Source organism: Duganella callida, assembly GCF_004614165.1.
GTDB classification, from domain to species: domain Bacteria; phylum Pseudomonadota; class Gammaproteobacteria; order Burkholderiales; family Burkholderiaceae_D; genus Rugamonas; species Rugamonas callida.
In genome coordinates this window covers 1-57,671 of the sequence record NZ_SPVG01000265.1, presented here as the reverse complement: position 1 = coordinate 57,671, position 57,671 = coordinate 1, and the positions used below count along the sequence as shown (strand labels likewise).

47 protein-coding genes and 3 tRNA genes (1 of these 50 running past the window's edge) are annotated in these 57,671 nt (G+C 65.1%); 35 read left to right on the top strand and 15 right to left on the bottom strand.

What is annotated here, in order from left to right; genetic code table 11:
* The 10 genes from E4L98_RS28040 to E4L98_RS27995 all read left to right on the top strand — a co-directional run.
* A protein-coding gene (locus tag E4L98_RS28040; RefSeq protein ID WP_229257609.1) for a glucoamylase family protein crosses the window boundary here: on the top strand, nt 1-973 show its 3' portion. It extends 419 nt beyond the left edge of the window; only the last 973 of its 1,392 coding nucleotides appear in the window; the start codon falls outside the window, past its left edge; its stop codon occupies nt 971-973.
* The gene (locus tag E4L98_RS28035; protein WP_205746857.1) at nt 970-2,226 is read left to right on the top strand and encodes a sugar ABC transporter substrate-binding protein; all 1,257 of its coding nucleotides are present in this window, start codon (nt 970-972) and stop codon (nt 2,224-2,226) included. The genes E4L98_RS28040 and E4L98_RS28035 overlap by 4 nt, the downstream gene beginning before the upstream one ends.
* Entirely contained in the window at nt 2,223-3,098 is an 876-nt protein-coding gene (locus E4L98_RS28030) for a carbohydrate ABC transporter permease (protein WP_135204825.1), read from the top strand. Before E4L98_RS28035 ends, E4L98_RS28030 begins: the two co-directional genes overlap by 4 nt.
* On the top strand, nt 3,095-3,910 hold the full coding sequence (locus E4L98_RS28025) for a carbohydrate ABC transporter permease (RefSeq protein ID WP_135204824.1): 816 nt from the start codon (nt 3,095-3,097) through the stop codon (nt 3,908-3,910). The genes E4L98_RS28030 and E4L98_RS28025 overlap by 4 nt, the downstream gene beginning before the upstream one ends.
* The gene (locus E4L98_RS28020; RefSeq protein WP_135204823.1) at nt 3,907-7,005 is read left to right on the top strand and encodes a discoidin domain-containing protein; all 3,099 of its coding nucleotides are present in this window, start codon (nt 3,907-3,909) and stop codon (nt 7,003-7,005) included. The genes E4L98_RS28025 and E4L98_RS28020 overlap by 4 nt, the downstream gene beginning before the upstream one ends.
* Complete coding sequence (locus E4L98_RS28015) at nt 7,002-8,369, top strand: GH1 family beta-glucosidase (RefSeq protein ID WP_135204822.1); 1,368 nt, start codon at nt 7,002-7,004, stop codon at nt 8,367-8,369. The genes E4L98_RS28020 and E4L98_RS28015 overlap by 4 nt, the downstream gene beginning before the upstream one ends.
* The gene (locus E4L98_RS31120; RefSeq protein ID WP_167761470.1) at nt 8,366-12,124 is read left to right on the top strand and encodes a GH36-type glycosyl hydrolase domain-containing protein; all 3,759 of its coding nucleotides are present in this window, start codon (nt 8,366-8,368) and stop codon (nt 12,122-12,124) included. Before E4L98_RS28015 ends, E4L98_RS31120 begins: the two co-directional genes overlap by 4 nt.
* Nucleotides 12,125-12,133: 9 nt before the next feature.
* A complete protein-coding gene (locus E4L98_RS28005; RefSeq protein WP_135204820.1) occupies nt 12,134-13,210 on the top strand; it encodes an ABC transporter ATP-binding protein in 1,077 nt (358 codons plus the stop codon).
* A gap of 76 nt (nt 13,211-13,286) precedes the next feature.
* Complete coding sequence (locus E4L98_RS28000; protein ID WP_135204819.1) at nt 13,287-13,580, top strand: autorepressor SdpR family transcription factor; 294 nt, start codon at nt 13,287-13,289, stop codon at nt 13,578-13,580.
* Nucleotides 13,581-13,646: 66 nt separating this feature from the next.
* On the top strand, nt 13,647-14,588 hold the full coding sequence (locus E4L98_RS27995; RefSeq protein ID WP_135204818.1) for an alpha/beta hydrolase: 942 nt from the start codon (nt 13,647-13,649) through the stop codon (nt 14,586-14,588).
* Nucleotides 14,589-14,592: 4 nt separating this feature from the next.
* Here E4L98_RS27995 and uvrB read toward each other — a convergent pair whose 3' ends face one another.
* A complete protein-coding gene (uvrB, locus tag E4L98_RS27990) occupies nt 14,593-16,665 on the bottom strand; it encodes an excinuclease ABC subunit UvrB (RefSeq protein ID WP_135204817.1) in 2,073 nt (690 codons plus the stop codon).
* Nucleotides 16,666-16,776: 111 nt separating this feature from the next.
* Here uvrB and E4L98_RS27985 point away from each other — a divergent pair, with 111 nt between their 5' ends.
* The 4 genes from E4L98_RS27985 (at nt 16,777) to E4L98_RS27970 (ending at nt 18,684) form a co-directional block, all read left to right on the top strand.
* Complete coding sequence (locus E4L98_RS27985; protein ID WP_205746855.1) at nt 16,777-17,973, top strand: amino acid aminotransferase; 1,197 nt, start codon at nt 16,777-16,779, stop codon at nt 17,971-17,973.
* Nucleotides 17,974-18,089: 116 nt separating this feature from the next.
* Nucleotides 18,090-18,165, top strand: a tRNA-Asn gene (locus tag E4L98_RS27980).
* A gap of 125 nt (nt 18,166-18,290) precedes the next feature.
* Nucleotides 18,291-18,366: transfer RNA gene (locus E4L98_RS27975), tRNA-Asn, on the top strand.
* Nucleotides 18,367-18,438: 72 nt separating this feature from the next.
* Nucleotides 18,439-18,684, top strand: a complete 246-nt coding sequence (locus E4L98_RS27970; RefSeq protein WP_135204816.1) for a hypothetical protein — start codon at nt 18,439-18,441, stop codon at nt 18,682-18,684.
* Nucleotides 18,685-18,716: 32 nt separating this feature from the next.
* On the opposite strand, the gene E4L98_RS27965 is transcribed toward E4L98_RS27970, so the two are convergent.
* Nucleotides 18,717-19,376 (bottom strand): hypothetical protein, encoded by a 660-nt coding sequence (locus E4L98_RS27965; protein ID WP_135204815.1) that lies wholly within the window; start codon nt 19,374-19,376, stop codon nt 18,717-18,719.
* A 151-nt stretch (nt 19,377-19,527) separates the two neighbouring features.
* The gene (locus tag E4L98_RS27960; protein ID WP_135204814.1) at nt 19,528-20,295 is read right to left on the bottom strand and encodes an SDR family NAD(P)-dependent oxidoreductase; all 768 of its coding nucleotides are present in this window, start codon (nt 20,293-20,295) and stop codon (nt 19,528-19,530) included.
* Nucleotides 20,296-20,418: 123 nt separating this feature from the next.
* Between E4L98_RS27960 and E4L98_RS27955 the strand changes: the two genes are divergently transcribed.
* From E4L98_RS27955 to E4L98_RS27930, 6 genes are all read left to right on the top strand, one after another.
* Nucleotides 20,419-21,303: an AraC family transcriptional regulator gene (locus E4L98_RS27955; RefSeq protein ID WP_135204813.1), complete on the top strand. Its 885-nt coding sequence runs from the start codon at nt 20,419-20,421 to the stop codon at nt 21,301-21,303.
* A gap of 82 nt (nt 21,304-21,385) precedes the next feature.
* Nucleotides 21,386-22,075 (top strand): DUF3334 family protein, encoded by a 690-nt coding sequence (locus tag E4L98_RS27950; protein WP_135204812.1) that lies wholly within the window; start codon nt 21,386-21,388, stop codon nt 22,073-22,075.
* A gap of 411 nt (nt 22,076-22,486) precedes the next feature.
* On the top strand, nt 22,487-24,676 hold the full coding sequence (locus E4L98_RS27945) for a TonB-dependent receptor (RefSeq protein ID WP_135204811.1): 2,190 nt from the start codon (nt 22,487-22,489) through the stop codon (nt 24,674-24,676).
* A 57-nt stretch (nt 24,677-24,733) separates the two neighbouring features.
* Nucleotides 24,734-24,809, top strand: a tRNA-Asn gene (locus E4L98_RS27940).
* 2 nt (nt 24,810-24,811) lie between these two features.
* Nucleotides 24,812-25,192: a type II toxin-antitoxin system RelE/ParE family toxin gene (locus E4L98_RS27935; RefSeq protein ID WP_135204810.1), complete on the top strand. Its 381-nt coding sequence runs from the start codon at nt 24,812-24,814 to the stop codon at nt 25,190-25,192.
* 11 nt (nt 25,193-25,203) lie between these two features.
* Complete coding sequence (locus E4L98_RS27930) at nt 25,204-25,509, top strand: HigA family addiction module antitoxin (protein ID WP_135204809.1); 306 nt, start codon at nt 25,204-25,206, stop codon at nt 25,507-25,509.
* Between the two features lie 68 nt (nt 25,510-25,577).
* Here E4L98_RS27930 and E4L98_RS27925 read toward each other — a convergent pair whose 3' ends face one another.
* The gene (locus E4L98_RS27925) at nt 25,578-26,444 is read right to left on the bottom strand and encodes a hypothetical protein (protein ID WP_135204808.1); all 867 of its coding nucleotides are present in this window, start codon (nt 26,442-26,444) and stop codon (nt 25,578-25,580) included.
* Nucleotides 26,445-26,547: 103 nt separating this feature from the next.
* On the opposite strand from E4L98_RS27925, the gene E4L98_RS27920 reads away from it, so the two are divergent.
* The 4 genes from E4L98_RS27920 to E4L98_RS27905 all read left to right on the top strand — a co-directional run bounded on the left by E4L98_RS27920 (nt 26,548) and on the right by E4L98_RS27905 (nt 32,914).
* Nucleotides 26,548-27,387, top strand: a complete 840-nt coding sequence (locus E4L98_RS27920; RefSeq protein ID WP_135204807.1) for a M15 family metallopeptidase — start codon at nt 26,548-26,550, stop codon at nt 27,385-27,387.
* 96 nt (nt 27,388-27,483) lie between these two features.
* Nucleotides 27,484-31,188, top strand: coding sequence for a type VI secretion system membrane subunit TssM (tssM, locus tag E4L98_RS27915; RefSeq protein WP_135204842.1), 3,705 nt, complete (start codon nt 27,484-27,486; stop codon nt 31,186-31,188).
* Complete coding sequence (gene tagF, locus E4L98_RS27910) at nt 31,185-32,153, top strand: type VI secretion system-associated protein TagF (RefSeq protein WP_135204806.1); 969 nt, start codon at nt 31,185-31,187, stop codon at nt 32,151-32,153. The genes tssM and tagF overlap by 4 nt, the downstream gene beginning before the upstream one ends.
* A gap of 11 nt (nt 32,154-32,164) precedes the next feature.
* The gene (locus tag E4L98_RS27905; RefSeq protein ID WP_135204805.1) at nt 32,165-32,914 is read left to right on the top strand and encodes an OmpA family protein; all 750 of its coding nucleotides are present in this window, start codon (nt 32,165-32,167) and stop codon (nt 32,912-32,914) included.
* On the opposite strand, the gene icmH is transcribed toward E4L98_RS27905, so the two are convergent.
* Nucleotides 32,915-33,697, bottom strand: coding sequence for a type IVB secretion system protein IcmH/DotU (icmH, locus tag E4L98_RS27900; RefSeq protein ID WP_135204804.1), 783 nt, complete (start codon nt 33,695-33,697; stop codon nt 32,915-32,917). It abuts the gene before it with no gap.
* Nucleotides 33,694-35,037: a type VI secretion system baseplate subunit TssK gene (gene tssK / locus E4L98_RS27895; protein WP_135204803.1), complete on the bottom strand. Its 1,344-nt coding sequence runs from the start codon at nt 35,035-35,037 to the stop codon at nt 33,694-33,696. Before tssK ends, icmH begins: the two co-directional genes overlap by 4 nt.
* A 173-nt stretch (nt 35,038-35,210) precedes the next feature.
* Between tssK and E4L98_RS27890 the strand changes: the two genes are divergently transcribed.
* From E4L98_RS27890 to E4L98_RS27850, 9 genes are all read left to right on the top strand, one after another.
* The gene (locus E4L98_RS27890; RefSeq protein ID WP_135204802.1) at nt 35,211-35,795 is read left to right on the top strand and encodes a tetratricopeptide repeat protein; all 585 of its coding nucleotides are present in this window, start codon (nt 35,211-35,213) and stop codon (nt 35,793-35,795) included.
* A gap of 9 nt (nt 35,796-35,804) precedes the next feature.
* Nucleotides 35,805-36,305, top strand: coding sequence for a type VI secretion system contractile sheath small subunit (tssB, locus tag E4L98_RS27885; protein WP_135204801.1), 501 nt, complete (start codon nt 35,805-35,807; stop codon nt 36,303-36,305).
* Between the two features lies 1 nt (nt 36,306).
* A complete protein-coding gene (gene tssC / locus E4L98_RS27880; protein ID WP_135204800.1) occupies nt 36,307-37,791 on the top strand; it encodes a type VI secretion system contractile sheath large subunit in 1,485 nt (494 codons plus the stop codon).
* A 33-nt stretch (nt 37,792-37,824) separates the two neighbouring features.
* Nucleotides 37,825-38,316, top strand: a complete 492-nt coding sequence (locus E4L98_RS27875; protein WP_135204799.1) for an Hcp family type VI secretion system effector — start codon at nt 37,825-37,827, stop codon at nt 38,314-38,316.
* Between the two features lie 98 nt (nt 38,317-38,414).
* A complete protein-coding gene (gene tssE, locus E4L98_RS27870; RefSeq protein ID WP_135204798.1) occupies nt 38,415-38,882 on the top strand; it encodes a type VI secretion system baseplate subunit TssE in 468 nt (155 codons plus the stop codon).
* A complete protein-coding gene (tssH, locus tag E4L98_RS27865; protein WP_135204797.1) occupies nt 38,879-41,449 on the top strand; it encodes a type VI secretion system ATPase TssH in 2,571 nt (856 codons plus the stop codon). Before tssE ends, tssH begins: the two co-directional genes overlap by 4 nt.
* A 9-nt stretch (nt 41,450-41,458) precedes the next feature.
* The gene (locus tag E4L98_RS27860) at nt 41,459-42,298 is read left to right on the top strand and encodes a type VI secretion system ImpA family N-terminal domain-containing protein (RefSeq protein WP_135204796.1); all 840 of its coding nucleotides are present in this window, start codon (nt 41,459-41,461) and stop codon (nt 42,296-42,298) included.
* A gap of 101 nt (nt 42,299-42,399) precedes the next feature.
* On the top strand, nt 42,400-44,157 hold the full coding sequence (locus E4L98_RS27855; protein WP_135204795.1) for a methyl-accepting chemotaxis protein: 1,758 nt from the start codon (nt 42,400-42,402) through the stop codon (nt 44,155-44,157).
* A gap of 21 nt (nt 44,158-44,178) precedes the next feature.
* Nucleotides 44,179-44,805 (top strand): tRNA-uridine aminocarboxypropyltransferase, encoded by a 627-nt coding sequence (locus E4L98_RS27850; RefSeq protein ID WP_135204794.1) that lies wholly within the window; start codon nt 44,179-44,181, stop codon nt 44,803-44,805.
* On the opposite strand, the gene E4L98_RS27845 is transcribed toward E4L98_RS27850, so the two are convergent.
* Genes E4L98_RS27845 through E4L98_RS27835 form a run of 3 tightly spaced genes read right to left on the bottom strand, consistent with a single transcriptional unit; the run spans nt 44,789 to nt 50,087 of the window.
* Entirely contained in the window at nt 44,789-47,668 is a 2,880-nt protein-coding gene (locus E4L98_RS27845; RefSeq protein WP_135204793.1) for an Hsp70 family protein, read from the bottom strand. The two genes, E4L98_RS27850 and E4L98_RS27845, sit on opposite strands and share 17 nt — an antisense overlap.
* On the bottom strand, nt 47,665-49,509 hold the full coding sequence (locus E4L98_RS27840; protein ID WP_135204792.1) for an Hsp70 family protein: 1,845 nt from the start codon (nt 49,507-49,509) through the stop codon (nt 47,665-47,667). The genes E4L98_RS27845 and E4L98_RS27840 overlap by 4 nt, the downstream gene beginning before the upstream one ends.
* Nucleotides 49,506-50,087 carry a DUF2760 domain-containing protein gene (locus tag E4L98_RS27835; protein ID WP_135204791.1) on the bottom strand — a complete coding sequence of 194 codons (582 nt, stop codon included), beginning with the start codon at nt 50,085-50,087 and terminating at the stop codon, nt 49,506-49,508. Before E4L98_RS27835 ends, E4L98_RS27840 begins: the two co-directional genes overlap by 4 nt.
* 219 nt (nt 50,088-50,306) lie before the next feature.
* Here E4L98_RS27835 and E4L98_RS27830 point away from each other — a divergent pair, with 219 nt between their 5' ends.
* Nucleotides 50,307-51,464, top strand: coding sequence for a PA0069 family radical SAM protein (locus tag E4L98_RS27830; protein ID WP_135204790.1), 1,158 nt, complete (start codon nt 50,307-50,309; stop codon nt 51,462-51,464).
* On the opposite strand, the gene E4L98_RS27825 is transcribed toward E4L98_RS27830, so the two are convergent.
* Nucleotides 51,456-52,034, bottom strand: a complete 579-nt coding sequence (locus tag E4L98_RS27825) for a gamma-glutamylcyclotransferase (protein ID WP_135204789.1) — start codon at nt 52,032-52,034, stop codon at nt 51,456-51,458. The genes E4L98_RS27830 and E4L98_RS27825 overlap by 9 nt on opposite strands.
* Before the next feature lie 34 nt (nt 52,035-52,068).
* On the bottom strand, nt 52,069-52,635 hold the full coding sequence (locus E4L98_RS27820; RefSeq protein WP_229257611.1) for an NAD(P)H-dependent oxidoreductase: 567 nt from the start codon (nt 52,633-52,635) through the stop codon (nt 52,069-52,071).
* Nucleotides 52,636-52,858: 223 nt separating this feature from the next.
* Between E4L98_RS27820 and maiA the strand changes: the two genes are divergently transcribed.
* Nucleotides 52,859-53,503, top strand: a complete 645-nt coding sequence (gene maiA, locus E4L98_RS27815; RefSeq protein WP_135204787.1) for a maleylacetoacetate isomerase — start codon at nt 52,859-52,861, stop codon at nt 53,501-53,503.
* A gap of 12 nt (nt 53,504-53,515) precedes the next feature.
* Here maiA and E4L98_RS27810 read toward each other — a convergent pair whose 3' ends face one another.
* From E4L98_RS27810 to E4L98_RS27795, 4 genes are all read right to left on the bottom strand, one after another.
* On the bottom strand, nt 53,516-54,682 hold the full coding sequence (locus tag E4L98_RS27810; protein WP_135204786.1) for an ABC transporter permease: 1,167 nt from the start codon (nt 54,680-54,682) through the stop codon (nt 53,516-53,518).
* A complete protein-coding gene (locus tag E4L98_RS27805; RefSeq protein WP_135204785.1) occupies nt 54,679-55,836 on the bottom strand; it encodes an ABC transporter permease in 1,158 nt (385 codons plus the stop codon). The genes E4L98_RS27810 and E4L98_RS27805 overlap by 4 nt, the downstream gene beginning before the upstream one ends.
* Nucleotides 55,837-55,838: 2 nt before the next feature.
* Complete coding sequence (locus E4L98_RS27800; protein WP_135204784.1) at nt 55,839-56,528, bottom strand: ABC transporter ATP-binding protein; 690 nt, start codon at nt 56,526-56,528, stop codon at nt 55,839-55,841.
* Nucleotides 56,525-57,671, bottom strand: a 1,147-nt coding sequence (locus E4L98_RS27795) for an efflux RND transporter periplasmic adaptor subunit (protein ID WP_135204783.1), incomplete at its 5' end; no start/stop codon positions are given. The genes E4L98_RS27795 and E4L98_RS27800, both read right to left, overlap by 4 nt.

Below are 57,671 nucleotides of genomic sequence, written 5' to 3'. Positions count from 1 at the left end.
GCTGTTCCTGGCCGGCGCCTTGTTCTGCGAGTCCTACTTCAATGGCAGTGATGCGGGCGAACAGGAGATCCGCAAGCTGGCGAAGGAGATCTATGAACGGGTCGACTGGGCCTGGGCGCAGGCGCGCAAGCCTTCCATCGCGCTGGGCTGGGAGCCGGAATCGGGCTTCCATGGCTACGACTGGAAAGGCTACAACGAGGCGATGCTGATCTACGTGCTGGCGCTGGGTTCTCCCACCCACGCCGTGCAGCCGGATGCCTGGCAGGCGTGGACCAGTACCTATGCCAAGAGCCTGGAGGGCAAAGGCGACAGGGAACACCTGGGCTTCCCCTCGCTGTTCGTGCACCAGTACAGCCATGTGTGGATCGATTTTCGCGGCATCCGCGATCAGTACATGCGCGAGCGCGGCTACGACTATTTCGAGAACAGCCGACGCGCCACTTACCGTCAGCAGGCGTACGCGCTGGAGAATCCGCTCGGCTGCAAGGGCTACGGCCAGAACGTGTGGGGCATCACCGCCAGCGACGGGCCGGTCGACAAGACGCTCGAATACAACGGCCGCCAGCTGCCGTTCCGCACCTACTCGGCGCGCGGCGTGGGCGGCCTGAAAGCCTACGACGACTGCACGCTGGCGCCGACCGCCGCCGCATCCTCGCTGCCGTTCGCGCCTGAGATCGTGGTGCCGGCGGTGCTGGAAATGAAGCAGCGCTACGGTGATTTCATCTACGGTAAGTATGGTTTCTATGACGCCTTCAATCCGAGTTTCACCTATGACGTGCCGGTGTCGCAGGGGCAGGTGGTGCCGGGCAGGGGCTGGGTGGATGTCGATTATCTCGGCATCGACCAGGGACCGATCATCGCGATGACGGAAAACTACCGCACGGAGCTGGTGTGGCGCGTGATGCGCGGCCATCCGGTCGTCCGCCGCGGTCTCGAACGCGCCGGCTTCACCGGCGGCTGGCTGGCCAAATGACGCGACGCGCGTTGATCGCCATGCTGTTGTCGCTGCTGTGCGCCTGCACGCAGCGGCAGCAGGAAGGCGTGGTGCTGAAATTCTGGGCGATGGGCAGGGAGGGGGAAGTGGTGACGGCGCTGATCCCCGAATTCGAGCGCACGCACCCCGGCGTACACGTCGAAGTGCAGCAGCTGCCGTGGACCGCCGCGCACGAAAAGCTGCTGACGGCCTACGCGGGCGAAGTCATGCCGGATGTCTTTCAGCTCGGGAATACATGGATACCGGAGTTCGAAATCCTGAAGGCGCTGACGCCGCTGGATGCTTACGCGGCAGCCTCGCAAGTGGTCCGGCAGGACGATTACTTCCCCGGCATCTGGGATACCAATATCGTCAACGGCAAGCTGTGGGGAGTACCCTGGTATGTCGACACGCGCGTGATGTTCTACCGCCAGGATCTGTTGAAGCGCGCCGGTTACACGCGGCCGCCGCAGAGCTGGGACGACTGGATGAAAGCCATGCAAGCCATCAAGCGCATCGTCGGTCCTGACAATTACGCCATCCTGCTGCCCAGCGATGAATTCGAGCCGCTGCTGGCGCTGGCCCTGCAACAGAACGAACCGCTGCTGCGCGACGGCGACCGCTATGGCAACTTCCGCAGCGCCGGCTTTCAGCGCAGCCTGCAGCTGTATGCCGACATGTACGCGCAAAAGCTGGCGCCACTGAACCGCATCACCAACGTGTATCACGAATTCGGCATGGGTTATGTGTCGTTCTATATCAGCGGCCCCTGGAATATGGGCGAATTCAAGCGCCGCCTGCCCGCCGGCCAGCAGGACAGCTGGATGACGGCGCCGCTGCCCGGTCCATCCGGTCCGGCCGCTTCGGTGGCCGGCGGGTCCAGCCTGGTGCTGGCGTCGTCGTCGAAGCATAAAAAGGAAGCCTGGCAGCTGATCGAATACCTGTCGCGCACCGAAACCATGGCACGCTTCCACGAACTGACGGGCGACCTGCCGCCACGCCGCAGCAACTGGGCCTTGCCGCGCCTGGCGAACGACGTCTATGCCCGCGCCTTCGCCCAGCAATTCGAACGCGTGCGGCCCACGCCCAAGGTGGCGGAGTGGGAGCAGATCGCCACCGAGATGCGGCTGGTGGCGGAGCGCGTGACCCATAACGAACTGACGGTGGCCCAAGCCGCCGAGCTGCTGGACGCGAAGGCCGACCACATTCTGGAAAAGCGCCGCTGGATGCTGGCCCGAAAGGAGGCGCGATGAATACACAGCGCGCCGCCTGGTGCTTCGTCGCGCCCGCGCTGCTGGTGATCAGCGTGTTCTTTTTTCTGCCGGTGCTGGCCGCACTGATCATGAGCCTGACCGACTTCGACATCTACGCGCTGGCCGATCTGCGCAACCTGCGCTTCGTCGGTCTGCGCAATTACAGCCAACTGCTGCAAACGCCGCTGTTCTGGCAGGCGCTGGGCAATACGCTGTACTTCGTGGTGATCGGCGTGCCGTTGTCGATCGCCGCTTCGCTCGGTGCGGCCCTGCTGCTGCATTCGCGCCTGACCTGGTTCAAGGGCCTGTTCCGTACGGCCTTCTTTGCGCCGGTGGTCACTTCGCTGGTGGCGGTGGCCGTGATCTGGCGCTATCTGCTGCACACGCGTTACGGCATGATCAACTACGGCTTGCAGGGGCTCGGCCTGTCGCCGGTGGACTGGCTGAATGATCCGCATTGGGCCATGCCGGCGATTATCCTGTTCGCGGTGTGGAAGAACTTCGGCTACAACATGATCATCTTCCTGGCCGGACTGCAGAGCATCCCGGACGATCTGTACGAAGCGGCCGGACTCGATGGCGCTGGTACATGGCAGCAGTTCCGCTACGTGACCTGGCCGATGCTGGGACCGACGCTGCTGATGGTGAGTATTCTCAGCATGGCCGGCTACTTCCAGCTGTTCGCCGAGCCGTATGTGATGACGCAGGGCGGGCCGGTGCAAAGCACCGTCAGTGTGCTGTACTTTATGTACGAGCAGGGCTTCAAATGGTGGAATCTTGGTACGGCATCGGCGGTGGCGTTCGTGCTGTTTGCGATCATGTTCTGCGTGACCCTGCTGCAGCTGCGCTTCGCCAGGGGAGGTGAGGCATGAAGCCGCGCGCCTTGATGCTGAATGCGGTGATGCTGGCGGCGGGCGTGCTGACGCTGTTCCCGCTGTTGTGGATGTTGTCGTCATCGCTGATGGCGCCGGGCGAATCCAGTGCTTTTCCTTTGCGCCTGTTGCCGCAGTCGGCTACGCTGCATAATTATCATGAGCTGTTCAGTCATGCCGGCATTGGCCAGTATCTGCTGAACAGCGTGCTGCTGTCCTGCGGGGCGACCGTGCTGTCGCTGCTGTTCAATGTCAGCGCCGGTTATGCGTTCGCCAAGCTGCGCTTCCGGGGACGCGAGCGCATTTTCAATACCATGCTCGGCGCGCTGGTGATCCCGAGCCAGGTGGCGATGCTGCCGCTGTTCCTGCTGCTGAAGTATATGGGACTGGTGAACAGCTACGGCGCTGTGCTGGTGCCGGCGATGGCAGGCATCTTCGGCATCTTCCTGGTGCGCCAGTACGCGCTGACCATCCCGGATGCCTTGCTGGAGGCGGCGCGCATGGACGGCGCCAGCGAATTCCAGATCTTCCGCATCATCGTGCTGCCCTTGCTGACGCCGATACTGGTCACCCTGGGCATTTTCACTTTTCTCGGCACCTGGAACGATTTCATGTGGCCGCTGATCGTGCTGACCGATAAGGACTTGTACACGCTGCCGGTGGCGCTGGCATCGCTGTCGCGCGAGCACGTGCAGGATAATGAGTTGATGATGGCCGGCTCGGTGCTGACCGTACTGCCGGTGCTGTTGCTGTTTCTCGGACTGCAGCGCTATTACATCCAGGGCCTGCTGGTCGGGAGCGTCAAGGGATGATGTTCGCACGCCTGGTCCTGCTGCTGTATCTGACGATGGCGACGGCCAGCGCGGCGCCATCGCGCGTGCTCGATGATTTTTCGTCCATCGCGGCGTGGCAGGCGCAGGCTTCAGATGGTGTGCAATCGCGCGCCAGCGCTGCCGATGGCGGCCTGCGGCTGGATTTCGATTTTGCGGGCAGGGGGGGATATGCTTTCGTGCGCCGCAGCCTGCCATTGGACCTGCCGGAAAATTACGAGATCTCTTTTTACGTGCGCGCGGAGGCGCCGGACAACCATTTCGAATTCAAGCTGACCGACGCCAGCGGCGATAACGTCTGGTGGTTCCAGCAGCAGAACTATGTGTTCCCCAAGGAGTGGCAATTGGTGCGCATCAAGAAGCGCCAGATCGCTTTTGCATGGGGACCGGCGAAAGACCGCAACCTGACGCATGCCGACCGCGTTGAATTCGTGGTCAGCGCGGGGAACGGTGGCGGCAAGGGCTCGGTCTACATCCGGCAGTTGTCGATTCGCGAACTGCCGCCGCCGCCGGCGGCCTGGCCTCAACCGGTGGCCAGCGCATCGGCCGGCGATGGGGCGCTGGCCGTGGACGGAAAATCATCGACGGCCTGGCGCAGTCTCGCCGGCGAACAGCAGTTGCTCATCGATCTGGGCGCCGCGCGTGAGTTCGGCGGACTGCTGCTGCATTGGCAGGGACGTCGTCACGCCAGCCGCTATGATGTGGCGCTGTCCGACGACGGCGCAGAATGGCGCACCGTGCGGCGCGTGGTGGACGGCAATGGTGGCGACGATCCGCTGCGGCTGCCGGAATCCGAAGCGCGCTATATCCGCCTGTCGCTGCACGCCGGCCCAGGTGACGGCTATGCGCTGACGGAGGTGGAGCTGAAGGACCTGGCTTATGGCGCCACACCCAATCAGTTCCTGTCGGCGGTGGCCACCACCGCACCGCGCGGGCTGTATCCGCGCGGATTCAGCGGCCAGCAGCCATACTGGACACTGGTCGGCGTCGATGGCGGCGGCGGTCACAGTGCGCTGATCTCCGAGGACGGCGCGCTGGAATCCCGGCAGGGCGGCTATTCGCTCGAGCCGTTCGTGCGCGACGGCGGCAAGCTGCATACCTGGGCCGATGTGAAAATCAGCCAAAGCCTGAAAGACGGCTACCTGCCGCTGCCCACCGTGACCTGGACGCATGCGGCATGGACCCTGAGCGTGACCGCCGCCGCGGACGGCGCGCCCGGGGCATCGCAGCTGCTGGCCAGCTATACGCTGAAGAATCGCACGGCCATGCCAAGGAAGCTGACGCTGGTGCTGGCCGCTCGCCCGTTCCAGGTCAACGCGCCGCGCCAATTCCTCAACACGCCCGGCGGTTACAGCGAAATCAGGGATTTGCGATGGGACGGCAAAGCCTTGGCCATCAATGGCGATGACAGAATTTATCCGATCGAGCCGCCGACCGGCGTGGCACTGTCCAGCTTCGATGCCGGACTGCTGCCGCGGGCGGCCGCCGTCACGCCCGCCGCGCATGCCGTACGCGCTGTGCACGACGACGTCGGCATGGCATCCGCGGCGCTCAGATACGACGTCACCTTGCCGCCACATGGCAGCGTGACCTTGGGCGTGGTCCTGCCCATGGCTGGTGGCGCGGCGCCGCCCGGCGGCAACATCGCCTGGCTGACCAGCAAGCAGGAGCAGGTGGCCGCCGCATGGCGCGGCAAACTCAATCGAGTCGCATTGCAAGTGCCGCCGCAAGGGCGGCACATGGCCGACACCTTGCGTTCTTCGCTGGCGCACATGTTGATGACGCGCGAAGGGCACGCCCTTCAGCCAGGCACGCGCTCCTACCGCCGCTCCTGGATACGCGACGGCGCCATGATGTCGGAAGCCTTGCTGCGCCTCGGCCAGCCGGACATCGCCGCCGACTACCTGCGCTGGTACGCATCCTACCAGTTCGACAACGGCAAGGTGCCGTGCTGCGTCGACCGCCGTGGTGCCGATCCGGTGCCGGAGAACGACAGCCACGGAGAACTGATCTTTCTCGCGGCGGAACTGTACCGCTACACCCGGGACCGGGCAGCGCTGGCAGCCATCTGGCCGCGCGTCGAAGCGGCCGCCGGTTACATGGAGCAGTTGCGGCGTTCCGATCCCGCCGGTCTGATGCCGGCCTCGATCAGTCATGAAGGATATTCGGAAAAACCCATGCACTCCTATTGGGACGACTTCTGGGCCATGCGCGGCTACAAGGACGCCGCCTACATCGCCGGCGTCCTGGGACAGGCCGATGCAGGCCGACGTTTGTCCGAACAGCGCGACGCCTTCCGGCGTGACCTCTACACGTCGCTGAACAATACGGTTCGCAGGCATGGCATCGATTACCTGCCCGGCGCCGCGGAACTGGGCGACTTCGACCCCACCTCGTCCACGATAGGCCTGACACCCGGCGGCGAGCAGCAGCATATCGCGCCGGCGCTGCTGCACACCACCTATGAAAAATACTGGGACTTCTTCCGCAGCCGCCGCGACGGCGGCAGCCAATGGCAAGACTACACGCCCTATGAACTGCGCAACGTCAGCGCCTTCATTCGTCTGGGCTGGCGCGAGCGCGCGCAGCAGCTGCTGGACTACTTCTACGCCGACCAGCGTCCCCGCGCATGGAACCAGTGGGCGGAAGTGGTGGGCCGCGATGCACGCGAGCCGCGCTTCCTCGGCGATATGCCGCATGGCTGGATCTCGTCCGACTACATCCGCGCGGCGCTGGACGCTTTTGCCTACGAGCGCGAGTCCGACCATGCGCTGCTGCTGGCGGAAGGCATACCCACGGCATGGTTGCGCGGCGACGGCGTTGCCCTGCGCGGCTTGCGCACACCCTACGGCCCACTGGATTACAGCCTGTCGCAACAGGACCGGCGCCTGACGCTGCGTGTGGATGCGATGGCGCGGATTCCACCCGGTGGCGTCATTTACACCTGGCCCTGGGCCGGCGCTCCCGGCGCCGCAACCCTCAACGGGCAGCCCGTGCGCTGGCAGGGACGCCAGATCATCATCACCAGCCTTCCTGCTGTCCTGCAGATCAAATTACAGGGGATACCAACACCATGACCCAGCCCATCCAGTTTCCACCCGACTTCCTGTGGGGAAGCTCCACCTCCGCTTACCAGATCGAAGGCTCGCCGCTGGCCGATGGCGCCGGCCCCAGCATCTGGCAGCGCTTTTGCGCGGTGCCGGGCAATGTGCGCGATGGCGACAACGGCGATATCGCCTGCGATCATTACAATCGGTACAAGGAAGACGTGGCGCTGATGGCGAAGCTGGGATTGAAAGCCTACCGCTTCAGCATCTCCTGGAGCCGCATCCTGCCGCAGGGGCGTGGTGCCATCAATCAGGCCGGCCTGGATTTCTATGGCCGCCTGATCGACGAGCTGCTGGCCAACGGCATCGAGCCGCTGGTGACGCTGTATCACTGGGACTTGCCGGCGGCACTCGACGATCGCGGCGGCTGGCTCAATCCCGCTATCGCCGACTGGTTCACGGATTATGCGCGCATCGTCTTCGCGGCGTTCGACGGTCGCGTCAAATCCTGGGCGACGCTGAACGAACCGTGGGTGGTGATGGACGGTGGCTACATGCACGGCACGCTGGCGCCAGGCCACCGCAACCTGCACGAGGCGGCGCTGGTCAGCCACAACCTGCTGCGCGCGCACGGCAGCGCGGTCAAGGCCTACCGCGACATCGGCAGACACCAGATCGGCATCGTGGTCAACATCGAGCCCAAATATCCGGCCAGCCAGTCGCCGGAGGATCTGGATGCGACACGGCGCGCAGATGCTTACATGAACCGCCAGTACCTCGACCCGATTTTCCTCGGCGGCTATCCGCCGGAACTCAAGCAGATGTTCGGTGACGCCTGGCCAGAATGGCCGGCCGCGGACTTCGCGCTGATAGGGCAAAAGCTGGACTTCATCGGCATCAACTACTACACGCGCAGCGTGGTGCGTCACGAAGCCACGCACTGGCCACTAATGGTGGCTCCGGTACGGCAGACGCAGGCCACCTACACCGAAACCGGCTGGGAAGTCTTCCCGCAAGGGTTGACCGACACGCTGGTCAATTTCAGGCAACGCTATGGCGACACGCCGCTGTACATCATGGAAAACGGCTCGGCCTTCTACGATCCGCCCAATGCGGAAGACGGACGGATACGCGATCCGCTGCGCATCGACTGCCTGCGCAAGAACATGGGCGCCTTGAGCGCGGCGCTGGCGCGCGGCGTGGACGTACGCGGCTACATGGTGTGGTCGCTGCTCGACAACCTGGAATGGTCGCTGGGCTTCTCCAAACGCTTCGGCATCATTCACGTGAATTTCGAAACGCAGCAGCGTACGCTGAAAGACAGCGCATATCTGTATGCGGACATTGTCGCCAGCAATGGCGTATGCCTCAACCCAACTGCAGAACGACCATGAATACGACCAAGCCATTGATGCGTCATGCGCAACTGCTGTCCAACGGCAGCTTCACCACCTTGTTGACCGGCGCCGGTACGGGATTCAGCCGCGTCGGCGACACCATGCTGTCCCGCTGGAGCGGCGACCGCATTGAAGACGCCGAGGGCTATTTCTTTTACCTGCGCGACGCGGATAGCGGCAACTGCTGGTCGCTGGGCGAGCAGCCTGGCGGCGCCAATGCGGAACGCCGCGCCGCCGGAGGCGAGCCAGGCGTCGGCTGGGTCGACGTGACGGCCAACGGCATCGAAGCGCGCATGGAAGTGGCGGTCGATCCGCAGCGCGACCTGGAAGTGCGCAGCATCCTGCTCAGCAACCTCACCGATCGGGAGCGTCATCTCGAAGCCACCAGCTATCTGGAAGTGGTGCTGAACCGCCAGTCCGACGAGGCCGCGCATCCCGCCTTTTCCAAGTTATTCGTGCAGACCGAGCCCGATGCGGCCAGCGGTGCGCTGCTGGCGCGTCGTCGCCCGCGCGGGGAGGGCGAGGCCGGCTTGTGGATGGTACACGCGGCGGCGGGCGGAGAAGAGGCGGGCTTCGAAACCGACCGTACCCGCTTCGTAGGACGCGGCCGCGATCTGCGCGCCCCGCAGGGCATGGATGGCGATTTGTCCGGCACGGCAGGCAACGTGCTGGATCCGGCCTTCAGCCTGCGGCGCCGGGTGATGCTGGCGCCGGGCGGTCAGTTGCGGCTGGTGTTCCTGCTGGGCGCGGCCCCCAGCCGCGATCAGGCGCTGGCGCTGACGGAGGCCTTGCGCGATGAGGGATTGCCGGTGTTACAGGCCGCGCGCGGCGCCGGGCAGGCGATGCGGCAGCGGGCCGGGCTCAGTGACGACCAGGTGGAGTACGCGCAGCGGCTGGCGGCGGCCATGTTGTACGGTCAGTCTGCGTTGCGCGCAAAGGCCGGCGCCGCGCCATCGCAGCGGGCTGTCGCTGGTCTGCCCGCCATCCATGTGCTGGTCGAGCAGGGCGCGGTACGCGACGACGTCGAACTGCTGCTGCGCGCACGCCGCTACTGGGCGGCGCTGGGTTGGCCGGTGAATGTCCTGCTGCTGGACGCGGGCTGGCCCGCGCAGGAGGGTGTGCAGGTGCGTGACGCGGCCAGCTTCGCGGCCGGCGAACTGGCCGCCGTCGCGCTGCGCGCCTTGCTGGTGGTACGCGCTGGCCTGCCGGCGCTGTCGGATCCGGATGGCGCCGCGGCGGAACTTCCTCAGCCACAGGCGTCTCCCGGCGCGGCGGATGGGCCGTTCGCGCTGGAGGGCCGCGAGGCGCTGCGCTTCTTTAACGGTCATGGCGGCTTCAGTCAAGGCGGCCATGAATACGTGGTGCGGATGAACTGGGACGCGCAACGTGGGCTGCACCGGCCGCCGCTGGCGTGGACCAACGCCATCTCCAATGAGCATTTCGGCTTCCTGGTCAGCGAGAGCGGTGCGGGCTATACCTGGAGCCGCAACAGCCGCGTGCACCGTCTCACTCCATGGTACAACGATCCCATCCGCGATCCGCATGGCGAGGCGCTGTATCTGCGCGATGAGGACAACGGCCGTTACTGGTCGCCGTTGCCCGGGCCAGTGCCTGCCAGCGCCGGTTACCAAGCCGCGCACGGTTTCGGCTACACGCGTATCAGCCATGTCAGTCACGGTCTGGAACAGGAAACGGTGATGTTCGTGCCGCGTCACGATCCGGTGAAGCTGGTGCGCGTGCGCGTGACCAATCGTGGCGACAGCGTGCGCCGCCTGTCGCTGTACTCGTATCAGCGCCTGGTACTGGGTGGTACGCCGGCCGACAGCAGCCGTTTCGTCACCACGGAGTACGATGCGGCCGGTGTGCTGCTGGCCAGCAATCCCCTGGCCGGCGTATTCGCCGACGGCGTGACGTTTGCCGCCGCATTGGCTGGTGAAGGCGCGGTCGTGCACCACAGCGCGGACCGCGCGGCGTTCATCGGTCTGCATGGCAGCCCCGCCCAGCCGGCCGCGTTGAGCGCGCCCCGGCTGGATGGCGTCAGCGGTCCTGGATTCGACCCTTGCGCCGCGTTCCAGGTGGTGTGCGAGCTGGCCCCCGGCACCAGCATGGAATGTGTGTTCCTGTTGGGAGAGACGGTGGAGCGCCAGGCGGCACTGGAGCTGGTGCGGCACTATGCGCAGCCGGGCGCCGTGCAGCGCGCCTACGACGAGATCACCGCGTTCTGGCATCACACCATCAGCGCGGTACAGGTGAAGACCCCGGCGCCTGCGATCGATCTGATGCTGAACGGCTGGCTGGCCTACCAGAATCTGAGTTGCCGGATCTGGGGCCGCTCGGCGTTTTATCAGTCGGGCGGCGCGCTTGGCTACCGCGATCAGTTGCAGGATTCCAGTGCCATGATTTATGCACGTCCGGATCTGACGCGCAAGCAGATCCGCATCCACGCCGCGCACCAGTTTGTCGAAGGGGATGTGCTGCACTGGTGGCATACCGCGCCGATGGAGCAGGGCTTGCGCACGCGCTTCTCGGACGATTTGCTATGGCTGCCCTACATCACGGCCTTTTACGTGCGCAGCACAGGCGACTGGAGCGTGCTCGATGAGGTGGAGCCCTTCCTCAAAGCGCCGCTGCTGGAAGACGGCGAAGATGAAGTCTATCTGAAACCGGAGTTGTCCGGCGCCAGCGGCGACATCTACGAGCACTGCTGCCGCGCGCTGGACCGCTCACTGACCCAGGGTGCGCACGGCTTGCCGCTGATGGGCACCGGCGACTGGAACGACGGCATGAACCGCGTCGGCCGCGAAGGCCGGGGCGAAAGCGTGTGGATGGGCTTTTTCCTGTCCCGCATCATCAAGGACTTCCTGCCCATCTGCGAGCGGCGTGGCGACACGGCGCGCGTCCTCAGCTACCGGGCCTACCACGACCACCTGGACCACGCGCTCAACGCCGATGGCTGGGATGGCGAATGGTACCGCCGGGCCTATTACGACAACGGCGCCGTGATTGGATCGAAGGACAGCGACGAATGCCAGATCGACGCGCTGGCCCAGGCCTGGGCCGTGATTTCCGGGGTCGCGCCCGAACAGCGTGCCAGGCAGGCGCTGGACGCGATGGAGCAGCGCCTGGTGTCGGAGCCGGAAGGTCTGATACGTCTGCTGACGCCGGCCTTCGTCAATACGCCTAATGACCCTGGCTACATCAAGGGATACGTGGCCGGCGTGCGGGAGAACGGCGGCCAGTACACGCATGCGGCCTGCTGGGCGGTGCGCGCCATGGCTGAAGCGGGCCGGCGCGATCGCGCGGCCAGGCTGCTGGAAATGATCAGCCCTGTCAGTCACGCGCTCGATCCGGCCGCGGTCGCGGTGTACCAGGTCGAGCCATATGTCATCGCCGCTGACATTTACGGCGAAGCGCCGCATATAGGGCGCGGCGGCTGGACGTGGTATACCGGTTCGTCCGGCTGGATGTTCCGCGTCGGCCTGGAATCGGTGCTGGGTTTCAGCATCCGTGATGGCGGCCAGATCGTGCTGGCGCCGCGCATACCGGACGAGTGGCCGGAATTCCATGTCGTTTATCGCCTGCCGGATGATGGCGGCAGTTACGATATCGTCGTGCGTAATCCGCAGGGGAGCGCGGCCGGCGTGGTGGCGGTGTCCATGGACGGCGCGCCGCTGACGCCGGAGGACGGCGCTGCGCTGATTCCACTGCAGCGCGACGGCGCATCACACGTCGTCGAGATCGTGCTGGGCTAAGGAGAAGGTATGGCGGGACTGGAAATCAGAAATATCCAAAAGGGCTTTGGCCAACAGCGGATCCTGCGCGGCATCGACCTCGATATCGCCGATGGCGAGTTCGTGGTGTTTGTCGGCCCGTCGGGCTGCGGCAAGTCCACGCTGCTGCGTACCATCTGCGGACTGGAGGCCTGCGATGAAGGCACGGTGCGCATCGGCGGCAAGGACATGACGCACGTGCCGCCAGCCCAGCGCGGCATCGCCATGGTGTTTCAGAGCTACGCGCTGTATCCGCATATGACGGTGTACGACAACATGGGCTTCGCGCTCAAGCTGGCCGGCCTGCCGCCGCAGCAGATACGCGAGAAGGTGATGCAGGCCGCGGCCATCCTGCGCATCGAAGCGCTGTTGCAGCGCAAGCCGAAGGAACTGTCCGGCGGCCAGCGGCAGCGTGTGGCCATCGGCCGCGCCATCGTGCGTCAGCCGCAGGTGTTTTTGTTCGACGAACCGCTGTCCAATCTCGACGCGGCCTTGCGCGTGCAGATGCGCATCGAACTGAAAAACCTGCATCGCACTTTACGCAGCACCATGGTCTACGTCACGCACGACCAGGTCGAGGCCATGACGCTGGCCGACCGCATCGTCGTGCTGCGCGGCGGTGTGGTGGAGCAGGTGGGAGCACCGCTGGAACTCTATCAGCGTCCCGCGAATCTGTTCGTGGCGGGCTTTCTCGGCTCGCCGGCCATGAATTTCCTGACCGGCACCGTGGAGCGGCTTGACGCATCAGAGATGGCGGTGCGCGTGGCCGGCGGCGCGGTGCTGCGGGTGACGACGCGCCCGGGGCTGACGCAGGGCGCCACCATCACGCTTGGCGTACGCGCCGAGCACATGGCGCTGGAGGTCGATGCGGAAGGCGTTCCGGTTATCGTGCAGGCGGCCGAGCTGCTGGGCGACGCCAGCCATATCTACCTGACCCCGGATGGCGGGGTCACGCAGCTGATCGCGCGCGTGGATGCCGAAGCGCGCTGGCAGAACGGTCAGCGCGCCGTCATCCGGGTGGCGCCGGAACGCTGGCACGTGTTCGACCAGGACGGCAGCGCACTGTAAATTCATCAGCGCCGTACTTGACCCGCTCATCCAATCGGCCTATATTTAGATAACTGTCTAATTAGACGCTTGCCTAATGAATGCCCACAACAGCGCCTTCAAAGCCATCGCCGATCCGGCACGCAGGGAAATCCTGCGGCTGCTGCGTCATGGCGAAATGACGGCCGGCGACCTGTCCGGGCATTTCGACATGAGCAAGCCCACCATGTCGCACCACTTCGCGGTGCTCGCCGAGGCTGACCTGATCACGCGCCGGCGCGAAGGGCAGACCATCTGGTATGGCCTGAACACCACCGTATTGCGGGACGTGCTGGCCTGGATGATGGACCTGACCGGCGCGGACACCCCCAGGCCGAGGAGAAAAACGTGAGGGCGCGTCCCTTCATGCTGTGCATCCTGCTGTACAAACGTCTTGCTCAATGAACCGGAGAAAAGTATGCGTTACACATTTTTGCTGCCCTTGATGATGGTATCCGTATCGGCACTGGCCGCGCAGCGGCCGGTGTCGCTGGATGTCGATGGCGGCACGATCTACGGCACCGAGCTCACGCCCGATGGCGTCAGCGGCAAGGTGCCGGTGGTGCTGCTGCATTCGGGCTCCGGCCCCACCGACCGTGACGGCAACAACACCATGCTGCCCGGCCCGAACGATTCGCTGAAAATGGTGGCGGAGGCGCTGGCCAAACGCGGCATCGCCTCGGTGCGCTACGATAAACGCGGCATCGGCTCCAGCGCGCTGCCGGTGTGGAAGGAGAAGGATCTGCGCCTCGACGATTACGTCGGCGACGCCAGCGCATGGCTGAAGAAGCTGCGCGCCGATGGCCGCTTCTCGCGCGTGGTCATGGCGGGACATAGCGAAGGTGCGCTGATCGCGTCGGAAGCCTGCGCGCAAGGCGGCGCCGATGCCTGTGTGCTGATCGCCGGCATCGGCCATGGCTTGGATGAAGTGCTGCACAAGCAGCTGGAGGAAAAACTGCCGCCACCGCTGCTCGCCGAGAGCGATCGCATCATGGCGGAGCTCAAGCAGGGCAGGGAAGTGAAACAGGTGCCGCCTGCGCTGATGGTCCTGTATCGTCCGGACGTTCAGCCTTATGTAATGTCGATGCTGAAGCACGAACCGCGCAGCGCCATTGCCGCGCTGAAGATGCCGGTGCTGATCCTGCAGGGCACCGCCGATCTGCAGGTGCAGCAAGACGAGGCCAAGGTGCTGTCGACCGCTCAGCCACACGCCAAGGTGGTGATGGTGGAGGGCATGAACCACCTGTTGAAAATCGTCGGCAATGACGAGGCGCTGCAGCAGAAATCCTACGCCAGCCCCGACCTGCCGGTGGCGCCGCAGCTGATCGACGCCTTGAGCGGATTCGTCAAGGCGCCGTAAGCCCTCAGGCGATGTTGTCCGCGCCCGGGGCGCCGAACAGCTGCTGCTTGAGGTGATGCAGCTGGTCGCGCACCTGCGCGGCCTTCTCGAACTCCAGGTTCCTGGCGTAATCGAGCATGGCCTTTTCCAGGCGCTTGATCTCCTTGCTGATCTGCTTCTCGGACATGGACTCGTACTTGGCGGTTTCCTGCGCCACCTGCAGCACTTCCTTCGCTTCCTTCTCGCTGTAGACGCCGTCGATCATGTCCTTGATGATCTTCTTCACGCCGCGCGGCACGATGCCGTTGGCTTCGTTGAAGGCGATCTGCTTGGCGCGGCGGCGCTCCGTCTCGCCGATGGCGCGTTCCATCGATTCGGTCATGCGGTCGGCGTACAGCAGCGCCACGCCGTTCAGGTTACGCGCGGCGCGGCCGATGGTCTGGATCAGCGAGCGTTCCGAACGGAGGAAGCCTTCCTTGTCGGCGTCCAGGATCGCCACCAGCGACACTTCCGGCAAATCCAGGCCCTCGCGCAGCAGGTTGATCCCGACCAGCACGTCGAAGGTGCCGATGCGCAGATCGCGCAGCAGTTCCACCCGTTCCACCGTGTCGATGTCGCTGTGCAGGTAGCGCACCTTGACGCCGTGGTCGGCCAGGTATTCGGTCAGCTGCTCCGACATGCGCTTGGTCAGCGTGGTGACCAGCACGCGCTCGTTCTTGGCGACGCGGTCGGTGATCTCGGACATCAGATCATCCACCTGCGACAGTGCGGGACGCACGATCACCAGCGGGTCCACCAGACCCGTCGGACGCACCACCTGTTCCACCACCTGGTCGGCGTGCGCGTTCTCGTACTCGGCCGGGGTGGCGGAGACGAAGATGGTCTGCCGCATCTTGTTTTCGAATTCCTCGAACTTGAGCGGGCGGTTGTCCAGCGCCGACGGCAGGCGGAAGCCGTAGTCCACCAGGTTGGTCTTGCGCGAGCGGTCGCCGTTGTACATGGCACTCAGCTGGCCGACCAGCACGTGCGACTCGTCCATGAACATCAGCGCGTCCTTCGGCAGGTAGTCGACCAGCGTCGGCGGCGGTTCGCCCGGCTTGGCGCCGCTCAGATGGCGCGAATAGTTCTCGATGCCCTTGGTGAAGCCGATTTCGGCCAGCATCTCCAGGTCGAAGCGGGTGCGCTGTTCCAGGCGCTGTTCTTCCACCAGCTTGCCCTCCTTGCGGAAGAATTCCAGGCGGTCGCGCAGCTCGGCCTTGATGCTCTCGATCGCGTTCAGCACGGTGGAGCGCGGCGTCACGTAATGCGAACCGGGATAGACGGTGAAGCGCGGGATCTTCTGCTTGACGCGGCCGGTCAGCGGGTCGAACAGCTGGATCGATTCCAGTTCGTCGTCCCACAGTTCCAGGCGCACCGCCAGGTCGGCATTTTCCGCCGGGAAGATGTCCAGCGTGTCGCCGCGCACGCGGAATGTGCCGCGGCCGAAGTCCACCTCATTGCGCGTGTACTGCATCTGGATCAGGCGCGCGATGATGTCGCGCTGCGACACGCGGTCCTTCTGGCGCAGCGTCAGGATCATCTGGTGGTATTCGTTGGGATTACCGATACCGTAGATGGCCGACACGGTGGCCACGATCACCACGTCGCGCCGCTCCATCAGCGACTTGGTGCACGACAGGCGCATCTGCTCGATGTGCTCATTGATGGACGAATCCTTTTCGATGAACAGGTCGCGCTGCGGCACGTAGGCTTCCGGCTGGTAGTAATCGTAGTAGGACACGAAGTACTCGACCGCGTTCTCCGGGAAGAATTCGCGGAACTCCGAATACAGCTGGGCCGCCAGCGTCTTGTTGGGCGCGAACACGATGGCGGGGCGGCCCAGGCGGGCGATCACGTTGGCCATCGTGTAGGTCTTGCCGGAGCCGGTTACACCCAGCAGTGTCTGATAAAACAGGCCGTCGTTGACGCCTTCGCACAGCTGCTCGATCGCGGTCGGCTGGTCGCCGGACGGCGGGAAGGGCTGGTGCAAACGGAACGGCGAATCCGGGAACGTGACCACGGTCGCTTGCGGGTTTACAGGGGCGCTTAAATCAGCCATCGGTGTCAGACCTTTGTTAGAATAATGGCCTGCCAGCGGCCGTAAGTGTTTATTTTAAGGGCGCTGTCTATACATCTGCTGCGAACCGCTTCCATTGAATCCAATCTTATCATGACGAATCCAAGCTTGTTCAGCGCTATCGAGATGGCGCCACGCGACCCTATCCTGGGCATTACCGAAGCCTTTAATGCTGACCTCAACCAGAACAAAATCAATCTGGGTGTCGGTGTTTATTATGACGACAACGGTAAAGTGCCGCTGCTATCGTGCGTGCAGAAAGCGGAGGAACTCCTGATCGCGGCCCCGGCCCCGCGCACCTACCTGCCGATCGAAGGTCTGGCGGCCTATGACAAGGCGGTGCAGGAACTGGTATTTGGTGCCGACAGCGCGGTAATTCAAGAGAAGCGGGCCGTCACCGTGCAAGCCATCGGCGGCACCGGCGCACTGAAGATCGGCGCCGACTTCCTGAAGCGTTTCGCGCCGGACGCGGAAGTCTACATCAGCGACCCAAGCTGGGAGAATCACCGCGCGCTGTTCGAGAGCGCCGGTTTCAAGGTCAACAACTACGCCTACTTCGATGCGGCCACGCACGGCGTCAATTTCGCCGGCATGATCGCCGACATCAAGGCCATGCCGCGCGGTTCCATCGTGCTGCTGCACGCCTGCTGCCATAACCCGACCGGCGCCGACCTGACCTCGGACCAGTGGACCGAAGTGATCGCCGCCATCACCGCCGGCGGCCTGGTGCCGTTCCTGGACATGGCCTATCAGGGCTTTGGCGCCGGCATCGCAGAAGACGGCGCCGTGGTGCGCCGCTTCGCCGAAGCGGGCGGCCCGCTGCTGGTGTCGAACTCGTTCTCGAAGTCATTCTCGCTGTACGGCGAGCGCGTCGGCGCGCTGAGCGTGGTCGCCGCCACCGCCGAGGAAGCGTCGCGCCTGATGTCGCAGCTGAAGCGTATCGTGCGTACCAACTACTCCAACCCGCCGGTGCACGGCGGTAAAGTGGTGGCCACCGTGCTGACCACGCCGGAACTGCGCCAGCTGTGGGAAGACGAGCTGGCCGGCATGCGTGTGCGCATCAAGGAAATGCGCGAAGCGTTCGTCGTCAAGCTGCAAGCCAAGGGCCACGACTTCGCTTTCGTGCGTGACCAGGTCGGCATGTTCTCGTACTCGGGCCTGAGCAAGGAGCAGGTGGGCCAGTTGCGCGAACAATCGATCTACGCCGTGGACACCGGCCGTATCTGCGTGGCCGCCCTAAACTCGCGCAATATCGACATCGTTATTGACGCGATCGCGAAAGTGCTCTAAACTCTTGTTTCTTCGCGCTGCGCTGTAAGCTTGGCAAGAAGAAATGGCAACAAGGAATACCGCAGTCGATCGCGTCTTGCTGATGTGAAAGAAACAGTATAAAATGTTGCCTCTAATCCCTGATAGCTCAGTCGGTAGAGCGACGGACTGTTAATCCGCAGGTCCCTGGTTCGAGTCCAGGTCGGGGAGCCAGAATACGAGAAAGCCGCATGCATATGCGGCTTTTTCATTTAGTGAGAGCCTCTCTCGCCGCGGTAAAAAATGTTGCGGCAAGGGTGGTCAAAACCGAGATCGCCAGATATAATTTCGGCCTCAATTCCCTGATAGCTCAGTCGGTAGAGCGACGGACTGTTAATCCGCAGGTCCCTGGTTCGAGTCCAGGTCGGGGAGCCAAGATTCTGAAAAGCCCAGCCATCACCGGTTGGGCTTTTTGCATTTCCGTTCACATTTTTTTGGGCGACCGCCATGGAAAACAAAGATCAACGCTATCTGGTTCAGCAGAACAAAATCAGCGACAGCAGCAAGCCACCAGTGTTCGCCCGCGTCATGCGCAGCAAGGAAGGCGTTTTCGAAGGCGTTTCCTTCATCAAGAACAAGGAAAAGGCCACCGTGATGACGATCGCGGAAGCGGAGGAGGCCATGGCTTGGGCGGCAAAGAAAAAATCCGCGGCGCACGAATACGCGACCAAGATCATCTGCGTCGGGCAGTAGCGCAACAGTCCGTCTGAGGTACGCGTCGGCGCTTAAATCGCCCCGAACGCGCGTGCCAGTTCGCTCAGCCAGCCGAGTTTGGGCGTGATCAGCACGCTGGCGTGTTGCAGCAGCGTGAAAATCAGCAAAACGATATACGGCTTTTTGATGCCGCCGTTGCGGGCATCACTGGCCACCAGGGCAAGCACCACCAGTTCGGAGGCGAAATACGAGCCGTGGACTGCCGACATGAAGGAGTTGATAAACGGCAGATGCAGCCCCCCCATCAATCGCGCCAGCGCCGGCGGCAGAAGCAGGGCGGCGGTGGACGCCATATAGCGGGCATGCAGCTGGATACGGTGGCGATGCACCAGCGCCATGCAATAGGTCCAGGCGAAATACGCGATGCTGGTGATATCGAGAAAGCCGAGCATGGTGCCGAAGGCTTTGACGAAACCGCGCTGCTGTCCGGCCAGCATGTCGTGCAACACCATCATCCCCGAAATGACGAACAGCGGTACGACGATCAGCGAGCTGCGCCCCAGCAGCCGGTGCAGGCTCAGATGGCGCTGCGCGTATAGCCAGGACTGGATGATCAGCAGCAGCAGCCAGAGCGTCGCCACCACGCCGTGGAACATGTGGACCGCGTCGGTCTCGCTCAATGCGCCGAAAAACGACGGGTAGAAACCGCCGATCGCGATCAGCAACGCCAAAAGGAAGTAGGCATACGCGTGTCTGTACATGGCGGCCGCAGATCATTGTTAATATCATAATGTAATCTGGCTTATTGCTGATTGTCCACGACAATCATGGCTGCCAACCGCAAGTGTGGCGCCGCCCCATCAGCAGGGACGGCGCCGGCGATTACAGCATCATGCCGCCCGACACCTCGATGCGCTGGCCATTGACCCAGCGGTTGTCGTCCGACAGCAGCGCGGCGATCATCGGGCCGATGTCGTCCGGCAGGCCGGGGCGGCCCAGCGCGGTCATCTCGGCTACGCGACGGTTGACTTCCGGGTTGTCGCGCACGATGCCGCCGCTGAAGTCGGTCTGGATCGCGCCTGGCGCCACGGTATTGGCGGTGATGCCGCGTTCGCCCAGTTCTTTGGCCAAATAGCGGGTCAATACTTCTACCGCGCCCTTCATGGCGGCGTAAGGGGCGCTGCCGGGCAGGGCGAAGCGCGCCAGGCCGCTGGAAATGTTGACGATGCGCCCGCCATCGTTCATCAATGGCAGCAACTTCTGGGTCAGGAAGAACACGCCTTTCAGGTGCACGTTGTACAGCGCGTCGAATTCCGCTTCGGTGGTGTCGATGATGGCGTTGTGATGGGAAGTGCCGGCATTGTTCACCAGGTAGTCGAAGCGGTCCGCGCCCAGGCTGGCCAGCGCCTCGCGTACCTGGCCGATGAAGCCGTCGAAGGTGGAGATCTGCCCGGCGTCCAGCTGCAGGGCGATGGCGCGTGCGCCCAGTTTCGCTGCTTCAGCCGTCACTTCCTCGGCTGCCGCCGGATGGGCGTGGTAAGTGAAGATGCTGTGCACGCCCCGCTTGGCGAGGTTCAGCACGGTGTTGCGGCCCAGGCCGCGGCTGCCGCCGGTAATGATGGCGATTTTATTGCTCGATTGTGCAGTCATGGTGTGCTCCCGTGGGTGAGTAGTGTGAGCAGAATAAGCGTCGGGCGTCCCCAATTGAATGCCGGAACCATGACATTTCTTGCCTATTCCTGCCTGCGTGCTATCATGCAAAGCATGGATAAAATGAAAGAACTTGCGGCTGCCATCCTGCAGTACACCGACACGCAGCCCGGCGAAAATCCCTGGATTACCGGCATCGACGGCCTGATGCTGCTGCGCTCCAACCACGAGCGGCAACCGGCGCACCTGGTGTTGCGCCCTTCCTTGTGCGTGGTGGCACAGGGCGCCAAGTGGACCATGTTCGGCAACCAGCGCTACGACTACGCAGTCGGGCAGGCGCTGTTGGTGGGCGTGGAGATGCCGGCGCTGGGCCGGGTGGTGGAAGCCAGTCCGCAGGCGCCGTTTCTCGGCATGGTGATCGGCCTGGACCTGGCCGTAATGCGCGAAGTGCTGGAAAGCCTGGGCGAGCCGCCGGCGCCGGTGGAGGTCGAGCGCGGCGCGCTGGTGGCCGAGTTCGACGGTCCGCTGGCCGACTGCGCGCTGCGCATGATGCGCCTGCTGCACACACCCAAGGCGGTACCGCTGCTGCAGCCCGCCATCATGCGCGAGATCTGCTACTGGCTGCTGACCGGCCCCTACGGCGGCGCGGTGGCGCGGCTGGCGCTGGCCGAGCAGCATGGCGAACGCGTGATGCATGCCATCCATGCGCTGCGCCTGCGCTTCGCCGAGGCGGTGCGCATCGACGATCTGGCGCGCATCGCCCAGCTCAGCCCGTCCGCCTTCCACCGCAAGTTCAAGGCCTTGACCTCGATGACGCCGCTGCAATACCAGAAGCGCTTGCGGCTGCTGGAGGCGCGCCGGCTGATCGCCGCCAACGCCGCCAATGCCGAAACCGCCGCTTTCCAGGTCGGTTACGAAAGCCCGTCCCAGTTCAGCCGCGAGTACGCGCGCATGTTCGGCGCGCCGCCGCGTCGCGATATTGCCGCTCTGCGCGCGCTGGCGGCATGATTTTGCAATTTAAAGTGGACGGGATACTTGCGGCTGGGTATTCTGAGCCTTCGATTCACAGAACAACAAACAGAGGTAGATTATGAGCGGTGAAAAGGATGCGGTTGTCTACGGCACGGAAGACTTGCTGGTCAGTCTGTGCAACTCGGTGACGCGGGTGTTGAACGTGGCAACGCAAAGCAAGCTCCACTATTCCGGCATGGTGCAGCGCATTACCAAGATTGGTCTGAAGCCGGACATCGGCTGCTTCGTGCTGTTCGACGGCGGCTTTACCGGCCTGGTGGTGCTGAACTTCGCTGCCGAAACCGCGATGGAGATCTACGAGCGCTACATGCTGCACATGGGCATGCCGAAGTCGGAGCTGGCCAGTTCCCACACCTCCGACGAGGTGGCCAACATCATGGGCGAGCTGATGAACCAGATCGTCGGGGACTTCACCGGCAAGGTGCGCCGCGAACTGCAGACCAACATCACCCAGAATCAGCCGAAGATGCTGGCGCTGAACAAGCAGGTGACGCTGAGCGTGGACACTCCGCTGGACCGTCCGGAAATGCGCCGCGTCAGCTTCTACACCGAGAAGAGCAATGTGTTTTACCTGGAGCTGGCGATCGACCGCACCGAGTTCATCCGCCTGCACGACTTCGACACCAGCGAAGTCACCGATCCCGATGCCTTGTTGGATCAGCAGCGCGATGCCCAGAACGCCGCCGCCGAGCCGGTCGCCTCGTCGTCGATCGACGCCGATGAATTGCTGAAATCCTTGGGCATGTGAGCCCGCTGCCGTGGCCGGTGCAACGCCGGCCACGCCGCCGAATGTGGCAATTTCCCTACAGTTGCCAGAAAATTCTTTCGCTTTCCCACCCCTGCGTTAAGCTTGTCGATATGGCCATTGTGTCATACCGGTGACACGGCTAACCCTATGAATATTCAGTCATTGCATATGCTTAGCCGAATTTCCAACAGTTAATAGCGTTTCAGATATATTCAGCTTGCAATACATGGTATCAATCCAGGAAAATATCGCCTTTCAAAAAAGTCAGTGCAATATTGCTAGCTACCGCGGGCGGATTCAGGGCTGCCCCGCGCTACCACGATCACGGCAGATGAGCGGGTGGTGACAAGAAAAGAGAGAACAGGAGACACTGTTTTTAACTCTTTGCACTACATTTAATCGGGAACTTGAATGATCAAACTGTCGAAGATGCATAAGCGCGTACTGGCGCTGAGCGCCGTATTGCCGATCGGTACCGCCCTGGCGCAAACCGATGTCACCCAGCCGCAGCTGGAAACCGTCACCGTGACCGCCCAGCGCCGCGCCGAGAACATCAAGGACGTGCCAGTGTCCGTGACCATGCTGAAGGACGAGAAACTGGACGTGCTGCTGTCCGGCGGCCAGGACATCCGCTTCCTGGCAGGCAAAGTGCCGTCGCTGAACGTGGAATCGTCGAACGGCCGTACCTTCCCGCGCTTCTACATCCGTGGCTACGGCAACACCGACTTCTCGACCTTCGCCTCGCAGCCGGTGTCGCTGATCTACGACGATGTGGTGCAAGAGAACGGCATCCTGAAAGGCTTCCCGGTATTCGACGTGGCCGGCGTGGAAGTGCTGCGCGGTCCGCAGGGCACCCTGTTCGGCCGCAACACCCCGGCCGGCGTGGTCAAGTTTGAATCGGCCAAGCCGAACACCGACAAGGTCGAAGGCTACTACAACGTCTCGTGGGCCTCGCACAACACCACCAGCCTGGAAGCCGCCGCCAACGTGCCGCTGTCGAGCGAGTGGGCAATGCGCGTGTCGACCCTGCGCCAGCACCGCGACGACTTCGTCGACAACACCTTTACCGGTCAGAACGATTCGCTGGAAGGCTACAACGAACACGCCGAGCGCGTGCAGTTCCTGTACAAGCCGAGCACCACCTTCAACGCCCTGTTCAACGTGCATTCGCGCACCACTGACGGCAGCGCGCGCCTGTTCCGCGCCAACATCATCAAAAAGGGCACCAACGACTTCGCCGACGGTTACGACTTCACCAAGATCAACACCAACGGCCTGAACTTCCAGAACCTGCGCACCAACGGCGCCAACGCGCGCCTGACCTGGGACCTGGGTTCGGTCAAGCTGTTCTCGATCACCGGCTATGAAGGCGTGGACAACTACTACAGCCGCGGCGACATCGACGGCGGCACGCCGACCGGCCCGGGCTTCATTCCATTCCAGGTGCAGACCGGTGGCGGGCTGAGCGGCCTGAAGCAGTACAGCCAGGAATTCCGCGTCGAATCGAAGAACGCGGGTCCGCTGAACTGGCAGACCGGCGTCTACTACTTCAAGGAAAGCGGCGACGGCTTCAGCGACAACTTCGACAGCACCACCCAGGCCCAGACCTCGCACCTGGCCAGCCATCAGGACAACGAAGCCTACGCTGCGTTCGGCTCGGTCACCTATGACGTGAACAGCGACTTCACCCTGCGCGGTGGCTTGCGCTACACCCACGACGAGAAGGAATTCCGCACCGTGGAAGCGGTCAACGTGACCCAGATCGGTCCGAAGTCGGTGGAAGAGAGCAAGAACAAGGTCAACTGGGACCTGAGCGGCACCTACAAGATCAACAAGGACGTCAGCGCCTACGCCCGCGTGGCGACCGGCTTCCGCGCGCCATCGATCGCGGCGGCCTCGGCGTCGGTGCCGATCACCGTGGCCGATGCGGAAACCATCACCTCGTATGAAGCCGGCGTCAAGGCCGACCTGTTCAACCGCCGCGCGCGCGCTTCGCTGAGCGTGTACGACTACGACGTGAAGAACCAGCAACTGACCGTGGTCGGAGGCAATTCCAACGTCACCAAGCTGATCAACGCTGCCAAGACCAAGGGTCGCGGCCTGGAAGGCGAAGTCGAAGGCTTCGTCACCCCGGACTTCAAGGTCAGCCTGAGCGGTTCGTACAACTTCACCAAGATCGAAGACCCGAACCTGTACGTGGCCAAGTGCGCACAGTGCACCATCACCGATCCGATCGGCGCCAACGGCCTGGTCTCGATCAACGGCAACCCGCTGCCGCAGGCGGCCAAGTGGATCGCCAACTTCAGCGCGCGCTACAACTGGCCGCTGGCCGATGGCAACCTGTACGTGCTGACCGACTGGTCGTACCGCAGCAAGATCAACTTCTTCCTGTATGAAGCGAAGGAGTTCACCGGCAAGGAGATGACCGAAGGCGGCCTGCGCGTGGGTTACAACTGGGATGGCGGCAAGTACGAAATCGCCGGCTTCGCGCGTAACATCACCAACACCAAGCGTATCATCGGTGCGATCGACTTCAACAACCTGACCGGCTTCGTCAACGAGCCACGTCAGTTTGGCGTGCAGTTCAAGGGCGGCTTTTAATTAGTTGCCTGTCAGCCTAGACAGCTGAAAACGGGCCGTATATAATACGGCCTCCTTTCCCTGATAGCTCAGTCGGTAGAGCGACGGACTGTTAATCCGCAGGTCCCTGGTTCGAGTCCAGGTCGGGGAGCCAGAATGAGAAAAGCCCAACCTTTCAGGTTGGGCTTTTGCGTTTTGGCACGCGGCTTGGAAAGCCAACAAGTTGACCGTTATCCGGATAACGGATACTATTTTTGCATGTCGATCCAGTCCTTTGCGTGCCCAGACACAGAGGCTCTCTTCACTTCCGGCAAGAGCCGACGCTTTGTCAACATCAGGCGCGTAGCCGAACGTAAGTTGGCTCAACTCGACGCAGCACCCTCGGTAGCTTTCATGAAGGCGCCTCCGGGTAATGATTTAAAAGAGTATGACGGTGCCTGGCACGTCCGTATCAACGATCAATGGCGGTTGACCTTCAAGTGGGGGACACATGGTCCCTACGACGTAAAGATCGAAGATCCACATCAGAGGAAATAGCTTGGTACATCATGTTTAAGAATGGAATGCGTCCTGTTCATCCCGGCGAGGTTTTGTTGGAGGACTATATCAAGCCTATGGGTGTGAGTGTTCGCGCGGTGGCCTTGGCATTGCGTGTTCCGTACTCGCGGCTTAGTGAAATTATCAAGGGACAGCGTGGCGTGACGGCGGATACGGCCCTGCGTTTGGAACGTTATTTTGGTAGTGAAGCGCAAGGGTGGTTGAACCTGCAAAGTGCGTATGATCTTCGCGTGGCAGAGACGTTGGCCGGCAAGACTATCGCAAAAGAGATTAAACCGCTTGCGCTGGAAGTCTAGATTACCTGACCGTCAATCCGCAGCTCCCTGATTCGAGTTCATGTCGGTGAGAGTACGGCCTGTCTGCGCTAGTGGGACGGCGCGCTACAGGCCGGGTCGCTTTCCCAGCGGCCGGAGCAGATACGTGAGCGGCACAGCATGCCTTCGATCAGGCCCAGTTGTTTGCAGCGGACCAGCAACTGGGCGGTGCTGTCGCCGTCCTGGCGTTCGACCACGTCGCGCGGACGTTCGGGTGTGACGGCGGCGGGCTTGTTGCTATGGGCGACCAGCGCGGTCAGCAGGGTGATGTCGGTGTCCGCATTGTTGGCTGCTGCCGCCGAACTGCCCGCGTCCGCTTTGCGTGGCGTCGCAGCGGCGCGTCCGGTCGCGCCCACGGTCGCCGGATGCGCCGCGCCGGTTTGGGCAACGGCGGAGGAGGCCGGCGCGCGCGCGGCGCCGGGTAGGTGGCCGATAGTATCGGCGGCAAAGGTCGGGCGGTTGGCGGGAATCCCGCCACCGCGCGCGCCGGCACCCGTAGCGGCTGCTTGATGGCTACCCGTCATCGGGCTGGCGGCGGTCTTGTCGCCCGCGCTGTCCGCATTGACGATGGTGGCGGCCTGCTCATCATCTTCAGCCAGAGACGGCGGCGGCGTCACGCTGGACGCCGTGACAGACGGCGGGCGCGGATGGTGCGTCACCGTGCTGCCGCTGTAGCTGGCGCCGGAGCGCAGCCCGGCTGGCGTGAGCTTCTTGCTGTGCACCAGCCACGCGGTGGTGCACATCACCAACAGCAGCACGCACAAGCCTACCGTCCAGCCATCGATGGTCCAGCTGCTGGCCTTGACAGGCGCCAGTTGCGGGCGTGCGCCATGCTCGAGCTGCGCCAGGATGCGCCTGGCCGGCGCCGCGCGCGTCGTGCCGGCCAGCAGATCCGGCCTGGGTGTTGATGTATCCACGATATCCCCCTCGCATTTGATCTGGCCGAGAACGCTGTGTCCTGGACGGCCCTACGATGGAGTGTCCGGTCTGCGGCGATCGCCCGTTTTGATGGAGCGCACCATGTTTCTCTTTTCCATGCTGATGTTCTTCGTGCTTGCCTGTTTCGGCGCCTGGCTGTTGCTGTTTCCCGGCGCCCGCGAGCTGTTGATGGCCTCGCTAAGCGCAGTCAGCCGGCGCTGCGGCCGCCGTGTGCGCGGCGGTTACCGGAACGGTGTGCGCCAGGCCGCCGGGCTGGGCCGCGATGCCGGCGGCGGCTTGCGCACGGGGTGGCGCTTTCTGCGCCAACGCTATCCGCTGCTGATCGCGGTGTTGATACTGCTGATCGTGCCGCCGCTGCTGGCCCTGACGCTGAGCGGCCGTGGCATGCTGTCCGGCTACGACACCGACAGCCAGGCGATCAATGAACAGATCGCCGGCCTGTTGCAGGGCGAGCAGCTGACCGCCCCCGCGCCGCCGCCCCCGCTGGCGTTCACCACCGCCGAAGTCACGCTGGTGCGGCCCATGCTCGACAGCGCCAACCGCAACTGGCAGTTGCTCGAGCCCACGTTTTCCCAGCGTCTGCTGCTGGTGTTCCGCATCATGCGCGAGCGCCATGGCTACGACATGGCCATCCTGGAGGGGTATCGCAGCCCGGAGCGGCAGGATGCGCTGGCCGCCGCCGGTCCCGGCGTGACCAACGCCAGGGCGTTCCAGAGCTATCACCAGTTCGGCCTGGCCGCCGATTGCGCCTTCCTGCGCGACGGCAAGCTGGTGATTTCCGAAAAAGACCCCTGGGCCATGCGCGGTTACCGGTTGTACGGCGAGACGGCCGAAGCGGTCGGCCTGACCTGGGGCGGGCGCTGGACCATGATGGACTTCGGCCACACCGAGTTGCGGCTGCCGCGCACCGTCCGTCGATAGCGCCATTGTTTTGCCGCAAGAAATGCGGCCGTGGATGGTGGCAACATTGATCGGTCCGCCTGTCGCCTGGGCGCCGTTTGCCGGACACGAGCCATGATGCGCAGAATCTGGAACTTCCTTACCGATAGCCGCCAACTTACCTTCGTCGGCCTGCTGGCGATGGCGGCCTTGTTCTTGCTGGGCGCGCAAGTGCTGGAGCTGGCGCTGATCTGGGCGCTGGCGGCCGTCACGGCGATGCTGGCGCTGGCCGGTGCCGTCTGGTGGTGGCGCCGACGGCGCGCGCGGCGCGAGTCCGAACAGCTCGGCACTGCCATCGTCAGCGCGGCCGACGCCGAGGTCAAGGCCATCCGCGACAGCATGCTGAAGGCGATCGACACCATCAAGGGCTCCAAGCTGGGCATGGTCGCCGGCCACCGCGCCTTGTACGAGCTGCCGTGGTACATGATCATCGGCAATCCGGCGGCAGGCAAGAGCACGGCCATCACCAACTCCGGCCTGCAGTTTCCTTTCGCCGACGGCAAGGTGCTGCAGGGTGTGGGCGGCACGCGCAACTGCGACTGGTTCTTCACCACCGAGGGCATCGTGCTGGATACGGCCGGCCGCTATTCGGTGCTGGACGAGCATCGCGAGGAGTGGCACGGTTTTCTCGATCTGCTGAAGAAGTATCGTCGCCGCGCGCCGGTCAACGGCATCATCATCGCGGTCAGCATCGCCGAACTGCGCGGCGACGATCCCGAAGCCGGCATCAAGCTGGCGCGCAGTCTGCGCAAGCGGGTGCAGGATCTGATCGAGCGGCTGGAGATCTTCGCGCCGGTGTACGTAATGTTCACCAAGGCGGACCTGATCAGCGGCTTCGGCGAATTCTTCGCCCAGGTGGAACGCGGCGAGCGTGAGCGCGTGTGGGGCGCGACCATGCCGTACCAGCGCAGGACCAGCAGCCAGCAGATCATCGCCTTCTTCGACCACGCCTTTGATGAATTGTGCGATGGCCTCAAGGCGCTGAGCGTCGCCAACATGAGCCAGCAGCGGCGCCAGCGCATGGAGCCGGGCGTGTTCACCTTTCCGCTGGAGTTCGCGACCATCCGCATGCCGCTGCGTGCCTTCCTGGCCACACTGTTCGAGGAAAACCCGTTCCAGTTCAAGCCCCTGTTCCGCGGCTTCTACTTCACCAGCGCACTGCAGGAGGGCATGCCGGTCAGCGCACAGGCGCAGCGCGTGGCAAAGCGCTTCGAGCTGACGGCCAGCGGGGCGGCGCCCATGGCCGCGGCGGGGCAGTCCGGCTTCTTCCTCCTGAATCTGTTCCGCAAGGTGATCTTCGAAGACAAGGATCTGGTCTCGCAGTACGCCAGCAGGAACAAGGTGCGCCTGCGTTATGCGGCGTTCTTCGGCGCGGTGCTGTTGCTGGGCACCACGCTGGGCGGATGGAGCTGGTCGTACATGGCCAACCGGCAGCTGGTCAGCAACGTGCAGGCGGACCTCGACAAGGTGGTCAAGCTGCAGGCCAGGCGGCTCGACCTGCAATCGCGGCTGGAGGCGCTGGAGATCATCCAGGACCGCCTGGTCCAGCTGGAGAAGTACCGCGAAGCGCGTCCCTGGTCGCTGCGCATGGGCCTCTACCAGGGCGAGGCGCTGGAGCGCAAGCTGCGCGAGGAGTATTTCGCCGGCGTGCGCAACGTGATGCTGATGCCGGTGGTGGCCAGCCTGGAGACGCTGCTGGCGGAAATGAACACGCATGCCGATGCGTTGCAGCCGTCCGGCGCCGCGCCACCTGCCACCGGCCAGCAGTTCCAGGAAGCCTCCGCCACCAATGTCGATGACGCCTACAATGCGCTGAAGAGTTACCTGATGCTGGCCGATAAATCGCACGCCGAAGCCAGTCATCTGAACGACCAGCTGCCGCGCCACTGGCGCGCCTGGCTGGAGAACAACCGCGGCGCCATGACGCGCGAACAGCTGATCCACAGTGCCGAAAAGCTGATGACCTTTTATCTGGCGCAGATAGCCGATCCGTCCTGGCCGCGCATCGATCTGAAGCTGGCGCTGGTGGACCAGGCGCGCGACAACCTGCGCCGCGTGGTGCGCGGCATGCCGGCCCGCGAGCGCGTCTACGCCGACATCCGCGCCCGCGCCAACACCCGCTTTCCATCGACCACGGTGGCGCGCATGGTCGGCGAGCAGGATCAGGCGCTGGTCACCGGCAGCCACGCGGTCCCCGGGGCATACACGCGCGACGCCTGGGAAAAATTCGTCCGCGGTGCCTTTCGGGAAGCGGCCAATAAAGAACTGCAAAGTACCGACTGGGTGCTGAAGACCGCCGCGCGCGACGATCTGACGCTGGAAGGCAGTCCCGAACAAATCCAGAAAGGCCTGACCGAGTTGTACAAGGCCGATTACGCGCGCGAATGGCAGAAATTCGTACAGGGCGTCAGCATCGCCAACCTGAATGGCTTCGACGCCGCCGTCACCGCGATGAATCGACTGGGCGACCCGCAATCGTCGCCTTTATCGCGCTTGCTGAACGCGATCCATGAGCAGACTTCGTGGGATGCGCCGCTGGTGTCCAACGCCGAGATGAAGCAGGTGCAGACGGGTTTCATCAACTGGATCAAATACAGCCTGCTCGGCCGCGCACCGGCGCAGATCAATGTCAATCTGCAGCTGCCCGAGCAGACGACCGGCGTGGTCGGCCGTGAATTTGCCGGCATCTCGCGGCTGGTGGCCACGCGCGACCGCGATGGCTCGCTGATGCGCGCTTACCTGGAAGCCTTGTCCAAGCTGCGCAGCCGGCTCAATCAGCTCAAGAACCAGGGCGATCCCGGTCCCGGCGCGCGCCAGTTCATGCAGCAGACGCTGGAAGGCAGCGGCTCGGAGCTGGCCGAGGTGCTGCGCTATGTCGACGAGCAGATGCTGACCGGGATGAGCGAGCCGCAGAAGCAGGCTATCCGGCCCATCCTGGTGCGGCCGCTGATGCAGACCTTCGCCGTGCTGATCGCGCCGGTGGAGGCGGAGATCAACAAGACCTGGCTGGCGCAGGTCTACGAACCGTTCCAGCAGTCGCTGGCCAGCAAATATCCGTTCGAGCCGAGTGCGCACGTCGAGGCATCCGGCGCCGAAATCGCCCAGTTCTTCGGCCCGGACGGTCTGATCGCCAAATTTGCCAACAGCGCCATGGGGTCGCTGGTTGTGCGCCGGGGCGACGTGCTGGCGCCGCGCACCTGGGCCGATATGGGCATCACGCTGTCGCCGCAGACGGTGGCGCGCTTTTCGTCGTGGATCGCGCCGGTGGGCGCCGGCGGGGTGGCGCCGCCGGGCGGCGCGCAGACCATCTTCCAGATCCAGCCCATGCCGTCGCCGGCAACGCTGGAATACACGGTGGAGATCGACGGCCAGCAGCTGCGCTACCGGAACACGCCGGCGCAGTGGGCCAGCATGGTGCATCCGAGTCCGCAGGGCGTACCGGGCGCGCGCATCACGGCGGTGGCGCTGGACGGCCGCAACGTCGACGTGTTCAACGAACCGGGCCAGTTCGGCCTGAAACGCATGATCGACGCGGCGGCCAAGCAAAAGCGCGACGGCGGCGTGTTCGAACTGCGCTGGACCAGCGGCGCGATCACGGTGGCGATGGGGCTGAAGATCGTCAGCAGCGCGGAAGCGCCGCAGGAGCAGGGCTATCGCGGCCTGCGGCTGCCGGAGACGGTTGTCGGCGCGCCGGCCACCGTGTCGTCACCGGCGCTGCCGGCGATCCGTCCCGGCGCGATACCGACGGCGGTGGCCGTCGCGCCGGCGGGAGTGGTGCAATGAAGCGCGGCCCGCAATCGGCGCGCATCGGCTACTTCGGCAAGCTGCCGGCGCGCAGCGACTTCGTCAAGGCGGTCGACAACCTGGCCCTGGCCAGCCTGCTGGACGACTGGCTGGCCGACGTGATGAACATGGTGAGCGCGGAGCCGCGCTGGAAGCTCAACTACGACGCCTTGCAGCCGCTGCACTTCGCCTTCGTCGGCACCCGCAGCCGGCGCGCCATTGCCGGGCACCTGTCGCCGAGCAGCGACTTGTCGCAGCGCCGCTACCCGTTTCTGGCGATGAGCGCGATCGAGGTGGACGATGCGGCCGCGTTTGTGCCCTGCAGCCCGCTGGTGCTGGCGCCGCTGTGGCATGAACTGGACGGCCTGACCGCCGACGTGCTGGGCGCGGACGAACCCAACACGGCGTTGCATGGTCTGGCCGCCGCCCGTGTCGAAGTCAGTCCGGGGGAGGCGGCGCATGGGCAGGCGTTCGTCGACTTCCTGGACCGCCACAACGTTGGTGCGCTGGAGGCGATGCTGCCGCGCGCCGGCGTGCGCCGCACCATCCTGGCGGTCGGCCTGCTGCTGCAGCCGGTGCGCCGCAGCGGCGCCGAGCGGCTGGACAAGAGCCTGGTGCTGCCGCTGCCGCAGGCGGCGCGCCAGCGCTACCTGGTGGCGGCGTTCTGGCTGCATCTGATCGTGCCGTTCCTGAGCCAGGCCGATTTTGAACTGAGCCTGTTTTTTGCCGACCTGCGCGACCAGCCGTCGCTGGTGATCGGCTTCGGCGGCGCCGCGCCGGAAACGCTGGCCGCCATCATTGACCCGCAATGCGCGGCCGAGCACCAGGTCAGCTTCGATTACGCCGGCTGGGTCGATGAGCTGACCGCCGGCGATGCGCGCGTGCAGCAGCTGTCGGCCTATCTCGAACAGGGACAGCTGTCGCTGCGATCGGTGCAGGCGCTGTTCCATGAAACCTTTGTCTGAAGGAGCCCGCCATGCGCCATCTGTTCTTTTCCCTGATGCTGATCGCCACCGCTGCCGCCGCGCAGGCGCCGGGCCAGATCGTGGTGACCGGCGGCGTCCCCGATGAGGCCAGCAAGGCCGCGCTGCTGGCGCAGCTGCGCGCGCTGTACGGCGCCGGGCGCGTGGTTGACCAGCTGTCCATCGCCCAGGTGTCGCTGCCGCCCAACTGGAATGGCTATGTGCAAAGGCTGATCGGTCCCAACCTGAAGCTGATCAGCAAAGGGGAGCTGAAGATCGACGGCACCAACGTCACCGTGCGCGGCGAAGTGGCCAACGAAGCACAACGGCAGCAGATCGCCAGCGATATCGCCACCAGTCTGAATCCCAGCTACACGGTCAACAACGGCTTGCGCGTGAGCGCCGCCGAGCAGAACCTGCTGGACGCCACGCTGGCCAGGCGCATCATCGAATTTGACAGCGGCAAGGCGACGCTGACGCCGTCCGGCCAGGCGATTCTCGACGAGATGGCGGCGGCGCTACAGAAGGTCAAGGGCAAGAAGGTGGAGGTGATCGGCCACACCGACAATGTCGGCCTGCGCGACAGCAATCTGGCGCTGAGCCAGGCGCGCGCGGAGGCGGTGCGCAGCTACCTGTCGGCCAGGGGCATCAACCAGGAGATGATCACGGTATCGGGCCAGGGGCCGGACCGTCCCGTGGCGGACAACACCAGCGCCGATGGGCGCGCCCGCAACCGGCGCATCGAATTCCGCGTCGCCGACTGATCAGGGCAGGGTGATGGTCACGTAGGCCGGCCGGGGCGCCAGTTTCACCAGGTCGGCGTAGGCCGCCAGCGAGTCCTGCGTGGTGTGCGCCAGCGACGCTTCCAGCGCGACGTACGCGGTCAGGGCGATCGCCGCGAACACGGCGGACACCGCCCACAACGGCGCATTGCTGCGCAATTTGTGGACAATCTGGTCCGGCCGCTCCGCCTGCGGCGCAAAGCCTTTGCTTTTGCCCTGCATGTGGGCGATTTCCTCGCCCAGGCGCGCGGTCAGGTAGGCCAGCTTGTCGCTGGCGTCGAGCGCGTATTTGCCGCGGAAGCCGATCAGCAGGCACATATGAAACACCTGCAGCGCCGGCAGCCGCGCGCCGCCCGCGCTGCGCAGCGCTTCGAGTCGGTCGAAGAAGTGCTCTCCGGCCAACTGGTCGCCGAAGATCACCAACTGCAGCGGGCGCCGCTCCCAGGCGAAGCGCATCGGGAACGGCGAGGCCAGAATGATCTCGTCCAGTGCCGCGCAAAAGGCGTATTTGGCAGCGTCGATATCTTCGCCTTGCGCCCGCAGCTTGCGTGCCTCGCTGTCGAAATCGGCGAGGAACGCGGTGATGTGGTCCAGGAACGCCGCTTCGCCCGGCGGCGTGCTGCCGTTCTTCAGCATGAACAGCAGGTAAAAGCCTTCCTGCAGCAGATCGAGCAGGGTCTGCACGTGGCCGTAGCCGGGCTGGATCTGCTTGCGCTGACCGCCCATCAGCGTCGGAATGGCGCGGCGTTCGACGTGCGGCGTCATGCCGTCACCGCGATCAGGTTGAGGCGCAGGTCCTTGATCCCGGCCGGTACGTAGATCGAAATCGACTGCGCTTTCAGCATCTGCTCATACAGCATACCTTTGCCCTCCAGTGCGAAATAGTAGGTGTCCGGCTGCACCGGAATCGCCGCCGGCACCTGCGGCGCGTGCGTCAACTTCACGCCCGGCATGGCCGATAGCACGCATTTTTCAACGTCGTCCGGGGCGCCGACCTTGACCCGCAGCGGCACCACTTCCACCAGCTCCAGCGCCGGCAGCGCGGCGCCGACGGCCAGATACAGCGTGGTGCGCTGGTCGATCTTGCCCGAATCGAGCTTGCCCAGGTAGTAGCTCGGCTTGTCCTCGGTGAGCGCGATGGCGAAATACCTGGTCGAGATCACGGTGTCGAGCAGGTCGCGGATGATGCCGTCCAGCGTGGAGAAGCAGGGCGCCGGATCGTCGTGCTGATAGCCCGGCAGATCGATCAGCGCGTACTGCTTCGAATAGGTCATCATCGCGCCCGCCAGCGCGAGCAGCGCTTCGAACAGGCGTTCCGGATGCAGGTCCGGATTGCGCACGTAATGCATCAGCGCCGCCGCCGAGGTGCTCACCGTGTGCAGCAGCCAGAACGAAGAAACGTCGCCGGAGCGGAATTCGATCACGTTGCGGCTGGGCTCACGCATATGCCCCTGCAGCGACTGCACCTTGGCCTGCAGCGCATCCAGCAGCCGGTGCAGCGTCGATTGCAGCGCCGGCGCGGCGGCGACCGACAGCGATGGCGGCACGAAGGCGGGATCGGGCTCGAAGCCGCCGGTGACCACGCGCCGCAGCCGTATCAGCGGCACGCATTCGAAGGCGCCCAGCGGCTCCAGGTCGGACATCAGCCGCACCGCGCCATTCAGGAAGGCCACGTCCGTGCCGGCGGCCTGCGTGTACATGTCGGCCGTATCGCGGCTGGACTGGCCGTAACGCGCGGCGGCGGAGGCGTCGCCATGCATTGCCGTGTTGCCGCTCGCGGCCAGCGACGGCAGCGCCGCATGCCAGGTCAGCGTCGGCACGTTGGGCGGAATGCGCGTCAGGTCCACCGCCGCCGGCAGCGGCGCGCTGGCCGGCGCATCGATGATTTCGCCGTCGCGAAAAATCAGCGACAAGGCCTCCAGCCGCAGCTTGCCGGCCTTGAGCGCATCGAAGTCCCAGCGGATCTCGCGCACGCCCCACAGGTAGGGCTGCAGCGCCATCGCCGTGTGATGCAGGCGCGCCTCGTGATAGCGGTCCTGCTGCTGGAAATGCTGCGGGCGCAGGAACAGTCCTTCACCCCACAACACCTTCGCCGGAATGCTCATGCTGTCTCTCCCGTTATCGCCATCCATGCATTAGAGCGAAAGCGGACCCGCCGCTGTTTGCGTCCGCGCAAGCAAAGCGGAAACAGGCAACTGCTTGAGTAAGCGCAATTTCGGCAAAAAGCATTCATGAATAATGGCCATCTTCACGCACGGTTACGCAAAAGGAGAAACCGATGAGCACTGCAAGTACCTGGATGGGCTGCGCCGCCAGCCTGCTGCTGTTGTCCGCCTGCGCCACCGACGGCGCCGTGGTCCGCGCCGACAAACCGGCCGCGTCGCTGGACCGCGCCCTGGCCGACGCCGACGCCGCGCTGTCCACCGGCCAGACCGACAAGGCGCAAGGCATCCTCAAGACCGCCGCCGCCAACTACCCGACCGACAAGACGCCCTGGCTGCATATGGCGCAGATCAAATTCGACCGCGCCAGCTATGGCGAAGCGATCACCAACGCGCTGGAGGCGTTGCAGCGCGACCCCAACGACAAGCTGGGTAACAGCATCGTTGCCGTCAGCGGCCTGCGTCTTTCGACCAAGGCGCTGGCGGATCTGAGCCAGCAGAACAACCTGAATGGCTCGCTGCGCTCGGAAGCCCAGGACCTGGCCAAGCTGCTGCGCACCAGCCTGGGCGAAGACGTGCTGGTGCCGACCACTGCGCGCAAGCCGGTCGCGCCGCCGCCGGCGGCGAAAAAGACCGCCAGCGGCCCGGCACTCAGGAACAATCAGACCAACAACGCCGATCCCTTCGGCGGCCTGAAATAGGGAGGGCGTATGGCGAATAGTGACAGCATTCAGAAGCGTCTCAACAAGGTCCGTGCGCCGCGCGTGCAGATGACGTACGACGTCGAGATCGGCGACGCCATGGAAAACAAGGAGTTGCCGTTCGTGGTGGGCGTGGTCGGCGACTTCGGCGGCAATCCGGACGCGGACAAGAAACGCCTCAAGGACCGCAAGTTCGTCAGCATCGACAGCGACAACTTCGACGAAGTGATGAGCGGCGTCGAACCGGTGGCGCGCTTCCAGGTGCCGAATCATCTGGGCGACAAGGACACCAGCTTCAACGTCGAGCTGCATTTCAGGGGCATGGACGATTTCCGGCCGGAGTCGGTGGTGCGGCAGGTGGAACCGCTGGCCCGGCTGCTGGAAGCGCGCAGCAAGCTGGCCGACCTGCGCAACAAGCTGGCCGGCAACGACAAGCTGGAAGACATTCTCAGCGATGTGCTGAACAACACCGACAAACTGGCCAGCCTGCAGGCGCCCCGGGAGAACTGAGATGTCCGCACAACTGAATCAGCTGCAGCAGACCGCGCCGGCCGCCGGGGGCGCCAGCCTGCTGGACCAGATCGTCGAACAAAGCAAGGTGGCCAAGTCCAGCGCGGAACACGCGCGCGCCCGGGACATCATCTCCGAACTGGTGCGGCAGGTGATGGATGGCGCGGTGGTGGTGTCCAACAACCTGTCGGCCACGCTCGATGCGCGTGTGGCGGAGCTGGACCAATTGATCTCTGGTCAGCTCAGCGCCATCATGCACGCTCCGGCGTTCCAGAAGCTGGAGCAGAGCTGGACCGGCCTGCACTACCTGGTGAAAAACTCGGCCACCGGACAGGGACTGAAAATCCGCATGCTGAATGCCACCAAGCGCGAACTGGTGAAAGACTTCCAGACCGCGCTGGAATTTGACCAGAGTACCATGTTCAAAAAGATCTACGAAGAGGAATTCGGCACTTTTGGCGGCGCGCCGTACGCGGCGCTGCTGGGTGATTTCGAAATTTCGCGCCAGCCCGAGGACATGTACTTCATCGAGCAGATGTCGCACGTGGCGGCGGCCGCGCATGCGCCCTTCATCAGCGCCGCCTCGCCCGAGCTGTTCGGGCTGGAAAGTTACGGCGATCTGGCCAGGCCGCGTGATCTCTCCAAAGTGTTCGACACGGTGGAATACGCCAAGTGGAAGGCATTCCGCGAATCGGAGGATTCGCGCTACGTTGGCCTGACGCTGCCGCGTTTCCTCGGCCGCCTGCCATTCAACCCGGTCGACGGCACGCACGTCGACGGCTTCAATTTTGTCGAGGAGGTGGACGGCACCGACCATCACAAGTACCTGTGGTGCAACGCCGCTTATGCCTTCGGCGCCAAGCTGACGCGCGCCTTCGAGGACTATGGCTGGTGCGCGGCGATCCGTGGCGTCGAGGGCGGCGGCCTGGTGGACGACCTGCCGACGCACACCTTCAAGACCGATGAGGGCGAAGTGGCGCTCAAGTGCCCGACCGAGGTGGCGATCACCGACCGCCGCGAGAAGGAACTGAGCGACCTTGGTTTCATCTCGCTGGTCCATTGCAAGAACACCGCCTATGCCGCCTTCTTCGGCGCGCAGTCGGCGCAGAAGGCGCGCAAGTACAACTCGGAGGCGGCCAACGCCAACGCGGTGCTGTCGTCGCAGCTGCAATACATCTTCGCGGTCTCGCGCATCGCCCATTACATGAAGGCGATGATGCGCGACAAGGTCGGCAGCTTCGCGTCCGCGTCGAATGTCGAGGACTTCCTCAACCGCTGGCTGATGAAGTACGTGCTGCTGGACGATAACGCCAGCCAGGACCAGAAGGCGCAGTTCCCGCTGCGCGAGGCCTCGGTCCAGGTGCACGAGGTGGCGGGGCGGCCGGGCGTGTACCGTGCCGTGTCCTTCCTGCGGCCGCACTTCCAGCTCGATGAATTGTCCGTTTCACTCCGTCTGGTCGCGGAGCTTCCGAAGTCGACCAGCTAATCCCCCCAACGACAACTGAGACAGGAGCTTGCAATGGCAATCGACGTTTATCTGTATATCGACGGCATCAAGGGTGAATCCAATGACGACCGCCACAAGGAATGGATCGAATGCAAATCGGTCAGCTTCGGCGTGGACCAGCCGAAATCCGCCACCGCCTCCACCGGCGGCGGCCACACGGCGGAACGCTGCGAGCATCGCGACATCGTGATCTCCAAGCTGGCCGATCTGTCCTCGCCCATCCTGCTGCAGACCTGCTCGGCGGGCCGCACCATCCCCAAGGCCAAGTTCGAGTTCATGCGCGCGGACGCCCAGGGCGAACGCGTGAAGTACTACGAGATCGAGATCGAGAATGTGCTGATCGGCGCCGTGTCGCCATCGGTGGAGGAGGGCGACATTCTGAGCGAGGAAGTCGCGCTCAAATTCTCCAAGATCAAATGGAAGTACACGCAGCAGAAAATCAGCGGTGGCGCCGGCGGCAACACGTCCGGCGGCTGGGACCTGGCGGCCAACCGCATTGTCTGAGCACTCCCCGGCGCCCGTGCTGACGCGGTAGCCAATATCGGCGCGGCGTGCTTTTCGCCAGGCCATCCCCGGCCTGGCTTCTTTTTCGGGAATATCCCATGAATGGCTTGGCCCCCGGCCTGCTGGACCGTCTGCTCGGCGACGCCCGCATGGAGCGCGGCATGACGCTGGAACAGTACAAGGACAGCGTGGCGCGCGATCTGGAAGATCTGCTCAATACCCGCTGCGCGCTCGCGCCCGAGCTGATGCAGGACTACCCGGAATGCGCACGCTCCATCGCCAACTACGGCCTGATGGACTTCGCCGGCATGTGCATGAACAGCAGCGAGGACCGCGCGCGCATCTGCGCCGCGCTGACGACGGCAATCGAGCGCCATGAACCGCGGCTGCGCAACGTGCAGGCGCGCCTGGAGTATGAGCCGGGATCGATCAACCGCGTCAGCTTCGCGATTATCGCCACGCTGGCCGGCCTGTCTTACCAGGAGTCTGTCAGCTTTGACGCGGTGCTGCAACCGTCATCGCTGCACTATTCAATCAATCGCAGCGCGCGCGGAGGCCGCACATGAATCTGAATCTGAAAACGCTGATCAGCAAGCTGAATGACACCACGCGCCTGGCGGCGACCCGCGCCGCCAGCATCTGCGTCTCGCTGGGGCAGTACGAGGTCGAAATCGAGCACCTGTTCCTGGCGCTGCTGGAACAGCAGCGCTGCGACCTGGTGCTGATCGCCGGCGCCTGCGGCGTGGATACGGCAGCGCTGCAGGCCGACCTGCATCACACCATCAGCCAGCTCAAGACCGGCAGCACGCGCACGCCGGTGTTCTCGCGCCATCTGCCGATGCTGCTGGAGCAGGCGTGGCTGATCGCCTCGCTGGAGCCGGCGCCGATCCGTAGCGCGCATCTGCTGGTCGCGCTGCTGACGCAGCCGGAGCTGGCGCAGTTGGCGCCCGCGCCACTGGCCCGCATTCCGATCGATGAGGTCAAGCATCAACTCGACAAATACACGCGCGGATCGCAGGAGGCGCCGGCAGCCGCCACGCCGCTGGACGCGCCTTCGGCTGCGTCTCTGGCCGAAATCCCGCTGGCCGGCGAAAAGCGCACCCCGGCGCTGGACCAGTACACCACCAGCCTGACGCGCGGCGCGCGCGAAGGCAGGCTCGATCCGGTCATCGGTCGCGAGGCCGAGATCCGCCAGTTGATCGACATCCTGCTGCGCCGCCGCCAGAACAATCCTATCCTGACCGGTGAGGCCGGCGTCGGCAAGACGGCGGTGGTGGAAGGGCTGGCGCTGCGCGTGGCGGCCGGCGAAGTGCCGCCGGTGCTGAAGGACGTCGAAATTCACACGCTGGACATGGGGCTGTTGCAGGCCGGCGCCAGCGTCAAGGGCGAGTTCGAGAACCGGCTGAAAAACGTCATCGACGAGGTCAAGCAAAGTCCGCGTCCTGTCATCCTGTTCATCGACGAAGCGCACACCATGATCGGCGCCGGCGGCGCGGCGGGGCAGAATGACGCCGCCAATCTGCTCAAGCCCGCATTGGCGCGCGGCGAGCTGCGCACCATCGCCGCCACCACCTGGAGCGAATATAAACAGTATTTCGAAAAGGATGCCGCGCTGGCGCGGCGCTTCCAGGTCGTCAAGGTGGAGGAGCCGGCGGAGGACATCGCCGCCGCCATGCTGCGCGCGATGGCGCCGCTGATGGAAAAGCATTTCGGCGTACGCATCCGCGACGAGGCGGTGACGGAGGCGGTGCGGCTGTCGCACCGCTACATCAGCGGCCGCCAGCTGCCCGACAAGGCTGTCGGCGTGCTGGACACGGCCTGCGCCCGCGTCGCGCTGGCGCAGAGCGGCATGCCGGCGCTGATCGAAGACGCCGCCAGACGCATGGAACGCATCGACGCCGAAATCACCGCGCTGCGTCGCGAGGGGACGGAGGACCCGCGCCTGCGGCAGCTGGAGGCCGCCCACGCCACGCTGAAGGACGAGCATGCACAGCACCGGACGCGCTGGCAGCGGGAGCAGTCGCTGGTGGCCGCGATCCTCCGCGAACGCCGGCAGGGCAACGATATCGCCACGCTGAAGTCCGAGCTGAAAGCCCTGCAGGCGGAGACCTGCATGGTGCCGCTGGAGGTCGACGGCGCCACGGTGGCCGCCATCGTCTCCGGCTGGACCGGCATCCCGCTCGGCAAAATGGTCAGGGACGAGATCCAGACCGTGCTCAAGCTGCAGGATACGCTGCAGGCCCGCATCCTCGGCCAATCGCACGCCATCGCCGCGGTGGCGCAGCGGGTGCGCACGGCGCGCGCCAATCTCGATGATCCCGACAAGCCGAAAGGGGTGTTCCTGTTCGTCGGCCCGTCCGGTGTCGGCAAGACCGAAACCGCGCTGGCGCTGGCCGATCTGCTGTACGGCGGCGAGCGCAAACTCATCACCATCAACATGAGCGAGTATCAGGAAGCGCACAGCGTCTCCGGTCTCAAAGGCTCGCCGCCCGGCTACGTCGGCTATGGCCAGGGCGGCGTGCTGACGGAAGCGGTGCGGCGCAATCCCTACAGCGTGGTGCTGCTCGACGAAATCGAGAAAGCCCACCCGGACGTCACCGAGCTGTTCTTCCAGGTGTTCGACAAGGGCGTGATGGACGATGCCGAAGGCCGTGAGATCGACTTTCGCAACACCATCATCATCGCCACCGCCAACGCCGGTTCGGCCACCATCATGCAGGCGTGCCTGAACCAGGAGACGCCGCCCGGCCCGGAGCAACTGGAGCAGCTGCTGCGTCCCCAACTGGCGAAGCATTTCAAACCGGCCTTCCTGGGCCGGATGAAGGTGGTGCCGTACTATCCGATCGCCGACGCGGTGCTGGCGCAGATTATCGTGCTGAAACTCGGCCGCATCGCCCGGCGCATCCGCGAACATCACCACGCGGAGTTCAGCTACGATCAGTCGCTGGTGGATGCGGTGCTGGAGCGCTGCACCGAAGTCGATTCCGGCGCGCGCAACGTCGACCACATCCTCAACGGCACGCTGCTGCCGGAAATTGCGGAGGCGGTGCTGGCCAGGATGGCGCAGGAGGAACCGATCACCCGCATCAAGGCTGGCATTAGCAAGGGCCAGTTCAAGTACACCATCAAATAGGAGGCGCTCATGTTCAATGTGGAACGGCTGCTGCAACCGGTCGGCGGCGAAGACCTGTCGTTCAGCGGCGAAGTGGATGCGATCGCCCAGGCGCGCCAGTACGACGATCCCGCGCTCGACCAGGGCGCTTGGGAAGCCGCGCTGAAGGAAGCCGACTGGCCATTCGTCGCCAGCCGCTGCGCCGACCTGATCGCCACGCGCAGCAAGGATCTGCGGCTGGGCGTCTGGCTGGCGGAGGCGCTGGCGAAAACCTCCGGCCTGCGTGGCCTCGGCGATGGCTTCGCGGTGCTGGCGGGATTGTGCGATCGGCACTGGCGCGATCTGTATCCGCCAGCGGACGACGGCGACTTCGACCAGCGCACCGGCAACCTGCACTGGCTGTTGACGCGCACTCCCGCGCTGGTGCGCGAGTGCGCCGCGCCGTCGCTGGAGGACGCCGAATACTGCTGCGCCGGACTGCAGGCGCTGGAGCGCGTGGTAGATATGCAACTGGGTGCCAGCGGTCCGGGCTTCGGCGCCGCGCGCGATGCGCTGCAGTCGCTGATCCGCAGTCTGGCCCCGCAGAGCGCCCTGGCGCCGCCGCCGGCGTCCGGCGACATGCCGGTGGTCGCGGCGGCCATGCTGTCCGGCGTGGCGCTGCAGACCCGCGCCCAGGCCTTGCAGCAGCTGCGCCTGGTGGCCGACTTCTTCCGGCGTACCGAGCCGCACAGCCCCGTGACCTATCTGGCCGAACGCGCCGCCAGCTGGGGCGACATGCCCCTGCACGTGTGGCTGCGCGCGGTGATCAAGGATCCAGCCGCGATCGCCGGCGTGGAAGAACTTTTGGGAACGTTTTCAGCACGGGAGTGATGTTGCGTCGCAGCGCCGAATATTTCTTTTGGACCTATAGTGTGAGGAAAAATAATGCTAGGATGACCTGGACCATCGGATTATTTGCCAGGGAGTCAGCAATGAATAACCTCAGGATCGGTACCCGTCTCGGCATCGGCTTCGCGCTTATCTTGTTACTGTTGGTGGCAATGACCGTGATCGGCATCTTGCGGCTGAGCAGTGCCAGCGCACTCACGGACGAGATGATCAACGTGCGCATCCGCGACGAACGCCTGATTGCCGAATGGGGCAAGATCATCGAGGTGAATGCCGCACGTACCTCCGGCGCGTGGATGGTGCGTAATCCCGACGACCAGAAAAAACTGGAAGCGCTGATGGCGGAATCGTCGTCGCGCGCCACGCAGATCCAGGACCAGATCAACGCCAACATCGACGATCCTGAACTCAAGCCGCTGTTCAAGCAGGTGCTCGAAACGCGCAAGGTGTACACCGACTTCCGCAAGAACGTCTTCACCGCGAAGAATGCGGGCGAGCTTGAAACGGCGGGCAGGATTTACGAAGGCGACATGACACCGGCGCGGGTGCGCTACCTGGCCGCGCTCAAGAATTTCGCTGACAAGCAGGCGGCCTTGCTCGACGAATCGGCGACCCATATACAACAGCAGTATCAAAGCGGACGCACGCTGCTGATCATGCTGGGGGTGGCGGCCATCGTGCTGGGCGTGGTGGCGGCGTGGTGGATCACGCGCACGATCACGCGGCCGATCAATGAAGCGGTGAAGGTGGCGGAGACGGTATCGTCCGGCGATCTGACCAGCGATATTCAGGTCCACAGCAACGACGAAACCGGACAGTTGATGCATGCGCTGAAGACGATGAACAGCAATCTGGTGAACATCGTCGGCCAGGTGCGTACCGGGACGGATCTGATCGCGACCGCGTCCACCGAGATCGCGGCCGGCAACCAGGATCTGTCCTCGCGCACCGAGGAGCAGGCCAGCTCGCTGGAAGAGACGGCGTCCTCGATGGAGGAACTGACCTCCACCGTGCGCTTCAATGCGGAAAACGCGCGGCAGGCGAACGCGCTGGCGATCAGCGCTTCCGAAATCGCCAGCCGTGGCGGTTCGGTGGTGGGCGAGGTGGTGCACACCATGGGTTCGATCACCGATTCGTCGCGCAAGATTGCCGATATCATTTCGGTCATCGATGGCATCGCGTTCCAGACCAATATCCTCGCGCTGAACGCGGCGGTGGAGGCGGCGCGCGCCGGTGAGCAGGGACGCGGTTTTGCGGTGGTGGCATCGGAAGTGCGCAACCTGGCGCAGCGTTCCGCCTCGGCCGCCAAGGACATCAAGAGCCTGATCGACGACTCGGTACAAAAGGTGCAGGCCGGTTCCGACCTGGTGGACAGGGCCGGGCAGACCATGCACGAGATTGTCGACAGCATCCAGCGCGTCACGCAGATCATGAACCAGATCAGTCACGCCAGCGAGGAGCAGAGCCAGGGCATCGCCCAGGTCAACGACGCGATCACGCAGATGGACCAGGTGACGCAGCAGAACGCCGCGCTGGTGGAGCAGGCGGCTGCGGCGGCGGAATCGATGCAGGAGCAATCGGCCAAGCTGGCGGATGTGGTCAGCGTGTTCAAGCTGGATGCCGCATATGCGACGCCGGCCCTGCCGCGTGCGGCGACGCGGACTACGGCGCTGGCGCGCACCGCGACAGGCGCTGCAACCGCCGTCCCGGCGCCGGCCAAGATCGCGGCATCGGCCCGCGGCGCCGCAGCGGTCAGCGGGTCGTCCGGCGCTGGCGAGTCCATGCCGCCACGGCGCAAGCCGGTTTCCGCCGCGAGCCAGGACGATTGGGAGGAGTTCTGAGCCACGGTACAATGGCGGCCTATGAACACCGCCAGTCCCACCACTCCCGCGCGGCGCGCGCTGTGCGCTGCCTGTCTGCGTCCGCAGCAAACCTGCATCTGCCGCTGGGCGGCGGCGCTGCCGAATCAGGTCGAGGTGCTGATCCTGCAGCATCCGATGGAAGTCGCCAATGCCAAGGGCAGCGCGCGTCTGCTGCATCTGAGCCTGGAGAACAGCCTGCTCGAAGTGGGGGAGACCTTCGATGCGCAGCGCCTGCAAGCCTTGCTGTCGCCGGAGCGGCGCAGCGTGCTGCTGTATCCGGATACGGAAGACGCCTCGCTGGGCCTGGCCAGGCCGCAGCCGTTTGATCCCATCTGGCTGGAAGAACCTCTGCGGCTGGTGGTGCTGGACGGGACTTGGCGCAAGAGCCGCAAGATGCTGTATCTGAATCCCCTGCTGCAAGCACTGCCGCGCCTGCCGCTGCGCGATACGCCGCCATCGCATTACCTGATACGCAAGGCGCACCTGCCGGATCAGCTATCCACGCTGGAAGCAACGGCCCATGCGCTGGCGCAGCTGGAAAACGATATAAATAAATACCAGCCTCTGGTCGCCGCGTTCGACGGCTTCGTCGCCCAGCAGGCCGGTTACGTCAGGCGATCAGTTTGAGGCCGGGCGGCAGCGCGTCGCCCAGCATGCGTTTTTCGTCGGCCTGGTCGAGTTGCACCACTTCGCTGACCATGGTGCTCCAGCTGGCCGGGGCGCCGACAGCCTTCAGCCGCCGCAGCACTTCCACTCGCACGCTGTCGCCGATGTCGCGCGAGCGGTCGCCAGTCATGCGCGCCAGATGGGAGGCGGCGAAGCCTGCCGGCTCCACTTTTTTCCAGTCCAGCGACAGCACAACTTGCAGCCACTGTTCGACGATGGCGGTGTCGACCACATCGTGCGCGCTGCCGTGGAACGGCTGGCGTGCGCCGACGCGGCTCAGGCCCCAGAGGAAGCGCCCTTGCGCCGCCTCGGCCCGGGCCAGATCGGCGGCGCCGCTGCGGGTCTTGTTGGCGGCGGCCTTGGTCGCGGACCGCGTGGACTGCTGCAGCTGATCCAGCATCCAGGCGCCGATTTCGGCCTTGTAGTTGCCGGGGATGCGCTCCAGCGATGCGCCCAGGCGCAGCATGTCCTCCTCGCTGCCGTTGACCAGTGTGACGGGACGGCGTCCGCGCTCCGCCGCATCGGCCTGCACGTTGAAGGCGAAATCGTCCAGCACGCGCAACTGCGCATCGACACTCAGCCCGCCAGAGACGCGGCGCCACATGGTCCACCATTCGGCGCAGACCTGGCTGTCCTTGTGGTGCTGGATGCCGGTGTCGAACAAGGCCCACAGCTGCTCGATGCGCCATTCGTCCAGCGCATGGCCGAAGCCGGGGCGCAGGCAGTAGCCGCTCAGGTTCAGCCACGCGCGCTCGTGTTCCGACGAGCGGCGGCGGCCCTTGGCGCGTTCCATCAAGGCGTCGAACAGGCGGCGCAATACCGGCGTCGGCCAGCTTTCGCGGCTGCCCAGCAGATGTTCGAGCTGGCCGCGCAGCTGTTTCACTTCCTTGACATCGACCTGCTGCGCGCGGTTGCCGAAGATGCGCTCGATCTTTTCGGTGGCGGCCGCCAGCCCGGCGGGCAGCGGCGCTTCATCTTCATCTCCGGTCTGCGCTGCCGGTTCGCCGCGCAGCTGGAATTCGAGCAGCCAGCGTTGCTGGTCGTCCCTGGCGACGCAGTGGACTTCCAGCGTACCCACTTCGCTGAGCGAGGTCGCCAACTGGACCGGGATTTCCCTGCGCGCGTCAGCCGCGCTGCTGTCGCGCAGGACGGTGGCGATGGGCGGCAGCGCCTCGTACTCGCCCGGCTGCAGCTGCACCACGTCGCCGGCTTGCGCCGCGTCGGCGGTGGACGAGGCAAGGTGGAAGCGTACCGGCCGCCCCAGGCGCAGGGCGAAGCTGCGGTCGGTCAGCAGCAGTTCCCGGTTCTCCGCGCTGCCGCGCGGCAGCAGGCAGACGGCGCGGCGCGGCTGGTCGGGATGGCCGCCGGCGTCCAGTAGCAGGAAGTAGCTGCGCGCCGAGCCGCCGCCGATCACCGGCGCCTGTCCCGACTGCCCTAGCGCATAGGCGACGCCGCCGCGTGCGACGGCGACGTCCGGATTATCGTTGTGCAGGACGCGCAGCGGTTGCTGGCGCCAGCCGGCCAGCGTGGCTTCGAGGCGGCGGGCCAGTGCGTCGGCGCGGAACACGCCGCCGTTGAGCAGCAGGGTGTCGGGCACCGGCACTTCGGTACTGCCGGCCGGCAGGCCGAGCGCTGCGCGCGCGGCGGCCGCGTGCTGGCGCAGGAAGTCCGCCAGATGGCGCGTGATCGCCGCATCGCTGGCGTAGGGCAGGCCGAATTCGACGATGGCGCCGCGTCCGCGCCGGGCGGCTTCGCGCGCTTCGTTGAGCGGGAAGAAGCCGTCCACCACCAGCGCGGCCACTTCGTCGCGCGTCAGCTCGGCCGAGCGTGAACTGCCGATCAGTTTCGAGCCCGAGCCCAGCAGCGTGACCGTGGTGCGCTCGGGCGCGTCGGCCGCCAGCAGCAGCTCCTTGGCGGCGCGGCAGCGCTCGGCCAACTGCGACAGCCGGCTGGCGGACAGCTTCGCCTGCGGCGCTGCCGATGGCGAGGACGCGGCAGCGGCCATGCGCGCCTCCACCACGTGCGCCAGCGCCAGGTCCATATTGTCGCCGCCAAGTATCAGGTGATTGCCGACGCCGATGCGGCTGATGGCCGGCTGGCCGCCAGCGTCGTCGGCGGCCGACACCTGCATCAGGCTGAAATCCGTGGTGCCGCCGCCGACGTCGCAGACCAGCACGAGCCGCGTCTGCGCCAGTTCTTCCGCCAGCGAGGCGCGCTGGCGGAACAGCCAGTCGTAGAAGGCGGCCTGCGGTTCTTCCAGCAGGCGCAGGTCGGGCAGGCCCGCCATGCGGGCGGCTTCCAGCGTCAGCGCACGCGCGCCTTCGTCGAAGGAGGCGGGAATGGTTAAAACGATATATTGCGTTTCCAGCGGATGCAGCGGAAAGCGCGTATTCCAGGCGTGACGCAAATGGGCCAGATAAGAAGCGCTGGCGGCGACCGGCGACACCTTGGCCACCTCCGCCTCCGCGCCCCATGGCAGGATGGGCGCCGTGCGGTCCACCTGCGGATGCGACAGCCAGCTCTTGGCGCTGGCCACCAGCCGTCCCGGCACCTGAGCTCCGAGGGTGCGCGCCAGGCGGCCAACCACCACCTGCGGCAGACCGGCGATATCGCGCTGCCGCCAAGGCAGTTGCAGATCGCCATCGGCCAGCTCGCCCGGTGCCGGGTGGTAGCGCAAGGACGGCAGCAATGCCGCCGCACCGATTTCACCGGGCGCCGTCAGCTGGTCGATCTCGAACAGCCGGATCTGCGCGCTGCCGGCTTCCGCATAGGCCATCACCGTGTTGGTGGTGCCCAGGTCGATGCTGACGGCGTATTTGCTCATGCGCTGCGGACGTCGAACTCCACCTTCCAGCGCTGGCCGTCGCTGGCCACCGCGGCCAGTTCCAGCGTGCCGGATTCGGTCGCCAGCGCATGCAGACGCACCTGCACCACGTCGCCGGCCTGACGGCCTTCCGGCGACAGGTTGGCCTGGATCTCGTTCATCTCGATCAGCTCATCCGGCCCCCAGAAGTCCAGCAGGTCGCCGATCTGGTCCTGGCGGCGCACCGAGGAACCGAAGAAGCGGAACTGCACCGGCTCGCCCACCACCAGGCCGAATTCCTGGTTCGGCAGTTCGATCTCGCTGCCTTCCTCCATGCCGAACGGCGCCACGCACAGCGCCTGGATCGGCGGCTCCATGCCGGGAATCGCCGGCATCGCCGATTCGATCGCCACGTAGTACGAACGTGCCGTGCCGCCGCGGATGCGCACACCGCTGCCGCGCCGCACGTAGCCGTAGTAGGCGGCGCCGCGCGCCACCGCCAGATCGAGATCGGCGCCGCCCAGCATGCGCGCCGGCTCCGCGCCTTCCATGTACAGCCAGTCGTTGATCGTGCCCATCACGCGCTGCGCCAGCAGCTCGGACTTGAACACGCCGCCGTTGAACAGCACCGCGGTCGGATGCAGGAAGGTGGCGTCGGGGTTCTGTTTGCCGGCGTAGCCTTCCAGTTCCGCCGTCGCGCCGACCTGGCGCGCCAGGAATGCGGCCAGGTGGCGGGTGACGCCGGCATCCTGCGCGTACGGCAGGCCAAGCTGGGTCAGGCCGGCGCGGGTGCGCACGGCCGGCCGCGCCGACGCTTCCACCTGCGGGAAGAAGCCGTCGAGGATGAAGGTGCTGACTTCCTCGCGCGTCAGTTCGGTGCGGATCGAACCGCCGATCAGTTTCGAGCCGCGGCTGGGCACCACGATGGGCCAGGTGGCGACGGTGGCGTCGGCCAGCAGCTTTTCCTTGGCGGTGCGGCAGCCGTAAGTCAGTGCGCGCATCTGCCAGGCGTCGAGCTGGGTGCCGTTGGCGGCCAGCTTGCGCGCCACCAGGTGGGCCAGCGCCAGGTCCATGTTATCGCCGCCCAGCAGGATGTGGTCGCCGACGGCGATGCGGTGCGGTTCCAGCACGCCGTCGCGTTCCAGCACGGCGATCAGCGAAAAGTCGCTGGTGCCGCCACCCACGTCCACCACCAGGATGACGTCGCCCGGCCTGACTTCCTTGCGCCAGCGGCCTTCGCTGCCCTGGATCCAGCTGTACAGCGCGGCCTGCGGTTCTTCCAGCAGCGTCAGATTGGTGTAGCCGGCGGCGCGTGCCGCGTCGGCGGTCAGTTCGCGCGCGCCCGGGTCGAAGGAAGCCGGAATCGTGACCGTGACCGCCTGCTCGGCGAACGGCGCTTCCGGGTGCGCCTGCTCCCATGCCTTGCGCAGATGGTTCAGATAGCGCGTGGACGCATCCAGCGGCGAGACGCGCGTGACTTCTTCCGGCGCGTCGCTCGGCAGCAGCGCGCTGCGGCGGTCCACGCCCGGATGGCTCAACCAGCTCTTGGCGCTGGAGACCAGGCGGATCGGCGTGGTGGCGCCGCGGCTGCGCGCCATCTCGCCGGCCACGCCGGTCTGTTCTTCGGCGCTCTGCTGCCATGGCAGATTGTTCTCGCCCGGCGCCAGTTCATCGGCGTGCGGCAGGTACAGGAAGGACGGCAGCAGGGGCAGATCTTCGATGGTGCCCGGCGCGGTCAGCTGCGGAATCGGCAGCACGCCGTGCTGGGTTTTTTCGCCGTCGCTGACCTGCAGGTTCACATACGACAGCGCGCTGTGCGTGGTGCCCAGGTCGATGCCGATGGCGTAACGTGGATCGCTCACAGTTCCACCTCCGCCGGCGCCAGGATGGCGGCGTCGTGCGCTTCCGCCAGTTTTGGCAGGCGCACGTCGGTCGAGCGCCAGCCGCGGTGGCTCAACGTGCCGCGGAACGGCGCCTTGCCGACCACGTTGCCGGTCAGGCGCACGGCGCCGGCGTCGAAGCCTTCGGGCAGTTCGATGCGGCTGCCTTCCGCTTCGCTGCGGACCGGCTGGATGGTGAAGTGCTCCTTCAGCACCTTGGCGCAGCCTTCATGCACCACGCGCGCGGCGGCGCCGATGTCGGCGTCCGAATAGGCGCTGAGGTTTTCCTGGGTAAAGTCGATCAGGCGGGCTTCGCGCTGGAGCAGCGACAGCAGTTGCAAGGCGGCGTCCGGCGTGGCGACGCGCAGGGTGACCGGGGCCGGTGCCGGAGCAGGGGCCGGAGCCGGCGGTGCGACCGGCGCGGCCGCGGGCTGGGGCGCCTCATCGATGCGGCTCAGGCGCGCGGCATACTCGGCGTCCGACAGGGCGCGGAAAAAGGCGCCGATCGCGATCGATATCCGGCTGAAAAAAGACGGCAAAGGTTGGCTCGAATTGTTCATGTTCTTCTCTTGGTGAGTTCGCCCGGACGCCGCGCTGGGCAGGCGTCGTGGCCGTGTGTGGTTGGGGGCGCGCAAGGCGCGGAGGTGGTCCATCCCCCGGAACCCCGCATGATACCAGCTTGACCCGCGCGCCCCCAAGATCGCCACCATATTTCGCTTGAAATGCCGGCACGGAGCGCCTAGAATACTGTTCATATATACAGTATTTTGGATCGCGCCATGTCCTACGATGAAAACAATCAAGAGCAGGTGATGCTGCCGCCGCCTTCGCTGAAGGCGCAAAAGGGGCGTGGCGCGGTCTCGAATATCCAGGGGCGCTACGAGGTCGACACGCGCGAGGACTATGATGACGGCTGGGAGCGCGAAGAGGAGGAAGCGCGCCCGCTGAAGACCCAGGTCACCGAGGAAATCTGCCGCTCCATCCTGAGCCGCAACGCTTCGCCCGACCTGCCGTTCAGCGTCTCGCTCAATCCCTATCGCGGCTGCGAGCACGGCTGCATCTACTGTTTCGCGCGTCCCACGCACAGCTATCTGGGCCTGTCACCGGGCATGGATTTCGAGAGCAAGATTTTCGCCAAGGTCAATGCGCCCGAGATGCTGCGCAAGGAACTGGCCAAGCCCGGCTATGTGCCCGAATCCATCGCGCTTGGCGTCAACACTGACGCCTACCAGCCCTGCGAACGCGATCTGCGGCTGACGCGGCGGGTGCTGGAAGTGCTGCAGGAATGCCAGCATCCGGTCGGGCTGATCACCAAGAATGCACTGATCGAGCGCGATATCGACATCCTGGCGCCGATGGCGGCCAAGCGCCAGGCTGGCGTCGCCATCACGCTGACCACGCTGGACGCGTCGATCGCGCGTACGCTTGAGCCGCGCGCCACCACGCCGGCGCGCCGCCTGCGCACCATCCGCACCCTGACCGACGCCGGCATCCCGGTGGCGGTCAGCATCGCGCCCATCATTCCCTTCATCACCGAGCCCGACATCGAGCGCATCATGGAGGCGGTGAAGGAGGCCGGCGCGGTGAGCGCGCACTACACGGTGCTGCGCCTGCCGTGGGAGGTGGCGCCGTTGTTCAAGGAATGGCTGCAGGCGCATTTCCCGGAGCGCGCCCAGCGCGTGATGAACCGCGTGCGCGAAATGCGCGGCGGCAAAGACTACGACAGCGACTTCGCCACCCGCATGAAGGGCGAGGGCGTGTGGGCGGAACTGATACGCCAGCGCGTGAAGATCGCCGCCGAACGGTTGGGCCTGGCCGGGCACGGCAGCCGCTTCCACGCGATGGACGCCTCGCAGTTCACGCGTCCGCTGGTGGTGCCGCCGCTGGGCGCGCTCGCCAGGGCAGCGGCCGACGCGGGGCAGATGGACTTATTCTGACGGAGGTGGCGCCAGCGCAGCCAGATGACGTTCGATATCAAACACGTGCTGATCGTGCCGGCCCAGTGCGCGCAGGGCGGTCGCCAGGTGGTTGAGATAGTCGCTGTTGGGACCGCTGGGGCCGACCGAGCGGGCGATGTGCGCGGCAATCTCCTGCTCGGACGCTTCGCCGAGAAAGGCGGTGTTGTCCGGCGTTGCAATATAGACCAGGCCTTCGACCACGTCGCCATCGTCGAAGGTAATGGGAATGGCCAGCCGCAGGTAGCCGTTCTTTTCGCGATGGTCCAGGTGGGCGAAGACTTCCGGCGTGATCAGGTAGGCCATGCCATGGCAGATCGCGCCGGTTTCCTTGATGATGGTGACCACGCGGCCCGGCGCCTCCGGCGTGCCGCGATGATCGTGCGAGCCTTGCCAGAAGCGCCGCGTCCAGCCGGCGATGCTGGCGGGGCGTCGCTCCAGATAGGGAAAGTCCGCCTTGTAGATCAGGGAGCCGTAGCCGAACAGCCAGACACTGTGGTGGCCGTCAAATTGGTCCATCATCTGGTTGATGGCAATGGTGTTCGCAGTCATGATGGCCCATTATAAGCCAGCGTTAGCGCTAACATCAGGCGGTGCCATCGGACCCCAGAACGTTGGGCAGATCGCCAAGGTTGCGCACCACATCCACGCGGTGGACGCCCATGAAGCGGAAGGCGGCCGTCAGCTGTTTTTCGTGGTTCAGGTGCAGCTCGTCGAGCGGGCGGTCGCCGAGGATGTCGCAACCCGAGGTGATCAGCACGACACGCGGATCGCTGGGGCGCGCGCTGGCCGACGCGGTGCGCAATTCCAGCAGCCGGTCCATCCACGCTTTCAGGGTCGAGGGCACGGAGAAGTTGTGCAAGGGGGCGCCAATGACGGCCACGTCGGCTTCGTCGAATTCCTGCAACAGCGAGGCGCTCTGCAACGCCTCCGCCCGCAATTCGGCATTCATCGGGATCTCTTCGTCCCAGCGTTTGCTGATGACTTGCAGCAGCGGACCGCTGGCGTGGGACAAGGGAGAGGCCGCCAGGTCGCGGTGGTGGACGGTCGCCGCCGGGGTGACCGCCAAAAGCGCCGCAATGGCTGCGGCGGTAGCTTGCCTCGAGGTGGAATTGTCACCCAAGGCGCAGGAGTCGATATGCAGAATGTTCATGAATAAAGAATACAAAACTGAAACCGGTTCCACAATGTACGCGAGGCAATTACGCTTTTCTAAATTGAAATAATTTGTAAGTTGACGGTACTGTCAATCATCTTTTCCTTGATTTACATGGCTTGCCGACTCGGCAACGGGCCGGTTTTGGCTTATGGAAACGTCTATATGGCGCAACACTTACTGCTAAGATTATAGAAACCAACTAACTCTTAGAGACATCATGAAGCTCTACACCTATTTCCGCAGCTCCGCCGCCTACCGCGTGCGCATCGCGCTGAATTTGAAGCGCATCGCTTACCAGGCCGAGCCGGTGCACCTGCTGCGCAACGGCGGCGAACAGCTGAGCGACGCTTATCGGGCCGTCAACCCGGCCATGCTGGTGCCGACGCTGGACGACCAGGGCCAGGTGATCAGCCAGTCGCTGGCCATCATCGAATACCTGGAGGAGACTCATCCGGAGACGCCGCTGCTGCCGGCGGATCCCGCCGGCCGCGCCCGCGTGCGCGCGCTAGCGCTGACCGTGGCGGCCGATACCCATCCGCTGGGTAATCTACGCGTGCTCAAGCATCTGAAAGGGGAGATGGGGGTGTCGGAGGAAGCCAAGCTGGGCTGGCAGCAATACTGGCTGCGCACCGGGCTGACCGCGCTGGAGGCGCTGCTGGCGCAGGACCCGCGCACCGGCCGCTACTGCCATGGCGACACCCCCACCATCGCCGACTGCTGCCTGGTGCCGCAGGTGTTCGGCGCGCAGCGTTTCGGTGTCGATATGGCGCCTTATCCGACCGTGATGCGCATCCACGCGGCGTGCGGCGAGCTGCCGGCCTTCCAGCAGGCCCATCCCGCGCAGCAGCCGGACGCGGAATAGCGTCTCCCGGCCTCAGACGGCGCGCAAGGCATCGATGATGGGCAGTCGCGCCGCGCGCAGCGCCGGCAACAGGCCGCCGGTCACGCCCATGATCAGCGAGAACAGCAGCGTCTCCAGCACGATGGCCGGCGTCAGGCGGAAGCCGAACGCCAGCTCCGCGAACGACTGGAAGTTGGTGGTCGAGAAGGAAATGAACTGCATCAGCGATGCGCCCGCCAATCCCAGCGCGCCGCCGGCCACGGCCAGCAGCATGGATTCGGCCAGAAATGCCGCCAGAATGCTGCGCCGGCGGAAGCCCAGCGCGCGCAGGGTGCCGATTTCGCCGACGCGGTTGGCGACCGAGGCATACATGGTGATGGTGGCGCCTATCATGGCACCGATCGAGAACACCACCGACAGCACCAGCCCCAGCACGCTGATGAAGGTGGACAGGGCCTTGGACTGATCGGCGTAGAACGTCTGCTCGCGCTTGACGTCCAGGGTGAGGCGCGGATCGGTTTCGATGTCCTGGCGCAGGCGGTCGAAGCGGGCGCCGTCGGCCAGCCGCAGCACCATGGCCGAATACACATTGCGGCGGAAGGCCGGCATCAGCTGGTCGGCATCGCCCCAGATTTCCGAATCGAAGCCGCTGTTGCCGGCGTCGAACAGGCCGACCACGGTCCACTCGCGCTGGCCGAAGTGCAGCGTTTCGCCGATGCCGGCGCCGGCGAAACGGCGCGCGATGCTGGCGCCGGCGATCACCTCGGCGGCGCCGGGCCGGAACATCCGGCCCGCCGTCAGCCGCACCTGCGGCCGCAGCGCAAAGCCGAGCGGCCCGATGCCGCGGATGATGACGTTGGACGGCTTGTCCGAGCCGCGCTTGTTCAGCGCAATCAGCACCACGGTTTCCTTCGACCACAGCGGCTGGCCGTCGGCGCCCAGCGCGATGGCGGCGTGGCTGGCGACCACCGCGGCCTGCGCCCGGTCGATACCGCTTTGGACCTCGGTCTCGGCCGAGCGGCGCACCACCACCACGTTGTCGTACTCGCCGGTCGTGACCAGGGTGGTGCGCAAGCCCTCGTCCAGCATCATCACGGTGGCGAACACGAACACCACCAGCGCCAGGCCGGCGCCGGTCAGCGCGGTGGTCAGGCGCCGTGCCCACAGGTTGCGCGCCACGTAGGACAGCGGGATCTTCATCCTATGCTCCGCAGGCCGTCGACGATGTTGACGCGCGCCGCGCGCACGCTGGGCGCGATGGCCGCCACCACGCCGATCGCCAGCGCCGCCAGCACCTGGCCGGCCACGGTCAGGCCCGATACCGCGAACACCGGGAACATGGTGCCCATCACCTTGCCCAGCAGGGCGGCAAACGGGAACAGCAGGGCGATGCCGAGCAGGGCGCCAAGCGTAGCCAGCAGCAGCGATTCGCCGAAGATCAGCCGCGCCAGGAAGCCGGGACGGAAGCCCAGCGCCTTCAGCGTCGCGTATTCGGCCAGACGCTCACGCGCGCTCATAGCCATGGTGTTGGCCATCACCGCCGCGATGATCAGGATCACCACGAACGACACCAGCCGGATCGCCGCCACGATGGCTTCCGACATCGACACGAAGCCCAGGTGGAAGGCTTTTTCGGTTTCGGTCAGGGTCTCGGCCAGCGAATTGCTGAATTCGCTGTCGATGGCTTGCGAGACGGCGGCGGCGTTGTCGGGCTGGTCGATGCGCACCACGTACACGCCCACCTGGTTGGCGCGCCGCGGCGCCAGCCGCTTGACCGTTTCGTTGACGTAGTCCCAGTGGAAGAACAGGGTGGCGGTATTGGTGCTGCTCTGTTTGCCGTCGAAGATGCCGCGCACCGTCAGTTCCCAGGTGCCGGGGTAGATCGTGCCTTTCAGCGGGATCACGTCGCCAACCCGGAAGCCGTACTGGTCGGCCAGCTTGCGGCCGACGATGCAGCCCTGGCGGTCGCGCAGGAAGGCGGCGCGCTCGTCGGCCGTCAGCAGCAGGTCGGGGTAGATGTCGAGATAGCTGGCGCCCGAGATCGCGAACTGGGCAAAAAAATTCTTCGGGTCCTTGTACACGCCCTGGAACCAGTTGGCATAGCCGACCCCGGTCACGCCCGGCACGGCGCGGATGCGGGTGGCGTAGGACAGCGGCAGCGGAAACACCAGCGAGGTCTTGTTGCGCGTTACCAGCGTGGTGTTGGAGGCGCCCTCGGCGCCCGCGTACCAGGCGTCCACCACCGTCTGCAGCAGGCCGAAGGAAAAGATCGCCACCACCAGGCCGAGGATGGTCAGCAGCGTGCGCAGCGGGTGGCGCAGGGCGTTGCGGACGATCAACTGCAGGCTGTACATGATCAGGCCGCCTGTCCGGCGATCAGCTCGCCTTTTTCCAGGTGGATGATGGTGCGCGCCTGCGCCGCCGCCAGCGCATCGTGGGTGACCATGATGATGGTTTTGCCCAGCTGCTGGTTCAGCTGTTGCAGCAGCCCCAGCACTTCACCGGCGGAGACGCGGTCGAGGTCGCCGGTCGGTTCGTCGGCCACGATCAGCGTCGGGTCGGTGACGATGGCGCGGGCGATGGCCACGCGCTGCTGCTGGCCGCCCGACAGTTCGCTGGGCGTGTGGTCCATGCGGTCGGCCAGGTTGACCATGGCCAGGGTCAGTTCCACGCGCTCGCGCCGCTGGCGCCGCGACAGCGAGGTCAACAGCAGCGGCAGTTCGACGTTTTCAAACGCCGACAGCACCGGCATCAGGTTGTAGAACTGGAAGATGAAGCCGATGTTGGCGGCGCGCCAGTGCGCCAGCGCGGTTTCGTTGAGGTGGGCGATATCGACGCCGGCCACGCGCAGCACGCCGTGGTCCGGCTTGTCGATGCCGGCGATCAGGTTGAGCAGGGTGCTCTTGCCCGAGCCGGACGGTCCCATCAGCGCGGTGAAGTCGCCGGACGCGATGGTCAGGCTGATGTCGCGCAGCACTTCCACCACCTGGCCGCCGCGCCGGTAGGACTTGGCCAGGTGTTCGATCTGGACCAGCGGCGCGCTCATTTGCTTGCCGGCGCCACGGCGCGGCCGTCCTGCAGACCGGGGTCCGGCGCCAGCACCACGCGTTCGCCCGGCGCCACGCCGGCGATCTCGCGCAGCTCGCCGATCTTGCGGCCGGTCGTGACGGCCGTCAGCCGCGCGTGCGCGTCGCGCACCACGAACACATGGGATTTGCCGTCGCGGCTGACGATCGCGGCCGGCTGCACGGCCGTGACCGGTTGCCGGTCTGCCGCCGGCACCGTCTGCGACAGGAACGCCACCTTGGCGCTCATGTCGGGCAGCACGCGCGCGTCGCGCTCCAGGAAGCGCACCTTGACCAGCAGCGTGGCCTTGCTGCGGTCCACCGTCGGCACCATGCGCGAGACGCTGCCGGCCAGGCGCAGGCCGGGGAAGGCGTCGAGCTGGATTTCGGTCGGCTGGTCGACGCGGATCTTGGCCAGGCTGGCCTCGGAGACGTCGGCCTCGACTTCCAGCGTGGCCATGTCGGCGATGGTGACCACCGCGCCCTTGCTGTCGGCGGCCGACGAGAATGGCGTGATGTTGTCGCCGACGTTGGCGTTCTTGGTCAGGATTACGCCGTCGAACGGCGCGCGGATCACGGTCTGGTCCAGCGCCACCTGCGCCGCCTGGGCATTGGCGCGGGCGGCGGCGATGGCGGCGTGATAACCGGCGATGCTGGCGCGCGCCTTGTTCAGGCGCGCCTGCGCGGCATCGTAGGCGGCGGCGGTGATGAATTTCTGGTCCAGCAGGTCGGCCGTGCGGCGGAACCCGGCCTCGGCGTCGATCAGCTCGGCCTGGCCCTGCGCCAGATTGGCTTGCGCGACCTGCACGTTGGCCTGCGCCTGGCCCAGCGCGGCGGCGACGTCGCGGCTCTCCAGCCACGCGACGATGTCGTCTTTCTTGACGGCCGAGCCTTCCAGCACGCCCAGCCATTCCAGCCGGCCGGTGGCCTTGGACGACAGCGCGGCCTTGCGCTGCGCCACCACGTAGCCGGTGGCGTTGAGCAGGGTGTAGTTGAGCGAAGGATAGGCTTGCACCACCGTCACCGTCTCGACGCTGGCGCGGCCACCAGCGCGGCCCAGCAACACGGCCGCGATCACGGCCAGGATGGCGGCGCCGAGCGCCACGCGGCGCCAGCGGCCGCGC

Coding starts and splice junctions, on each gene's coding strand:
- maiA (WP_135204787.1), top strand. CDS start 52,859: ATGAAGCTCTACACCTATTTCCGCAGCTCCGCCGCCTACCGCGTGCGC.
- E4L98_RS28005 (WP_135204820.1), top strand. CDS start 12,134: ATGGCGGGACTGGAAATCAGAAATATCCAAAAGGGCTTTGGCCAACAG.
- E4L98_RS31120 (WP_167761470.1), top strand. CDS start 8,366: ATGAATACGACCAAGCCATTGATGCGTCATGCGCAACTGCTGTCCAAC.
- E4L98_RS27875 (WP_135204799.1), top strand. CDS start 37,825: ATGGCAATCGACGTTTATCTGTATATCGACGGCATCAAGGGTGAATCC.
- E4L98_RS27855 (WP_135204795.1), top strand. CDS start 42,400: ATGAATAACCTCAGGATCGGTACCCGTCTCGGCATCGGCTTCGCGCTT.
- tssM (WP_135204842.1), top strand. CDS start 27,484: ATGCGCAGAATCTGGAACTTCCTTACCGATAGCCGCCAACTTACCTTC.
- E4L98_RS27860 (WP_135204796.1), top strand. CDS start 41,459: ATGTTCAATGTGGAACGGCTGCTGCAACCGGTCGGCGGCGAAGACCTG.
- E4L98_RS28015 (WP_135204822.1), top strand. CDS start 7,002: ATGACCCAGCCCATCCAGTTTCCACCCGACTTCCTGTGGGGAAGCTCC.
- E4L98_RS27820 (WP_229257611.1), bottom strand. CDS start 52,635: ATGAACATTCTGCATATCGACTCCTGCGCCTTGGGTGACAATTCCACC.
- E4L98_RS27995 (WP_135204818.1), top strand. CDS start 13,647: ATGCGTTACACATTTTTGCTGCCCTTGATGATGGTATCCGTATCGGCA.
- E4L98_RS27945 (WP_135204811.1), top strand. CDS start 22,487: ATGATCAAACTGTCGAAGATGCATAAGCGCGTACTGGCGCTGAGCGCC.
- E4L98_RS27935 (WP_135204810.1), top strand. CDS start 24,812: ATGAGAAAAGCCCAACCTTTCAGGTTGGGCTTTTGCGTTTTGGCACGC.
- E4L98_RS28000 (WP_135204819.1), top strand. CDS start 13,287: ATGAATGCCCACAACAGCGCCTTCAAAGCCATCGCCGATCCGGCACGC.
- tssE (WP_135204798.1), top strand. CDS start 38,415: ATGAATGGCTTGGCCCCCGGCCTGCTGGACCGTCTGCTCGGCGACGCC.
- E4L98_RS27845 (WP_135204793.1), bottom strand. CDS start 47,668: ATGAGCAAATACGCCGTCAGCATCGACCTGGGCACCACCAACACGGTG.
- E4L98_RS27920 (WP_135204807.1), top strand. CDS start 26,548: ATGTTTCTCTTTTCCATGCTGATGTTCTTCGTGCTTGCCTGTTTCGGC.
- tssC (WP_135204800.1), top strand. CDS start 36,307: ATGTCCGCACAACTGAATCAGCTGCAGCAGACCGCGCCGGCCGCCGGG.
- E4L98_RS27930 (WP_135204809.1), top strand. CDS start 25,204: ATGTTTAAGAATGGAATGCGTCCTGTTCATCCCGGCGAGGTTTTGTTG.
- E4L98_RS28030 (WP_135204825.1), top strand. CDS start 2,223: ATGAATACACAGCGCGCCGCCTGGTGCTTCGTCGCGCCCGCGCTGCTG.
- icmH (WP_135204804.1), bottom strand. CDS start 33,697: ATGACGCCGCACGTCGAACGCCGCGCCATTCCGACGCTGATGGGCGGT.
- E4L98_RS27985 (WP_205746855.1), top strand. CDS start 16,777: ATGACGAATCCAAGCTTGTTCAGCGCTATCGAGATGGCGCCACGCGAC.
- E4L98_RS27955 (WP_135204813.1), top strand. CDS start 20,419: ATGAAAGAACTTGCGGCTGCCATCCTGCAGTACACCGACACGCAGCCC.
- E4L98_RS27830 (WP_135204790.1), top strand. CDS start 50,307: ATGTCCTACGATGAAAACAATCAAGAGCAGGTGATGCTGCCGCCGCCT.
- E4L98_RS27810 (WP_135204786.1), bottom strand. CDS start 54,682: ATGAAGATCCCGCTGTCCTACGTGGCGCGCAACCTGTGGGCACGGCGC.
- tssH (WP_135204797.1), top strand. CDS start 38,879: ATGAATCTGAATCTGAAAACGCTGATCAGCAAGCTGAATGACACCACG.
- E4L98_RS28035 (WP_205746857.1), top strand. CDS start 970: ATGACGCGACGCGCGTTGATCGCCATGCTGTTGTCGCTGCTGTGCGCC.
- tssB (WP_135204801.1), top strand. CDS start 35,805: ATGGCGAATAGTGACAGCATTCAGAAGCGTCTCAACAAGGTCCGTGCG.
- E4L98_RS27850 (WP_135204794.1), top strand. CDS start 44,179: ATGAACACCGCCAGTCCCACCACTCCCGCGCGGCGCGCGCTGTGCGCT.
- E4L98_RS28020 (WP_135204823.1), top strand. CDS start 3,907: ATGATGTTCGCACGCCTGGTCCTGCTGCTGTATCTGACGATGGCGACG.
- E4L98_RS27800 (WP_135204784.1), bottom strand. CDS start 56,528: ATGAGCGCGCCGCTGGTCCAGATCGAACACCTGGCCAAGTCCTACCGG.
- E4L98_RS27825 (WP_135204789.1), bottom strand. CDS start 52,034: ATGACTGCGAACACCATTGCCATCAACCAGATGATGGACCAATTTGAC.
- E4L98_RS27970 (WP_135204816.1), top strand. CDS start 18,439: ATGGAAAACAAAGATCAACGCTATCTGGTTCAGCAGAACAAAATCAGC.
- E4L98_RS27805 (WP_135204785.1), bottom strand. CDS start 55,836: ATGTACAGCCTGCAGTTGATCGTCCGCAACGCCCTGCGCCACCCGCTG.
- uvrB (WP_135204817.1), bottom strand. CDS start 16,665: ATGGCTGATTTAAGCGCCCCTGTAAACCCGCAAGCGACCGTGGTCACG.
- E4L98_RS27960 (WP_135204814.1), bottom strand. CDS start 20,295: ATGACTGCACAATCGAGCAATAAAATCGCCATCATTACCGGCGGCAGC.
- E4L98_RS27905 (WP_135204805.1), top strand. CDS start 32,165: ATGCGCCATCTGTTCTTTTCCCTGATGCTGATCGCCACCGCTGCCGCC.
- E4L98_RS27950 (WP_135204812.1), top strand. CDS start 21,386: ATGAGCGGTGAAAAGGATGCGGTTGTCTACGGCACGGAAGACTTGCTG.
- tssK (WP_135204803.1), bottom strand. CDS start 35,037: ATGAGCATTCCGGCGAAGGTGTTGTGGGGTGAAGGACTGTTCCTGCGC.
- E4L98_RS27890 (WP_135204802.1), top strand. CDS start 35,211: ATGAGCACTGCAAGTACCTGGATGGGCTGCGCCGCCAGCCTGCTGCTG.
- E4L98_RS28025 (WP_135204824.1), top strand. CDS start 3,095: ATGAAGCCGCGCGCCTTGATGCTGAATGCGGTGATGCTGGCGGCGGGC.
- tagF (WP_135204806.1), top strand. CDS start 31,185: ATGAAGCGCGGCCCGCAATCGGCGCGCATCGGCTACTTCGGCAAGCTG.
- E4L98_RS27835 (WP_135204791.1), bottom strand. CDS start 50,087: ATGAACAATTCGAGCCAACCTTTGCCGTCTTTTTTCAGCCGGATATCG.